The 56,558-nt window shown below is 71.5% G+C and carries 55 protein-coding genes (2 of these 55 cut by a window edge); 41 read left to right on the top strand and 14 right to left on the bottom strand.

The features are described 5' to 3' along the window. The 14 genes from ABZ854_RS20225 to ABZ854_RS20160 all read left to right on the top strand — a co-directional run. Positions 1–1,885, top strand: partial view of a penicillin-binding protein 2 gene (locus ABZ854_RS20225; RefSeq protein WP_361212511.1) — the 3' portion only. The gene continues 128 nt to the left of window position 1, outside the view; 1,885 of the gene's 2,013 nt are visible here — the last part of the coding sequence; the start codon falls outside the window, past its left edge; it ends in the stop codon at positions 1,883–1,885. A gap of 214 nt (positions 1,886–2,099) precedes the next feature. Next, complete coding sequence (locus tag ABZ854_RS20220) at positions 2,100–3,620, top strand: UDP-N-acetylmuramoyl-L-alanyl-D-glutamate--2,6-diaminopimelate ligase (RefSeq protein ID WP_361212508.1); 1,521 nt, start codon at positions 2,100–2,102, stop codon at positions 3,618–3,620. Between the two features lie 28 nt (positions 3,621–3,648). Then, entirely contained in the window at positions 3,649–5,055 is a 1,407-nt protein-coding gene (gene murF / locus ABZ854_RS20215; protein WP_361212505.1) for a UDP-N-acetylmuramoyl-tripeptide--D-alanyl-D-alanine ligase, read from the top strand. Continuing rightward, positions 5,052–6,125 carry a phospho-N-acetylmuramoyl-pentapeptide-transferase gene (gene mraY / locus ABZ854_RS20210; RefSeq protein WP_129309620.1) on the top strand — a complete coding sequence of 358 codons (1,074 nt, stop codon included), beginning with the start codon at positions 5,052–5,054 and terminating at the stop codon, positions 6,123–6,125. Before murF ends, mraY begins: the two co-directional genes overlap by 4 nt. Beyond that, the gene (murD, locus tag ABZ854_RS20205; protein ID WP_361212501.1) at positions 6,107–7,543 is read left to right on the top strand and encodes a UDP-N-acetylmuramoyl-L-alanine--D-glutamate ligase; all 1,437 of its coding nucleotides are present in this window, start codon (positions 6,107–6,109) and stop codon (positions 7,541–7,543) included. The genes mraY and murD overlap by 19 nt, the downstream gene beginning before the upstream one ends. Before the next feature lie 68 nt (positions 7,544–7,611). Continuing rightward, positions 7,612–8,985 (top strand): putative lipid II flippase FtsW, encoded by a 1,374-nt coding sequence (gene ftsW / locus ABZ854_RS20200; protein WP_361212498.1) that lies wholly within the window; start codon positions 7,612–7,614, stop codon positions 8,983–8,985. Positions 8,986–8,991: 6 nt separating this feature from the next. Continuing rightward, positions 8,992–10,080 (top strand): undecaprenyldiphospho-muramoylpentapeptide beta-N-acetylglucosaminyltransferase, encoded by a 1,089-nt coding sequence (murG, locus tag ABZ854_RS20195; RefSeq protein ID WP_129309623.1) that lies wholly within the window; start codon positions 8,992–8,994, stop codon positions 10,078–10,080. A 25-nt stretch (positions 10,081–10,105) separates the two neighbouring features. After that, positions 10,106–10,900, top strand: coding sequence for an FtsQ-type POTRA domain-containing protein (locus tag ABZ854_RS20190; protein ID WP_361212495.1), 795 nt, complete (start codon positions 10,106–10,108; stop codon positions 10,898–10,900). A gap of 278 nt (positions 10,901–11,178) precedes the next feature. Continuing rightward, positions 11,179–12,390: a cell division protein FtsZ gene (gene ftsZ / locus ABZ854_RS20185; RefSeq protein WP_361212492.1), complete on the top strand. Its 1,212-nt coding sequence runs from the start codon at positions 11,179–11,181 to the stop codon at positions 12,388–12,390. Next, positions 12,387–13,115 carry a peptidoglycan editing factor PgeF gene (pgeF, locus tag ABZ854_RS20180; protein ID WP_361212490.1) on the top strand — a complete coding sequence of 243 codons (729 nt, stop codon included), beginning with the start codon at positions 12,387–12,389 and terminating at the stop codon, positions 13,113–13,115. Before ftsZ ends, pgeF begins: the two co-directional genes overlap by 4 nt. A 6-nt stretch (positions 13,116–13,121) precedes the next feature. Then, the gene (locus ABZ854_RS20175; protein WP_361212487.1) at positions 13,122–13,841 is read left to right on the top strand and encodes a YggS family pyridoxal phosphate-dependent enzyme; all 720 of its coding nucleotides are present in this window, start codon (positions 13,122–13,124) and stop codon (positions 13,839–13,841) included. A 128-nt stretch (positions 13,842–13,969) separates the two neighbouring features. Further along, positions 13,970–14,611, top strand: a complete 642-nt coding sequence (sepF, locus tag ABZ854_RS20170) for a cell division protein SepF (RefSeq protein WP_361212484.1) — start codon at positions 13,970–13,972, stop codon at positions 14,609–14,611. 50 nt (positions 14,612–14,661) lie between these two features. Next, positions 14,662–14,952 carry a YggT family protein gene (locus ABZ854_RS20165; protein WP_129309629.1) on the top strand — a complete coding sequence of 97 codons (291 nt, stop codon included), beginning with the start codon at positions 14,662–14,664 and terminating at the stop codon, positions 14,950–14,952. A gap of 52 nt (positions 14,953–15,004) precedes the next feature. Next, positions 15,005–16,174, top strand: a complete 1,170-nt coding sequence (locus tag ABZ854_RS20160) for a DivIVA domain-containing protein (RefSeq protein WP_361212481.1) — start codon at positions 15,005–15,007, stop codon at positions 16,172–16,174. A gap of 183 nt (positions 16,175–16,357) precedes the next feature. Here ABZ854_RS20160 and ileS read toward each other — a convergent pair whose 3' ends face one another. Continuing rightward, positions 16,358–19,501 (bottom strand): isoleucine--tRNA ligase, encoded by a 3,144-nt coding sequence (ileS, locus tag ABZ854_RS20155; RefSeq protein WP_361212478.1) that lies wholly within the window; start codon positions 19,499–19,501, stop codon positions 16,358–16,360. A gap of 571 nt (positions 19,502–20,072) precedes the next feature. Between ileS and ABZ854_RS20150 the strand changes: the two genes are divergently transcribed. From ABZ854_RS20150 to ABZ854_RS20130, 5 genes are all read left to right on the top strand, one after another. Beyond that, positions 20,073–21,062, top strand: a complete 990-nt coding sequence (locus tag ABZ854_RS20150) for a TraR/DksA family transcriptional regulator (RefSeq protein ID WP_361212475.1) — start codon at positions 20,073–20,075, stop codon at positions 21,060–21,062. Between the two features lie 67 nt (positions 21,063–21,129). Then, a complete protein-coding gene (gene lspA, locus ABZ854_RS20145) occupies positions 21,130–21,753 on the top strand; it encodes a signal peptidase II (protein ID WP_361212472.1) in 624 nt (207 codons plus the stop codon). Positions 21,754–21,827: 74 nt separating this feature from the next. Beyond that, on the top strand, positions 21,828–22,772 hold the full coding sequence (locus ABZ854_RS20140) for an RluA family pseudouridine synthase (RefSeq protein ID WP_361212470.1): 945 nt from the start codon (positions 21,828–21,830) through the stop codon (positions 22,770–22,772). Next, positions 22,769–23,236, top strand: coding sequence for a GNAT family N-acetyltransferase (locus ABZ854_RS20135; protein ID WP_361212467.1), 468 nt, complete (start codon positions 22,769–22,771; stop codon positions 23,234–23,236). Before ABZ854_RS20140 ends, ABZ854_RS20135 begins: the two co-directional genes overlap by 4 nt. Positions 23,237–23,333: 97 nt before the next feature. After that, entirely contained in the window at positions 23,334–24,908 is a 1,575-nt protein-coding gene (locus ABZ854_RS20130; RefSeq protein WP_361212464.1) for a Na+/H+ antiporter, read from the top strand. A 57-nt stretch (positions 24,909–24,965) separates the two neighbouring features. Here the strand turns inward: ABZ854_RS20130 and ABZ854_RS20125 are convergent, their stop codons facing one another. Further along, the gene (locus tag ABZ854_RS20125; protein WP_361212461.1) at positions 24,966–26,045 is read right to left on the bottom strand and encodes a mechanosensitive ion channel domain-containing protein; all 1,080 of its coding nucleotides are present in this window, start codon (positions 26,043–26,045) and stop codon (positions 24,966–24,968) included. Positions 26,046–26,150: 105 nt separating this feature from the next. Between ABZ854_RS20125 and ABZ854_RS20120 the strand changes: the two genes are divergently transcribed. Beyond that, entirely contained in the window at positions 26,151–26,720 is a 570-nt protein-coding gene (locus ABZ854_RS20120; protein ID WP_361212458.1) for a dienelactone hydrolase family protein, read from the top strand. 10 nt (positions 26,721–26,730) lie between these two features. Here the strand turns inward: ABZ854_RS20120 and ABZ854_RS20115 are convergent, their stop codons facing one another. The 5 genes from ABZ854_RS20115 to ABZ854_RS20095 form a co-directional block, all read right to left on the bottom strand. Beyond that, positions 26,731–27,069 (bottom strand): hypothetical protein, encoded by a 339-nt coding sequence (locus ABZ854_RS20115; RefSeq protein ID WP_361212455.1) that lies wholly within the window; start codon positions 27,067–27,069, stop codon positions 26,731–26,733. Between the two features lie 104 nt (positions 27,070–27,173). Further along, positions 27,174–28,844, bottom strand: a complete 1,671-nt coding sequence (locus tag ABZ854_RS20110) for an alkaline phosphatase D family protein (RefSeq protein ID WP_361212452.1) — start codon at positions 28,842–28,844, stop codon at positions 27,174–27,176. 98 nt (positions 28,845–28,942) lie between these two features. After that, positions 28,943–29,752 carry a thioredoxin domain-containing protein gene (locus ABZ854_RS20105; RefSeq protein WP_361212449.1) on the bottom strand — a complete coding sequence of 270 codons (810 nt, stop codon included), beginning with the start codon at positions 29,750–29,752 and terminating at the stop codon, positions 28,943–28,945. 67 nt (positions 29,753–29,819) lie between these two features. After that, entirely contained in the window at positions 29,820–30,512 is a 693-nt protein-coding gene (locus ABZ854_RS20100) for a hypothetical protein (protein WP_361212446.1), read from the bottom strand. Between the two features lie 68 nt (positions 30,513–30,580). Then, positions 30,581–31,906 (bottom strand): DUF2252 domain-containing protein, encoded by a 1,326-nt coding sequence (locus ABZ854_RS20095; protein WP_361212443.1) that lies wholly within the window; start codon positions 31,904–31,906, stop codon positions 30,581–30,583. A 227-nt stretch (positions 31,907–32,133) separates the two neighbouring features. On the opposite strand from ABZ854_RS20095, the gene dnaE reads away from it, so the two are divergent. After that, a complete protein-coding gene (gene dnaE, locus ABZ854_RS20090; RefSeq protein WP_361212440.1) occupies positions 32,134–35,670 on the top strand; it encodes a DNA polymerase III subunit alpha in 3,537 nt (1,178 codons plus the stop codon). A 120-nt stretch (positions 35,671–35,790) separates the two neighbouring features. Here dnaE and ABZ854_RS20085 read toward each other — a convergent pair whose 3' ends face one another. Further along, positions 35,791–35,967 carry a hypothetical protein gene (locus ABZ854_RS20085; protein ID WP_361212437.1) on the bottom strand — a complete coding sequence of 59 codons (177 nt, stop codon included), beginning with the start codon at positions 35,965–35,967 and terminating at the stop codon, positions 35,791–35,793. Between the two features lie 225 nt (positions 35,968–36,192). Between ABZ854_RS20085 and ABZ854_RS20080 the strand changes: the two genes are divergently transcribed. From ABZ854_RS20080 to ABZ854_RS20065, 4 genes are all read left to right on the top strand, one after another. Next, entirely contained in the window at positions 36,193–37,413 is a 1,221-nt protein-coding gene (locus ABZ854_RS20080) for an NYN domain-containing protein (protein WP_361212434.1), read from the top strand. Between the two features lie 389 nt (positions 37,414–37,802). After that, complete coding sequence (locus ABZ854_RS20075) at positions 37,803–38,816, top strand: ABC transporter ATP-binding protein (protein WP_361212431.1); 1,014 nt, start codon at positions 37,803–37,805, stop codon at positions 38,814–38,816. A gap of 55 nt (positions 38,817–38,871) precedes the next feature. Next, positions 38,872–39,696: an ABC transporter permease gene (locus tag ABZ854_RS20070; protein WP_361212428.1), complete on the top strand. Its 825-nt coding sequence runs from the start codon at positions 38,872–38,874 to the stop codon at positions 39,694–39,696. A 34-nt stretch (positions 39,697–39,730) separates the two neighbouring features. Beyond that, positions 39,731–40,396: an AAA family ATPase gene (locus tag ABZ854_RS20065; protein WP_361212426.1), complete on the top strand. Its 666-nt coding sequence runs from the start codon at positions 39,731–39,733 to the stop codon at positions 40,394–40,396. Positions 40,397–40,480: 84 nt separating this feature from the next. Here the strand turns inward: ABZ854_RS20065 and ybaK are convergent, their stop codons facing one another. The 4 genes from ybaK to ABZ854_RS20045 all read right to left on the bottom strand — a co-directional run bounded on the left by ybaK (position 40,481) and on the right by ABZ854_RS20045 (position 44,615). Continuing rightward, positions 40,481–40,999 (bottom strand): Cys-tRNA(Pro) deacylase, encoded by a 519-nt coding sequence (gene ybaK / locus ABZ854_RS20060; protein WP_361212423.1) that lies wholly within the window; start codon positions 40,997–40,999, stop codon positions 40,481–40,483. 7 nt (positions 41,000–41,006) lie between these two features. Then, a complete protein-coding gene (locus tag ABZ854_RS20055; protein WP_361212420.1) occupies positions 41,007–41,747 on the bottom strand; it encodes an LON peptidase substrate-binding domain-containing protein in 741 nt (246 codons plus the stop codon). 11 nt (positions 41,748–41,758) lie between these two features. Then, positions 41,759–42,811, bottom strand: a complete 1,053-nt coding sequence (locus ABZ854_RS20050) for a hypothetical protein (protein WP_361212417.1) — start codon at positions 42,809–42,811, stop codon at positions 41,759–41,761. A 214-nt stretch (positions 42,812–43,025) separates the two neighbouring features. Next, positions 43,026–44,615, bottom strand: coding sequence for an oxidoreductase (locus tag ABZ854_RS20045; RefSeq protein WP_361212414.1), 1,590 nt, complete (start codon positions 44,613–44,615; stop codon positions 43,026–43,028). 219 nt (positions 44,616–44,834) lie between these two features. Here ABZ854_RS20045 and hisD point away from each other — a divergent pair, with 219 nt between their 5' ends. The 10 genes from hisD to ABZ854_RS19995 all read left to right on the top strand — a co-directional run bounded on the left by hisD (position 44,835) and on the right by ABZ854_RS19995 (position 51,195). Then, complete coding sequence (hisD, locus tag ABZ854_RS20040; RefSeq protein ID WP_361212411.1) at positions 44,835–46,160, top strand: histidinol dehydrogenase; 1,326 nt, start codon at positions 44,835–44,837, stop codon at positions 46,158–46,160. Then, positions 46,157–47,269: a histidinol-phosphate transaminase gene (locus ABZ854_RS20035; protein ID WP_361212408.1), complete on the top strand. Its 1,113-nt coding sequence runs from the start codon at positions 46,157–46,159 to the stop codon at positions 47,267–47,269. The genes hisD and ABZ854_RS20035 overlap by 4 nt, the downstream gene beginning before the upstream one ends. Continuing rightward, on the top strand, positions 47,266–47,859 hold the full coding sequence (gene hisB / locus ABZ854_RS20030) for an imidazoleglycerol-phosphate dehydratase HisB (RefSeq protein WP_129309654.1): 594 nt from the start codon (positions 47,266–47,268) through the stop codon (positions 47,857–47,859). The genes ABZ854_RS20035 and hisB overlap by 4 nt, the downstream gene beginning before the upstream one ends. A 4-nt stretch (positions 47,860–47,863) precedes the next feature. Continuing rightward, entirely contained in the window at positions 47,864–48,028 is a 165-nt protein-coding gene (locus ABZ854_RS20025) for a hypothetical protein (RefSeq protein WP_361212405.1), read from the top strand. After that, positions 48,019–48,666: an imidazole glycerol phosphate synthase subunit HisH gene (gene hisH, locus ABZ854_RS20020; RefSeq protein WP_361212402.1), complete on the top strand. Its 648-nt coding sequence runs from the start codon at positions 48,019–48,021 to the stop codon at positions 48,664–48,666. The genes ABZ854_RS20025 and hisH overlap by 10 nt, the downstream gene beginning before the upstream one ends. Further along, positions 48,666–49,394, top strand: coding sequence for a bifunctional 1-(5-phosphoribosyl)-5-((5-phosphoribosylamino)methylideneamino)imidazole-4-carboxamide isomerase/phosphoribosylanthranilate isomerase PriA (gene priA / locus ABZ854_RS20015; protein WP_361212399.1), 729 nt, complete (start codon positions 48,666–48,668; stop codon positions 49,392–49,394). The genes hisH and priA overlap by 1 nt, the downstream gene beginning before the upstream one ends. Further along, entirely contained in the window at positions 49,391–49,786 is a 396-nt protein-coding gene (locus ABZ854_RS20010; RefSeq protein WP_361212396.1) for a RidA family protein, read from the top strand. The genes priA and ABZ854_RS20010 overlap by 4 nt, the downstream gene beginning before the upstream one ends. Next, positions 49,783–50,538, top strand: a complete 756-nt coding sequence (hisF, locus tag ABZ854_RS20005; RefSeq protein WP_361212393.1) for an imidazole glycerol phosphate synthase subunit HisF — start codon at positions 49,783–49,785, stop codon at positions 50,536–50,538. Before ABZ854_RS20010 ends, hisF begins: the two co-directional genes overlap by 4 nt. Positions 50,539–50,605: 67 nt before the next feature. Next, the gene (locus ABZ854_RS20000; RefSeq protein ID WP_125491024.1) at positions 50,606–50,824 is read left to right on the top strand and encodes a hypothetical protein; all 219 of its coding nucleotides are present in this window, start codon (positions 50,606–50,608) and stop codon (positions 50,822–50,824) included. Then, complete coding sequence (locus ABZ854_RS19995; RefSeq protein ID WP_361212390.1) at positions 50,821–51,195, top strand: hypothetical protein; 375 nt, start codon at positions 50,821–50,823, stop codon at positions 51,193–51,195. Before ABZ854_RS20000 ends, ABZ854_RS19995 begins: the two co-directional genes overlap by 4 nt. 106 nt (positions 51,196–51,301) lie before the next feature. Here ABZ854_RS19995 and ABZ854_RS19990 read toward each other — a convergent pair whose 3' ends face one another. Together ABZ854_RS19990 and ABZ854_RS19985 are read right to left on the bottom strand one after the other, a co-directional pair. Next, positions 51,302–51,703: a VOC family protein gene (locus ABZ854_RS19990; protein ID WP_361212387.1), complete on the bottom strand. Its 402-nt coding sequence runs from the start codon at positions 51,701–51,703 to the stop codon at positions 51,302–51,304. 16 nt (positions 51,704–51,719) lie between these two features. Beyond that, entirely contained in the window at positions 51,720–52,355 is a 636-nt protein-coding gene (locus tag ABZ854_RS19985) for a TIGR03085 family metal-binding protein (RefSeq protein ID WP_361212384.1), read from the bottom strand. Between the two features lie 81 nt (positions 52,356–52,436). On the opposite strand from ABZ854_RS19985, the gene hisI reads away from it, so the two are divergent. From hisI to trpC, 6 genes are all read left to right on the top strand, one after another. Next, on the top strand, positions 52,437–52,829 hold the full coding sequence (hisI, locus tag ABZ854_RS19980; RefSeq protein ID WP_361212381.1) for a phosphoribosyl-AMP cyclohydrolase: 393 nt from the start codon (positions 52,437–52,439) through the stop codon (positions 52,827–52,829). 11 nt (positions 52,830–52,840) lie between these two features. Beyond that, positions 52,841–54,349, top strand: coding sequence for an anthranilate synthase component I (locus ABZ854_RS19975; protein ID WP_361212378.1), 1,509 nt, complete (start codon positions 52,841–52,843; stop codon positions 54,347–54,349). A 39-nt stretch (positions 54,350–54,388) separates the two neighbouring features. After that, entirely contained in the window at positions 54,389–55,027 is a 639-nt protein-coding gene (locus ABZ854_RS19970; protein ID WP_361212375.1) for a TIGR02234 family membrane protein, read from the top strand. Between the two features lie 205 nt (positions 55,028–55,232). Next, the gene (locus ABZ854_RS19965) at positions 55,233–55,490 is read left to right on the top strand and encodes an HGxxPAAW family protein (protein WP_361212372.1); all 258 of its coding nucleotides are present in this window, start codon (positions 55,233–55,235) and stop codon (positions 55,488–55,490) included. Positions 55,491–55,586: 96 nt separating this feature from the next. Further along, positions 55,587–56,138: a DUF2752 domain-containing protein gene (locus ABZ854_RS19960; RefSeq protein WP_361212369.1), complete on the top strand. Its 552-nt coding sequence runs from the start codon at positions 55,587–55,589 to the stop codon at positions 56,136–56,138. Between the two features lie 134 nt (positions 56,139–56,272). Then, a protein-coding gene (trpC, locus tag ABZ854_RS19955) for an indole-3-glycerol phosphate synthase TrpC (RefSeq protein ID WP_361212366.1) crosses the window boundary here: on the top strand, positions 56,273–56,558 show its start. Its footprint extends 524 nt past the window's final position; 286 of the gene's 810 nt are visible here — the first part of the coding sequence; the start codon lies at positions 56,273–56,275; its stop codon lies beyond the right edge, outside the window.

Raw genomic sequence — 56,558 nt, 5'->3', positions numbered from 1 at the left:
CGGCGGCCGCCCGCCCCGCCGCCCCTCCTCCGCCTCGGCGGCCCGGTCCCCGGGCCGGCGTCCGCTCCGGCTCGGCAGCCCCCGCCCCCGGCTGCGCATGGTCGCCCTCGCCCTGACGCTGGTGCTGGCCGCCTGCGTCGTACGGCTGCTGCAGGTGCAGGCCGTCGACGCGAGCACGTACGCCGCGATGGCCGAGCAGAACCGGTACGTCGTGCACACGCTGGCCGCCGAGCGCGGCGGCATCACCGACCGCAACGGCGTCGCCCTCGCCGTCAGCGAGGACGCGTACGACATCACCGCCGACCCGACGATGTTCACCCGCAAGCAGCTGAAGATCGACGACGGCCCCGAGCAGGCCGCCGCGCTCCTCGCGCCCATCCTCGGCCAGAGCCGGGCCGCCCTGGTGAAGAAGCTGCGGCCCGACAACAAGACGTCCCGCTACGCGCGGCTGGCCGTCCGGCAGACCCCGCAGGTCTGGAAGCAGATCAAGGACCTGCGGGCCACCCTCGCCAAGAAGGCCGAGACGGACAACAACACGGCCAACGTGCTCGCCGGTGTCTTCGCCGACCCCAGCAGCAAGCGCGTGTACCCCAACGGCGACCTCGCCGCCGGGGTGCTGGGCTGGGTCAACGCCGACGGCAAGGGCGGCGGCGGCATCGAGCAGGCGCTGAACGGGGAACTGGCCGGCAAGGACGGCAAGATCCGCTACGCCCAGTCCGGCGGCCGCGAGGTGCCCACCGCGGGCTCCACCGAGACCCCGCCCATGCCCGGCTCCGACATCGAGCTGACGATCGACCGGGACATCCAGTGGGCCGCGCAGAAGGCCATCAGCGAGCAGGTGAAGAAGTCCAAGGCGGACCGCGGCTACGTCATCGTCCAGGACTCCCGCAGCGGCCAGGTCCTCGCCATGGCCAACGCCCCCGGCTTCGACCCCAACGACCTCGCGCACGCCGACGGCGCGGCCATGGGCAACGCGGCCGTCCAGGACGCCTACGAGCCCGGCTCCACCGCCAAGGTGATGTCCATGTCGGCCGTGCTCCAGGAGCATGTGGCCACCCCGCTCACCCACGTCGTCGTACCGAACCGGCTGCACCGCGGCGACCGGCTGTTCTCGGACGACGTCGACCACAAGACCGAGTACCTGACGCTCAACGGGGTGCTCGCCCAGTCCAGCAACATCGGCACCATCCTGGCCACCGGCGAACTGGGCAAGACCCAGCCGGAGGCCAACAAGGTCCTCTACTCGTACCTGCGCGCCTTCGGCATGGGCAGGCCCACCGGACTCGGCTTCCCCGGCGCCACGGCGGGCATCCTCGCCCCGCCGTCGAAGTGGTCGACGTCGCAGCAGTACACGATTCCTTTCGGCCAGGGCTTCTCCCTGAACGCGATGCAGGCGGCGTCCATCTACTCGACGATCGCCAACGGCGGCGTACGCGTCGAGCCGACCCTGGTGCGCGGCACCCGCGGCGCCGACGGACGGTTCACCCCCGCCCCCCAGCCCGACACGAGGCGGGTGGTCAGCGCGAAGACCGCCAAGGCCGTCGCCCAGATGCTGGAGTCCGTCGTCGACGACGAGCACGGCACCGGCAACAAGGCCCGCATCCCCGGCTACCGGGTCGCGGGCAAGACGGGCACCGCCAACCGCGTGGATCCGGCCACCGGCAGGTACCACGGCTACACCTCGTCGTTCGCCGGATTCGCACCCGCGGACAACCCGCGCGTCACCGTCTACTGCGCCATCCAGAACGCCACCTCGGGCAGCTACTTCGGCGGCTCCATCTGCGGCCCGATCTACAAGGAGGTGATGGAGTTCGCCCTGAAGACCCTCCAGGTCCCGCCCACCGGCGCCAAACCCGCGAACCTGCCCGTCGAGTACGAGCCCTGACCGGCGGCCCGCCGTAGCGCACCCTCGCGCACCACGGAAAGCACACGAAAAGCACACGGAAAGCACCAGGAACGAGCCCGTGACAACGATCACCCCCGATCCCGGGAACCAGGGCGCCCCCGCCCCCTCACTTCGCCCCGGAGCGGGTACGCCCGGTACGCTCACCGCCGTGCCACACGCTGATCAGTCCCAAACCGCCCAGAAAGGCGCTTCCGTGACATACCCGGGACCGCCCCGACCGGTTCAGGTCACCGCCACCCCCCTCGCGGAGCTGGCCGGTCAGCTGGGTGCCGCCGCTCCCGACGCCGCCGCCGGAGTCACGGGAATCACCCACGACTCGCGCGCCGTCCGCCCCGGCGACCTGTACGCCGCCCTCCCGGGCGCCCGCCTGCACGGCGCGGACTTCGTCACCCAGGCCGCCGGCCTCGGCGCGGTCGCCGTGCTGACCGACCCGTCGGGCGCCGAGCGCGCCTCGGCCACCGGACTGCCGGTGCTGGTCGTCGACGACCCGCGGGCGCAGATGGGCGAACTCGCGGCCACCATCTACGGCCGGCCGGGCCGCGATCTGCTCCAGATCGGCATCACCGGCACCTCCGGCAAGACCACCACCGCCTACCTCGTCGAGGGCGGCCTGCGCACGGCGAAGTCCACCGGACTCGTCGGCACGGTCGAGATGCGCATCGGCGACGAGCGCATCAAGTCCGAGCGCACCACCCCCGAAGCCACCGATCTGCAGGCCCTGTTCGCGGTCATGCGGGAACGCGGCGTCGAGGCCGTCGCCATGGAGGTCTCCAGCCACGCGCTGGTGCTCGGCCGGGTCGACGGCTGCGTCTTCGACATCGCCGTGTTCACCAACCTCAGCCCGGAGCACATGGAGTTCCACTCCGGCATGGAGGACTACTTCCAGGCCAAGGCCCAGCTGTTCACGCCGGAGCGCAGCAGACTCGGCGTGGTCAACCTCGACGACGACTACGGCCGCCGGCTCGTCACCGAGGCCACCGTCCCCGTCGTCACCTTCTCCGCCGAGGGCCACCCGGACGCCGACTGGCGCGCCGAGGACGTCCAGGTCGGCCCGGTGGACTCCACGTTCACCGTGCTCGGCCCGAACGGCGAGCGGATCGCCGCCAAGTCCCCGATCGCGGGCCCGTTCAACGTGGCCAACACCCTGGCCGCGATCGTCGCCCTCGCCGCGGCCGGCCTCGACCCGCAGACCGCCGCCGACGGCATCGCCGCCGTGCCGGGCGTGCCCGGCCGCCTGGAGCGCGTGGACGCCGGCCAGCCCTATCTGGCGGTCGTCGACTACGCGCACAAGACCGACGCCGTCGAGTCGGTCCTCAAGGCGCTGCGCAAGGTCACCAAGGGCCGGCTGCACGTCGTCCTCGGCTGCGGCGGCGACCGGGACACCACCAAGCGGGCCCCGATGGGCGCCGCCGCGGCCCGGCTCTCCGACACGGCCGTGCTGACCTCCGACAACCCCCGCTCCGAGGATCCGCTCGCGATCCTCGCGACCATGCTCCAGGGCGCGGCCTCCGTGCCCGCGCACGAGCGCGGCGAGGTGCTCCTGTTCGAGGAACGGGCCGCCGCCATCGCCGCCGCCGTGGGCCGCGCCGAGCCCGGCGACACCGTGCTGATCGCGGGCAAGGGCCACGAGCAGGGCCAGGACATCGCCGGGGTGGTGCGTCCCTTCGACGACCGCCAGGTGCTCCGCGAAGCCATCCAGAACACCCAGGGATGAAAATCCTCGAACCCCAGGGGATGAACTTGTGATCGCCCTCTCCCTCGCCGAGATCGTAAGCGTTGTCGGCGGGCAGACGCACGACATACCGGATCCGTCCGTCCAGGTCACGGGACCGGTCGTCCGGGACTCCCGGGAGGTCCGGGACGGCAGCCTCTTCGTCGCCTTCGTCGGCGAGCGCGTGGACGGCCACGACTTCGCGGCGCAGGTCATCGAGGCGGGCGCGGTCGCGGTACTGGCCTCCCGCCCGGTCGGTGTGCCCGCGATCGTCGTGGACGACGTGCAGGCCGCCCTCGGTGCCCTCGCCCGGCACGTCGTACGCCGGCTCGGCGCGACCCTCGTCGCCCTGACGGGCTCGGCGGGCAAGACCAGCACCAAGGACCTCATCGCGCAGGTCCTGATGCGCCACGCGCCGACCGTGTTCACGCCGCAGTCGCTCAACAACGAGATCGGGCTGCCGCTGACCGCCCTGACCGCCACCGAGGAGACCCGGTTCCTCGTGCTGGAGATGGGCGCCCGCGGCATCGGCCACATCCGCTACCTCACCGAGCTGACCCCGCCCCGGATCGGCCTGGTGCTCAACGTCGGCACCGCCCACATCGGCGAGTTCGGCGGGCGCGAGCAGATCGCGCAGGCCAAGGGCGAGATGGTGGAGGCGCTCCCCGAGGACGGGGCCGCGATCCTCAACGCCGACGACCCGCTGGTGCGGGCCATGGCCTCCCGTACCAAGGCGAAGGTGGTCCTTTTCGGAGAGTCGGCCGAAGCGGACGTACGCGCCGAGAACGTACGACTCACGGACAGCGGACAGCCGTCGTTCAGGCTTCACACACCCTCCGGTGCAAGCGATGTGACGATGCGCCTGTACGGTGAGCACCACGTGTCGAACGCGCTCGCCGCGGCCGCCGTCGCCCATGAGCTGGGCATGTCCGCAAGTGAGATCGCCACCGCGCTCTCCGAGGCGGGCTCCCTCTCCCGCTGGCGCATGGAGGTCACCGAGCGCCCGGACGGCGTGACCATCGTCAACGACGCCTACAACGCCAACCCCGAGTCCATGCGGGCCGCCCTCAGGGCTCTCGCGGCCATGGGAAAGGGGCGCCGCACGTGGGCGGTGCTCGGCAAGATGGCCGAGCTGGGGGACGAGGCGCTCGCCGAGCACGACGCCGTCGGACGGCTCGCCGTCCGGCTCAATGTCGGCAAGCTCGTCGCCGTCGGGGGGGTCGAGGCCTCCTGGCTGCAACTGGGCGCATACAACGAGGGTTCGTGGGGTGAGGAGTCGGTGCACGTGTCCGACGCACAGGCGGCGGTCGACCTGTTGCGCAGCGAGTTGCGCCCGGGAGACGTCGTTCTCGTGAAGGCGTCCCGTTCGGTGGGTCTGGAGAGCGTCGCCGAGGCGCTGACCGGGACGGGTGCCGAGGGTGAGGTCGCCGCCCGATGATGAACCAGATCCTGTTCTCGGGAGTCATCGGCCTCTTCCTGACGCTGGTCGGCACCCCGCTGCTGATCAAGCTCCTCGCCCGCAAGGGCTACGGCCAGTACATCCGTGACGACGGCCCGCGCGAGCACGCCAGCAAGCGCGGCACGCCGACCATGGGCGGCATCGCCTTCATCCTGGCGACGGTCGTCGCCTACTTCCTGAGCAAGGTGATCACCGGCAAGCCGCCGACGTTCTCCGGCGTGCTGGTGCTCGGCCTGATGGTCGGCATGGGTCTGGTCGGGTTCCTCGACGACTACATCAAGATCGTCAAGCGGCGGTCGCTGGGCCTGCGGGCGAAGGCCAAGATGGCCGGCCAGCTGATCGTCGGCATCGCCTTCGCCGTGCTGTCGCTGATGTTCTCCGACGCGCGCGGCAACACCCCGGCGTCCACCAAGCTGTCGTTCATCACGGACTTCGGCTGGTCCATCGGCCCCGTGCTGTTCGTCGTCTGGGCGCTGTTCATGATCCTCGCGATGTCGAACGGCGTGAACCTCACCGACGGTCTGGACGGTCTCGCCACCGGCGCCTCCGTCCTCGTCTTCGGCGCCTACACGTTCATCGGCGTCTGGCAGTTCCAGGAGTCCTGCGCCAACGCGACGACCCTGACCAACCCGGGCGCCTGCTACGAGGTGCGCGACCCGCTCGACCTGGCCGTGGTCGCCTCCGCGCTGATGGGGGCCTGCCTGGGCTTCCTGTGGTGGAACACCTCGCCGGCCAAGATCTTCATGGGCGACACCGGTTCGCTCGCCCTCGGCGGTGTCCTCACCGGCCTGGCCATCCTCTCGCGCACCGAGCTGCTCGTGGCCATCATGGGCGGACTGTTCGTCCTCATCACCATGTCGGTCGTCATCCAGGTCGGCTCCTTCCGGCTCACCGGGAAGCGGGTCTTCCGGATGGCGCCCCTCCAGCACCACTTCGAACTCAAGGGCTGGTCCGAGGTCCTGGTGGTGGTCCGCTTCTGGATCATCCAAGGCATCTGCGTGATCGTCGGACTGGGCCTCTTCTACGCGGGATGGGCAGCGGAAAAGTGACCACCGGCTCGGCACCCCTCGACCTCCGGGGCAAGCACGTCACCGTCGCCGGACTCGGCGTCTCCGGTATCCCGGCGGCCAAGGTGCTGCACGCGCGCGGCGCGCTCGTCACGGTCGTCAACGACGGCGACGACGCACGCGCGCGTGCGCAGGCCGAGGAGCTGCGGGCGCTCGGCGTCACCGTGCGCCTGGGCGACGGGGCGAGTCTCCCGGAGGGCACCGAGCTGATCGTCACCACGCCCGGCTGGAAGCCCGACAAGCCGCTGTTCCTCGCCGCCGCCGAGGCCGACGTGCCCGTCTGGGGCGACGTGGAGCTGGCCTGGCGGCTGCGCCGGCCCGACGCGGCGCCCTGGCTGGCCGTCACGGGCACCAACGGCAAGACCACCACCGTGCAGATGCTCGCCTCGATCCTGAAGGCGGCCGGGCTGCGCACCGCCGCCGTCGGCAACATCGGCGTCTCCCTGCTCGACGTGGTCCTCGGCGAGGAGACCCACGACGTCCTCGCCGTCGAACTCTCCAGCTACCAGCTGCACTGGGCGCCCTCCCTGCGCGCCCACTCCGCCACCGTCCTCAACCTCGCCCCGGATCACCTCGACTGGCACGGCTCCATGGAGGCCTACGCCGCCGACAAGGGCCGTATCTACGAGGGCAACCGGGTCGCCTGCGTCTACAACGTCGCCGACAAGCGCACCGAGGACCTGGTGCGCGAGGCGGACGTCGAGGAGGGCTGCCGGGCCGTCGGGTTCACCCTGGGCACCCCCGGACCCTCCCAGCTCGGCGTCGTGGAGGGCATCCTCGTCGACCGGGCCTTCGTCGAGAACCGGCACAAGAACGCGCAGGAACTGGCCGAGGTCGCCGACGTCGACCCGCCGGTCCCGCACAACATCGCCAACGCCCTCGCCGCCGCCGCCCTCGCGCGCGCCTTCGGGGTACCGGCCGCGGCCGTACGCGACGGACTGCGGGCCTTCCGCCCCGACGCGCACCGCATCACCCACGTCGCCGACGTCGACGGCGTCGCCTACATCGACGACTCCAAGGCCACCAACACCCACGCGGCCGAAGCGTCGTTGGCGGCATACGATCCGATCGTATGGATCGCGGGCGGTCTGGCGAAGGGCGCCACCTTCGACGAACTCGTCGCCAGGTCCGCGCCGCGCCTGCGCGCCGCCGTCCTGATCGGCGCCGACCGCGCCCTCATCCGCGACGCCCTCGCGCGACACGCCCCCGAAGTACCCGTCGTCGACCTCGAACAGACCGACACTGGGGCGATGCTCCGGGCGGTGACGGAGGCCAGGCGGCTCGCGCGGCCCGGCGACACGGTGCTGCTGGCCCCGGCCTGCGCCTCCATGGACATGTTCACCAACTACAACCAGCGCGGTGACGCGTTCGCGGCGGCGGTCCGCGAGCTCGGCGCCTGACCCCGGCCGCCTGCCGGGCGGACTTTGGGAGGGACGCGTGGGACGGTCGACGTTCAGTGGAGGCGCCCATGCCCGGTAGCCGTACCGGACGCCCGCCCGTACAGCGGGCGTCCCGGCGCCCAGCGGTGGCCCGCACGCCGCGCGAGAACCCCTTCCAGCGGTTCTTCACGCGTGCGCGGAAGGCCTGGGACCGGCCGCTGACCGCCTACTACCTGATCCTCGGCGGCAGTCTGCTGATCACCGTGCTCGGCCTGGTGATGGTCTACTCGGCCTCCCAGATCACCGCACTGCAGCTGTCGCTGCCCGGGTCGTACTTCTTCCGTAAGCAGGCCCTCGCCGCGCTCATCGGCGGCGTCCTGCTCCTTGCGGCCGCCCGCATGCCGGTCAGGCTGCACCGGGCGCTCGCCTACCCGATTCTGGCCGGTGCCGTCTTCCTCATGGCCCTGGTGCAGGTGCCGGGGATAGGGATGGCGGTCAACGGCAACCAGAACTGGATCTCCCTCGGCGGTTCCTTCCAGATCCAGCCCAGCGAGTTCGGCAAGCTCGCCCTGGTGCTGTGGGGCGCGGACCTGATCGCCCGCAAGCAGGAGAAGAAGCTGCTGACCCAGTGGAAGCACATGCTGGTGCCCCTGGTCCCGGTCGCCTTCTTGCTGCTCGGGCTGATCATGCTCGGCGGCGACATGGGCACGGCGATCATCCTCACGGCGATCCTGTTCGGCCTGCTGTGGCTGGCCGGCGCCCCGACCCGGCTGTTCGTCGGCGTGCTCTCCGTCGCCGGCGCGATCGGCGTGCTGCTGATCAAGACCAGCCCCAACCGGATGGCCCGCCTCGCCTGCATCGGCGCGACCCGGCCCAAGACCTCCGGCGCCGACTGCTGGCAGGCCGTGCACGGCATCTACGCCCTCGCCTCCGGCGGAATCTTCGGGTCCGGGCTCGGTGCGAGTGTGGAGAAATGGGGCCAACTGCCCGAAGCCCACACCGACTTCATCTTCGCCGTCACCGGTGAGGAACTGGGCCTGGCGGGAACACTGTCGGTGCTCGCCCTGTTCGCGGCTCTAGGCTATGCGGGTATCCGCGTGGCCGGACGCACGGAGGACCCCTTCGTGAGGTATGCCGCGGGAGGCGTGACCACCTGGATCACCGCCCAGGCAGTGATCAACATCGGTGCGGTGCTCGGCCTGCTGCCGATCGCCGGTGTCCCCCTCCCGCTGTTCTCCTACGGAGGATCCGCCCTGCTGCCGACCATGTTCGCCGTCGGGCTGCTGATCGCCTTCGCGCGGGACGAGCCCGCCGCACGGGCGGCGCTTGCGATGCGGCAACCTCGCTTTGGTAGAAAGCGGGCGGGAGGTTCCCGCACCGGGCGCACGTCCGGCCGGGAATCACGGAGATGGAACACGATGCGACGGCGTGCCACCACGGCGCGTTCGTCCGGAGAGCGGTGAATTTCGGTGCATGTCGTACTCGCCGGCGGAGGTACCGCGGGCCACATCGAGCCCGCGCTCGCCCTCGCGGACGCCCTGCGCAGGCAGGACCCGACCGTGGGCATCACGGCCCTCGGCACGGAGCGGGGCCTGGAGACCCGGCTCGTCCCCGAGCGGGGCTACGAGCTGGCGCTGATCCCGGCCGTGCCGCTGCCGCGCAAGCCCACCCCCGAGCTGATCACCGTCCCGGGCCGGCTGCGCGGCACGATCAAGGCCGCCGAGCAGATCCTGGAGCGCACCAAGGCGGACGCCGTGGTCGGCTTCGGCGGCTACGTCGCCCTGCCCGGCTACCTGGCCGCCAAGCGCCTCGGCGTGCCCATCGTGATCCACGAGGCCAACGCCCGGCCCGGACTGGCCAACAAGATCGGCTCCCGGTACGCGGCCCGCGTCGCCGTCTCCACCCCGGACAGCAAGCTGCGTGACGCCCGCTACATCGGCATCCCGCTGCGCCGCGCCATCGCCACCCTGGACCGCGCGGCCGCCCGCCCCGAGGCGCGCCACCGCTTCGGCCTCGACCCGAACCTGCCCACGCTGCTCGTCTCCGGAGGCTCGCAGGGCGCCCGCCGCCTCAATGAGGTGGTCCAGCAGGTCGCCCCCTGGCTGCAGCAGGCCGGTATCCAGATCCTGCACGCGGTCGGCCCGAAGAACGAACTGCCGCAGGTGCACCAGATGCCGGGTATGCCGCCCTATATCCCGGTAAGTTACCTGGACCGGATGGACCTCGCGTACGCCGCGGCCGACATGATGCTGTGCCGCGCGGGCGCGATGACCGTCGCCGAACTCTCCGCCGTCGGACTCCCGGCCGCCTACGTCCCGCTGCCCATCGGCAACGGCGAACAGCGGCTGAACGCCCAGCCGGTGGTCAAGGCCGGGGGCGGACTCCTCGTCGACGACGCGGACCTCACGCCCGAGTGGGTGCAGCACAACGTGCTGCCCGTGCTCGCCGACCCGCACCGGCTGTACGAGATGTCCCGCGCCGCCGGTGAGTTCGGCCGCCGGGACGCCGACGACCTGCTCGTCGGCATGGTGTACGAGGCGATCGCCTCACGCCGATAGGACCGTATGACGAAAGGGCAGTGAGGTGGCCGGACCGACTACCGCCGAGCGCGGTGAACGCCAGCAGGAGTCGTCCGGCCCGCCGCCCGCCCGCCGGTGGTGCAGGCCGCGCATTCGTACGATGGTCATCCTGGCGGCGCTCGTCGTGCTCCTCGGCGCGGGCGCGCTCTGGGCGCTGTACGGCTCCAACTGGCTGCGCGTCGAGCGCGTCTCGGTCTCCGGCACCCGGGTGCTGACCCCCGCCGACGTGCGCGAGGCCGCCTCCGTCCCGGTCGGCGATCCCATGATCTCGGTCGACACGGGTGCCATCGAGGCCCGGCTCCGCCAGAAACTGCCCCGCATCGACACCGTCGACGTCGTCCGGTCCTGGCCGCACGGGATCGGGCTGAGGGTGACGGAGCGTACGCCCGTGCTCCTCGTCCGCAAGGCCGGGAACTATGTCGAAGTCGACCACAAGGGCGTCCGGTTCGCCACGGTTTCACAGGCTCCGAAGAACGTTCCGCTGCTGGAACTGACCGCTTCCCGAGCGGGTTCGGCCGCCGCGAGTTTCCGGCGCTTCGGCACCGGCCGGCTGGTGCGTGAGGCGGTCGGCGTGGCGGGCGACCTCCCGGCCGCCGTCGCCCAGGACACCCGGACCCTCCAAGTCCGCTCCTACGACGCCGTCTCGCTGGAGTTGAGCGGTGGCCGCACGGTGCTGTGGGGCAGCGGCGAGAACGGCCGCGACAAGGCACGGGTCCTCACAGCACTCATGAAAGCAGCTCCGGACGCGCGCCACTTCGACGTGAGTGTGCCCACCGCCCCTGCGTCATCGGGGAGTTGACGCACATCAGCGCAGGCCAGCACCCTGGTTGGGCACTGCAACGCCTGATCACATAGGGTGAAAAGAAAAACGGGAGGTTCGGCGTGTTCGTTGAACGGGCGCCACTTGTCGACTTAGTGTCCTGTTCAGAAGACTCCAGGGAACAGACACACTGGTAACCCTAAACTTCAGGGTTAGGGTTCGGGTCGGCGTTCGGACCGTCCCATTCGGCATCCGTCGTCCCGGCGCGGGGCACCGCTCGGCGGCGACAACGTAATTCGAGGCGAGAGGCCTTCGACGTGGCAGCACCGCAGAACTACCTCGCAGTCATCAAGGTCATCGGTGTCGGCGGCGGTGGTGTCAATGCCATCAACCGGATGATCGAAGTCGGTCTCAAGGGTGTCGAGTTCATCGCCATCAACACCGACGCACAGGCGCTGTTGATGAGCGACGCCGACGTCAAGCTCGACGTCGGCCGTGAACTGACCCGCGGACTCGGCGCCGGCGCCAACCCGGCCGTCGGCCGCAAGGCCGCCGAAGACCACCGTGAGGAGATCGAGGAGGTCCTCAAGGGGGCCGACATGGTCTTCGTCACGGCCGGTGAAGGCGGCGGCACCGGCACCGGCGGCGCGCCCGTCGTGGCCAGCATCGCGCGCTCGCTCGGCGCCCTCACGATCGGCGTGGTCACGCGCCCGTTCACCTTCGAGGGACGGCGTCGCGCGAACCAGGCCGAGGACGGCATCGCCGAACTCCGCGAAGAGGTAGACACCCTCATCGTCATCCCCAACGACCGGCTGCTGTCCATCTCGGACCGCCAGGTCTCGGTCCTCGACGCCTTCAAGTCGGCGGACCAGGTCCTGCTCTCCGGTGTGCAGGGCATTACCGACCTCATCACCACCCCCGGCCTGATCAACCTCGACTTCGCCGACGTCAAGTCGGTCATGTCCGAGGCCGGCTCCGCCCTCATGGGCATCGGCTCGGCCCGCGGCGACGACCGCGCGGTGGCCGCCGCCGAGATGGCGATCTCCTCCCCGCTGCTGGAGGCGTCCATCGACGGCGCCCGCGGTGTGCTGCTCTCCATCTCCGGCGGCTCCGACCTCGGCCTGTTCGAGATCAACGAGGCCGCTCAGCTGGTCAGCGAGGCCGCCCACCCCGAGGCCAACATCATCTTCGGTGCCGTCATCGACGACGCCCTCGGCGACGAGGTCCGGGTCACCGTCATCGCGGCCGGCTTCGACGGCGGCCAGCCGCCGGCCCGCCGGGACAACGTCCTCGGCTCCGCCTCCTCCTCCACCTCCGCGCCCCGCCGCGAGGAGCCCGCGCCGGCCCGGCAGCCCGAGAGCAGCCGCCCGTCCTTCGGCTCGCTCGGCAGCGTGACCCCGAAGGAGGAGCCGGAGCAGACGCCCGAGCCGGTGGCCGACGTCACCGTCACCCCGGCGGTCCCGCCCGCGCCGCGGACCTACTCGGACAGCTCGGCCGAGGAACTGGACGTGCCGGACTTCCTCAAGTGATAGGACGGCGCGAGAGCGTGAGCGGCGCGCACTTCGCCTTCACCGATCGGTGGGGCGGGGTGAGCGCCGCTCCGTATGAGGAGCTGAACCTCGGCGGCGCCGTCGGCGACGAGCCCGGAGCGGTCCGGACCAACCGGGAGCTGGCGGCGAAGTCGCTCGGCCTCGACCCCGCCCGGGTCGTCTGGATGAACCAGGTGCACGGCGCCGACGTCGAGGTCATCGAGGCACCCTGGGGCGAGAGGCCCGCACCGGAGGTCGACGCGATCGTCACCGCCCGCCGCGGACTCGCCCTCGCCGTCCTCACCGCCGACTGCCTGCCGGTGCTGCTCGCCGACCCGGTCGCCGGGATCGCCGGCGCGGCCCACGCGGGCCGGCCCGGACTGGTCGAGGGCGTGGTCCCCGCCGTCGTACGGGCCATGGCGGAACTCGGCGCCGACCCGGCCAGGATTGTCGCCCGCACCGGGCCGGCCGTCTGCGGCCAGTGCTACGAGGTGCCGGCGGCGATGCGCACCGAGGTGGCCGCCGTCGAGCCGGCGGCGCACGCCGAGACGAGCTGGGGGACACCTGCCGTCGACGTGAGCGCCGGCGTGCGCGCACAGCTCGACCGGCTCGGCGTGCGCGACCTGGCGCACGCGCAGGTGTGCACGCTGGAATCGGGCGATCACTTCTCGTACCGCCGCGACCGCTCCACCGGGCGGCTCGCGAGCTACGTCTGGCTGGACTGATGGGGCATGACGGACCGTAAGACCGAACTCGCCACGAACCTGGCGCATGTGGAGGACCGCATCACCGCCGCCTGCGTGGCGGCCGGACGCAAGCGGGAGGAGGTGACCCTGATCGTGGTCACCAAGACCTACCCGGCGAGCGATGTGCGGATCCTGTCGGAACTCGGTGTGCGCCTGGTCGCCGAGAACCGCGACCAGGACGCCGCCCCGAAGGCCGCCGCCTGTGCCGATCTGCCCCTGAAGTGGCATTTTGTCGGCCAGTTGCAGACCAACAAGGTCCGTTCCGTGGTCGGCTACGCCGATGTCGTGCAGTCCGTCGACCGGGACCGGCTCGTCGCGGCGCTGTCGAGGGAGGCGGTGCGGACGGAGCGCGAGGTGGGCTGCCTGATCCAGGTCGCGCTGGACGCCGGCGCCGCGGAACGGGGCGAGCGCGGAGGCGTGGCACCGGCCGGTGTCGAGGAGTTGGCCGACCTGGTCGCCGGGGCGCCCGGGCTGCGGCTCGACGGGCTGATGACCGTCGCCCCGCTCACCGGGGAGTACGCGGGACGCGAACAGGCGGCGTTCCAGCGGCTCATGGATTTGTCGACTGACCTGCGCCGAGCCCATCCGGCTGCAACCATGGTGTCAGCGGGGATGAGTGCGGACCTCGAGCAGGCCGTGGCCGCCGGAGCGACACATGTGCGCGTCGGCAGCGCGGTACTCGGAGTCCGCCCCAGGCTCGGGTAACGTCGCCAGGAAGTCGGACCACAGCAGAAAATATGGTCAATGCCGCCGAAGGCGGCACAACGACCACGTGGATCGCGGGCACTTGGCAAGTCGTCAGTCGATCCACCACAGAGCGGAGGACTCAGAGCATGGCCGGCGCGATGCGCAAGATGGCGGTCTACCTCGGCCTCGTGGAGGACGATGGGTACGACGGCCGCGGATTCGACCCAGACGACGACTTCGAGCCCGAACTGGACCCGGAGCCCGAGCGGGACCACCGACGGCACGAAGTGGTGCACCAGTCTCATGGTGCACACCAGTCCCAAAGGGACGAATCGGTCCGGGTGGTGCAGCCTCCGGCGCCGCGCGATCCGGTCTCCCACTCCACTTCGCTCGCCGCGGAATCCGGGCGTCCGGCGCGCATCGCGCCCGTGGCGTCCATCACACAAGAACGTCAGTCCATGGAGAAGAACGCACCGGTGATCATGCCCAAGGTCGTGTCCGAACGAGAGCCGTACCGGATCACCACGCTTCACCCCCGGACCTACAACGAGGCCCGTACCATCGGGGAACACTTCCGCGAGGGCACCCCGGTGATCATGAATCTGACTGAGATGGATGACACAGACGCCAAGCGACTTGTCGACTTTGCGGCCGGTTTGGTGTTTGGTCTTCACGGCAGCATCGAGCGGGTGACGCAGAAGGTGTTCCTGTTGTCGCCTGCTAACGTCGATGTCACGGCGGAGGACAAGGCCCGCATCGCAGAGGGCGGGTTCTTCAACCAGAGCTGAGACGCACCACCGGAAACAAGCACGGAACAGGGGAGAGGGAAAGCCAGGCCATGAGCGTGTTCGCGCAGGTGATCTACATCGCGCTGATGGTGTTCCTCATCGTGCTGATCTTCCGGCTGGTCATGGACTACGTCTTCCAGTTCGCCCGCTCGTGGCAACCCGGCAAGGCGATGGTGGTCGTCCTGGAGGCCACCTACACTGTCACCGATCCACCGCTGAAGCTTCTGCGGCGGTTCATCCCGCCGCTGCGTCTCGGGGGCGTGGCGCTCGACCTGTCCTTCTTCGTACTGATGATCATCGTCTACATTCTCATCTCTGTCGCTGGGAACTTCGTGAGATGAGGACGGACGAACCGGTCTTGCCGACTGCCGATGACTACGTTGAGGTGAAGAGATGCCGTTGACCCCCGAGGACGTGCGGAACAAGCAGTTCACGACCGTCCGCCTCCGAGAAGGCTATGACGAGGACGAGGTCGATGCCTTCCTCGACGAGGTCGAAGCCGAACTGACCCGTCTGCTCCGCGAGAACGAGGACCTGCGCGCCAAGCTGGCCGCGGCCACGCGCGCTGCTGCCCAGAACCAGCAGAACATGCGCAAACCTCCCGAGCAGGATCAGCCACATCCGCCGCAGCAGGGCATGCGAGGTCCCGGCGCGCCGGTGCCCGCCGGCATATCGGGCCCGCCGCAGCAGCAGATGGGCGGCCCCATGGGTGGCCCGCCCCAGCTGCCGAGCGGTGCCCCGCAGCTGCCTGCCGGCCCCGGCGGTCAGGGCGGCCCGCAGGGTCCCGGCCCGATGGGCCAGGGTCCGATGGGCCAGGGTCCGATGGGTCAGGGTCCGATGGGTCAGGGTCCGATGGGGCAGGGCCAGATGGGTCAGGGCCCGATGGGCGGCCAGCCGCCCATGCAGCAGCACCCGATGGGCGGCCCCATGGGCGGTCCGATGGGCGGCCCCGGTCAGGGCCCCGGCGGCGACAGTGCCGCCCGTGTCCTCTCGCTGGCCCAGCAGACCGCCGACCAGGCGATCGCCGAGGCCCGCTCTGAGGCCAACAAGATCGTCGGCGAGGCCCGCAGCCGCGCCGAGGGTCTGGAGCGGGACGCCCGTGCCAAGGCGGACGCCCTGGAGCGGGACGCGCAGGAGAAGCACCGCGTCGCGATGGGCTCCCTGGAGTCCGCCCGCGCCACGCTGGAGCGCAAGGTCGAGGACCTGCGCGGCTTCGAGCGCGAGTACCGCACGCGGCTGAAGTCGTACCTGGAGTCGCAGCTGCGCCAGCTGGAGACGCAGGCCGACGACTCCCTGGCCCCGCCGCGCACCCCGGCGACCGCCTCGCTGCCGCCGTCCCCGGCGCCCTCCATGGCACCGGCCGGCGCGAGCGCCCCGTCGTACGGCGGCAACCAGACGATGGGCGGCAACCCCGGCCCGTCCGCCCCGTCCTACGGCGGCCAGCAGCAGATGACCCCGGCCATGACCCAGCCCATGGCCCCGGTCCGTCCGCAGGGCCCGTCCCCGATGGGTCAGGCACCCTCGCCGATGCGTGGGTTCCTGATCGACGAGGACGACAACTGAGGGTCTTTTCGTAGACCGGTACGACAACGGCGTCGGCAGCGTCTGAAGGGCCCGGCCTCCAGTACGAAAGTACGGAGGCCGGGCCCTTTTCGTGCGTGCGGGCAGATGAACGCATCGTGCGCGGTTCCCCGCGCCCCTCGAGGGGCACCAGGAACCGCGCACTTTCACGGGATCAGCGTGTGTCTACGCCTTGCGCAGCCGGAACGTCAGGGACAGACCCTCGTCCACGAACGGCTCGCCGAATCCGGCCTCGGCCTCGCCCTCACCCTGGCCGAAGTCGGTCGACAAGACCTCCTCGGAGATGAGCCCGGCGTGCTCGGTGAGCGCCGCGATCACCGCGGGGTCGGTCGACGTCCACCGCAGGGCGATGCGGTCGGCCACGTCGAGCCCGCTGTTCTTGCGGGCCTCCTGGATCAGCCGGATCGCGTCGCGGGCGAGTCCCGCCTGCCGCAGCTCCTCGGTGATCTCCAGGTCCAGCGCCACGGTCGCGCCCGCGTCGGACGCCACCGACCAGCCCTCGCGCGGGGTCTCGGTGATGATCACCTCGTCGGGCGCGAGGGTGATCGTCTCACCGTCGACCTCCACGGACGCCGTGCCCGCGCGCAGCGCCAGCGACAGCGCGGCCGCGTCGGCGTTCGCGACGGCCTTGGCGACGTCCTGCACCCGCTTGCCGAACCGCTTGCCCAGGGCCCGGAAGTTGGCCTTGGCGGTGGTGTCGACGAGCGAGCCGCCGACCTCGGAGAGCGAGGCCAGGGAGGACACGTTCAGCTCCTCCGTGATCTGCGCGTGCAGCTCACGGTCGAGGGTGTCGAAGCCGGCCGCCGCGACCAGCGCGCGGGACAGCGGCTGGCGGGTCTTGACGCCGGACTCCGCGCGCGTGGCACGGCCCAGCTCCACCAGGCGCCGTACCAGCACCATCTGCTTCGACAGCTCCGGGTCGATCGCGCCGAGGTCCGCCTCGGGCCACGGGGCCAGGTGCACCGACTCCGGGGCGCCGGGGGTCACCGGCACGACCAGGTCCTGCCACACCCGCTCCGTGATGAACGGGGTGATCGGCGCCATCAGCTTCGTGACGGTCTCCAGCACCTCGTGCAGCGTGCGCAGCGCGGCCTTGTCGCCCTGCCAGAAGCGGCGGCGCGAACGGCGGACGTACCAGTTCGACAGGTCGTCGACGAACGCGGACAGCAGCTTGCCGGCACGCTGGGTGTCGTACGCCTCCAGCGCCTGGGTCACCTGGTCGGTGAGCGCGTGCAGTTCGGACAGCAGCCAGCGGTCCAGCAGCGGGCGACCGGCCGGGGCCGGGTCGGCGGCGGACGGCGCCCAGGCGGACGTGCGCGCGTACAAAGCCTGGAAGGCGACGGTGTTCCAGTACGTCAGGAGCGTCTTGCGGACGACCTCCTGGATCGTGCCGTGGCCGACGCGGCGGGCCGCCCACGGGGAACCGCCGGCCGCCATGAACCAGCGCACCGCGTCCGCGCCGTGCTGGTCCATGAGAGGGATCGGCTGCAGGATGTTGCCCAGGTGCTTGGACATCTTGCGGCCGTCCTCGGCGAGGATGTGACCGAGGCAGACGACGTTCTCGTACGACGACTCGTCGAAGACCAGGGTGCCGATGGCCATCAGCGTGTAGAACCAGCCGCGGGTCTGGTCGATCGCCTCGGAGATGAACTGCGCCGGGTACCGGCTCTCGAACAGCTCCTTGTTCTTGTACGGGTAGCCCCACTGCGCGAACGGCATCGAGCCCGAGTCGTACCAGGCGTCGATGACCTCCGGCACGCGCGTGGCCGTCCTGCCGCAGCCCTCGTGCGGGCAAGCGAAGGTGACCTCGTCGATGAACGGACGGTGCGGGTCCAGGTCCGACTGGTCGGTGCCGGTCAGCCCGGTCAACTCCGCGCGCGAGCCCACGCAGGTGAGGTGCTCGTCCTCGCAGCGCCAGATCGGCAGCGGGGTGCCCCAGTAGCGGTTGCGGGACAGCGCCCAGTCGATGTTGTTGTTCAGCCAGTCCCCGTAGCGGCCGTGCTTGACGGTCTCCGGGAACCAATTGGTCTTCTCGTTCTCCTGGATCAGCCGGTCCTTGACGGCCGTCGTACGGATGTACCAGGAGGGCTGCGCGTAGTAGAGCAGCGCGGTGTGGCAGCGCCAGCAGTGCGGGTAGCTGTGCTCGTACGGCAGGTGCCTGAAGAGCAGGCCGCGCTCCTTGAGGTCAGCGGTGAGCTGTTCGTCGGCCTTCTTGAAGAAGACGCCGCCGACCAGCGGGACGTCCTCCTCGAAGGTGCCGTCGGGGCGGACCGGGTTGACCACGGGCAGGCCGTAGGAGCGGCAGACCTTGAGGTCGTCCTCACCGAAGGCGGGGGACTGGTGGACCAGACCCGTACCGTCCTCGGTGGTCACGTAGTCGGCGTTCACCACGAAGTGGGCCGGCTCCGGGAACTCCACCAGCTCGAAGGGGCGCTGGTACGTCCAGCGCTCCATCTCCGCGCCCGTGAAGGACTGCCCCGTGGTCTCCCAGCCCTCGCCGAGCGCCTTCTCGACCAGCGGGGCGGCGACGACGACCTTCTCCTCGCCGTTCGTGGCGACGACGTAGGTGACCTCCGGGTGGGCGGCCACGGCCGTGTTGGACACCAGGGTCCACGGGGTCGTCGTCCACACCAGGAGCGCGGCCTCGCCGGCCAGCGGGCCGGAGGTGAGCGGGAAGCGGACGTAGACCGAGGGGTCGACGACGGTCTCGTAGCCCTGCGCCAGCTCGTGGTCCGACAGGCCGGTGCCGCAGCGCGGGCACCAGGGGGCGACGCGGTGGTCCTGGACCAGCAGGCCCTTGCCGTGGATCTCCTTCAGCGACCACCAGACCGACTCCACGTACTCCGGGTCCATGGTCCGGTAGGCGTCGTCCAGGTCGACCCAGTAGCCCATGCGGGTCGTCAGCTCGGCGAAGGCGTCGGTGTGCCGGGTCACGGACTCGCGGCACTTGGCGTTGAACTCCGCGATGCCGTACGCCTCGATGTCCTGCTTGCCGGAGAAGCCCAGCTCCTTCTCCACCGCCAGCTCGACGGGCAGGCCGTGGCAGTCCCAGCCGGCCTTGCGGGCCACGTGGTAGCCGCGCATGGTGCGGAAGCGGGGGAAGACGTCCTTGAAGACGCGCGCCTCGATGTGGTGGGCGCCGGGCATGCCGTTGGCGGTGGGTGGACCCTCGTAGAACACCCACTCGGGGCGGCCTGCGGACTGGTCCAGGCTCTTGGCAAAGATCTTCTGCTCGCGCCAGAAGTCGAGCACCGCGTGCTCGAGCGCGGGCAGGTCGACCTGGGCGGGCACCTGGCGGTACTGCGTCATCGATCTTCCTCCGGCGGATGTGCTGCCTTCCGTCGGAGGGACGAGAGCTGGGCTCCCGCGGTACCACCCTCCTTGGCTCCCGGTGCGTCGTGTGCACCGGTGAGCCCCCTCATTGGGGCGCGAGACCGGTTCTACTCGCCCTGACCGGCATGGCCGGGCTTTCTTCCGGCGGCTCCGGGGTGATCTTCACGTCGCGCTCGCCCCCGGGCTCACACCGTCCCCGGGTCGCTTTCGGCCGCGTACGCCGCTACTCGTCCCCATCCACGCTTTTTCGCTCCGCCCAGTGTACGGCGCCGCACGGACAGCGGCCGACCGCTTTCCGGGAGGGCCGGGACCGGGGCGGAAGTCGGGGCGAAATGACTCGAATGGCGCGATACGCGGTTTCTGTCTCTCCGGGCCGGCCCCGGCGGATTACCCGGCGGAGAGCTGGGCACAACGCATGCAGACCGCGTGCGCGGGGGCGTGGGGTGGGCGAATCGGGCGGCGTGCCCCGTTGCCGCGGCTCCCGAGTCGATTTATCGTCCCAGCACGATTCGCGTGCAAGATCACAATATGTGAAGGGGCCGCGGCCATGGTGGCGAAGAAGACCACGCTGAAACCGGCGGGCCGGGCCGGGGGAGAGCCGCGGCCGGCCACCAAGAAGGCGGCGAAGAAGACCGCGGCGACGAAGACGGCAGCCAAGAAGGCACCGGCCAAGGAGGCGGCAGCCGGGAAGACGGCGACCGGGAAGGCGGCGGCCGAGAAGGCACCGGCCAAGAAGGCGGCAGCCGGGAAAGCGACGGCCAAGAAGACGGCGGCGAAGGAAACGGCCGCCAGGAAGGCGCCGGCCAAGAAGGCGGCTGCCGGGGAAACGGCCGCCAAGGAGGCGGCCGCGGAGAAGAAGGTCACCACGAAGGCCGCCGTGGAGGAGTCGGCCGGTGCGGAAGCGGGCAGGAAGACAGCCGCCGGCAAGAAGGCGGCCGGCACGAAGAAGGCGGCCGCCGGGAAAGCTGCCGTCGGCGGTGGTGCCCCTGCGGGGGCGACGGGGAAGAGCACGGCCAAGAAGGCGGGCGCGGCGCGGGCCGCGAAGCAGACGGGAGCCACGACGGTGGTTGCGAAGAAGACTCCTGGCACGGCCACGGCGGCGCATGCCGTTCCCAAGGCACGGATCGCCGCGGCGGACCCCGGCGAGCTGGCCGTACGCGCCGGCGAGGAACCGTGGACCCCGGAAGAGGTCGCGGAGGCCCGCGCGGAGCTGCAGTCCGAGATGGAGCGGCTGCGGGCCGAGATCAGCTCGTCCGAGGAGTCCGTCGCCGGGCTGATGCGGGACTCGGGCGACGGCGCGGGCGACGACCAGGCCGACACCGGCACCAAGAACATCACCCGCGAACACGAACTGGCCCTGGCCGCCAACGCGCGCGAGATGCTCGTCCAGACCGAACGGGCCATGGACCGGCTGGACGCCGGCACCTACGGCCTGTGCGAGAACTGCGGCAACCCCATCGGGAAGGCCCGCATGCAGGCCTTCCCACGGGCCACCCTCTGCGTGGAGTGCAAGCAGAAGCAGGAACGCCGCTACTGAGCACGAGCGCCCATCGTGGCGTGCCGTAGTCTCGTCCCCAGTCAGGTACCTAGGTTGAGGGACTCACGTGGCAGAGGCGGAGAGCGTCATCGGTACGCCGGACACCCCGGACGACAGCGGCGAGCAGACGGCGGCGGCCGAGGCGCCCGCCGGTCCTGGTGCGTCCGGCGAGGGCGAGCAGCAGACTCCCGAGCGGCGCGCCGGCCGCGGACGCCGTGTCGCGGTGCTCTTCGCGGTGGCCGCGTTCGCGTACGCCCTGGACCTCATCAGCAAGACGCTCGTGGTCAGGAAGCTGGAGCACCACGCGCCGGTCCAGGTGATCGGTGACTGGCTGGAGCTGCACGCGATCCGCAACCCGGGCGCGGCCTTCGGCTTCGGCGCGGCGTTCACGGTGATCTTCACGGTGATCGCGGCCGCCGTGATCGTCGTGATCATCCGCCTCGCCCGCAAGCTCTACAGCATCCCGTGGGCGATCGCGCTCGGCCTGCTCCTCGGCGGCGCGCTCGGCAACCTCACCGACCGGATCTTCCGCGCGCCCGGCGTCTTCGAGGGCGAGGTCGTGGACTTCATCGCCCCCAAGGGCTTCGCGGTGTTCAACCTGGCGGACTCGGCGATCGTGTGCGGCGGCATCCTGATCGTGCTGCTGTCCTTCCGCGGCCTCGACCCGGACGGCACCGTCCACAAGGACTGAGCGCCCGAGGTCCTACGCCGGGGTTTTCCACAGGCTCGTGCGGGGCGGTCGGACCCGTCCGGCATACTCGACGGGTGAGTACGCTTCCCGAGATCCGAACCCTGCCCGTGCCCGACGGCCTGGAGGGCGAGCGCGTCGACGCCGCCATCTCCCGCATGTTCGGCTTCTCCCGTACGAAGGCCGCGGAGCTGGCCGCGGCGGGCAAGGTCCAGGTCGACGGCTCGGTGGTCGGCAAGTCGGAGCGCGTGCGGGGCGGTGCCTGGCTGGAGGTCGAGATGCCGCAGGCGCCCGCGCCCGTGCAGGTGGTCGCCGAGCCGGTCGAGGGCATGGAGATCGTGCACGACGACGACGACGTGGTCGTGATCGTCAAGCCGGTCGGCGTGGCCGCGCACCCCTCGCCGGGCTGGAGCGGCCCGACCGTCATCGGCGGCCTCGCCGCCGCCGGGTACCGGATCTCCACCTCCGGCGCCGCCGAGCGTCAGGGCATCGTGCACCGCCTGGACGTGGGCACCTCCGGCCTGATGGTGGTCGCCAAGTCGGAGCGGGCGTACACCTCGCTCAAGCGCCAGTTCAAGGAGCGCACGGTCGACAAGCGCTACCACACCCTCGTCCAGGGCCACCCGGACCCGACGAGCGGCACGATCGACGCCCCCATCGGCCGCCACCCGCAGCACGACTACAAGTGGGCGGTCACCGCCGACGGCAAGCCCTCCGTGACGCACTACGACCTCATCGAGGCCTTCCGCGCGGCCTCCCTGCTGGACGTGAAGCTGGAGACCGGCCGCACCCACCAGATCCGCGTGCACATGGCCGCCCACCGCCACCCCTGCGTCGGCGACCTGACCTACGGCGCCGACCCCACCCTCGCCAAGCGGCTGCGCCTGACCCGCCAGTGGCTGCACGCCGTCCGGCTGGGCTTCGAACACCCCGGCGACGGCCAGTGGACCGAGTTCGAGTGCGACTACCCCGAGGACCTGCGCCAGGCGCTGGACCAGGTCCGCGAGGAGACGTACGCGTGAGCACGCCGTACGTGCTGCGGGTCGCCGAGGACCCCGCCGACCGGGACGCGTGCTTCGCCGTGCGCAAGGCCGTCTTCGTCGCCGAACAGGGCGTCCCCGAGGACATCGAGTACGACGCCTACGACGCCGTGGCCGTCCATGTGCTGGCGGTCCGTGCCGACGGGGTGCCGCTCGGCACCGGCCGCCTGCTCCGCGGCGAGCAGGCCGCCGCGAAGACCGGCGGGGACGCCTCGGTGGGCTCACTCGGACGGCTCGCCGTCGCCCGCGAGGCGCGCGGACTGGGTATCGGCGTGGCCCTGGTGCGGGCCATCGAGGACGCGGCACGCGCGCATGGGCTCACGGCCGTGGACCTGCACGCCCAGACCCACGCCCTCGGCTTCTACGAGCGCCTCGGCTACGCGGCGTACGGACCGGAGTTCCCCGACGCCGGCATCCCGCACCGGGCCATGCGCCGTCCCCTCTAGGGCCTGTCCGGCCGCGGGCGTGCGGAAGAGCAGGCGGGCGGGGGCTGTGGCAGTCTTGAGGCCCGCTGTGTGATCGTCGACTCCCGGAGCGCCGGCCGTGGATCAGTTGGCCCTGCTGTTCGTGCTGCTGCTCGGGGCCCTGCTCAGCGTGCCGGTGGGAGACAGGTTCGGGCTGCCCTCGCCGGTGCTGATGACGCTCCTCGGCGGCGCGCTGGCGGTGGCCGACTTCGTGCCCGACGTGAACATCCCGCCCGAACTGATCCTGCCCGCGCTGCTCCCGCCGCTGCTCTACGCCGCCGTACGGCGCACCTCCTGGCGTCAGTTCGCCGCCAACAGACGCCCGATCTTCCTGCTGGCCGTGGCCCTGGTGTTCTTGACCATGGCGTGCGTGGCGTTCGTCGCCAACGCGATCGTGCCCGGACTGCCGCTGGCCGCCGCCGTCGCGCTGGGCGCCCTGATCGCTCCGCCCGACCCGGTCGCCGCGACCGCCGTCGCCGGACAGCTCGGGCTGCCGCGCCGGCTGGTGTCCATCCTGGAGGGCGAGGGACTGTTCAACGACGTCACGGCCATCGTGCTGTACCACGTGGCGATCGCCGCCGCCGTCAGCGGTGAGTTCTCGCCCTGGCGGGCCGGACTTGACCTGGTGCTGTCCGCGGTGGTCGCGGTCGCCGTGGGACTGGCGCTCGGCTGGGGCGCGAACAGGCTGATGGACCTCCTCGGGGACGCGACCCTCCAGATCGGTCTGACCCTGCTGGTGCCCTACGTCTCGTACGTCGTCGCGGAGGAACTGCACGGCTCCGGTGTGCTCGCCGTGCTGACCACCGCGCTGTTCCTCGCCGAGTACGCCACCGACGCCGACGACGTGATGACCCGGCTGGCCGGGCACACCTTCTGGGACATCGTCGACACCCTGGTCACCGGCGTCGCGTTCGGGCTGATCGGCCTCGAACTGCACAACGCGATCCGGACGGCGTCCGGCCGGTGGGGCGAACTGCTCGGCTGGGCGGCCGCGATCGTCGGCGTCGTGGTCGTCGTACGACTGCTGTGGCTGCTGCCTGCGACCTGGCTGACCAAGCGGCTGCACGCCCGGCGGGACTACGACGAGGAGATCCCGGTCAGCTGGCGGGAGACCGTCGTCATGTGGTGGTCCGGGATGCGCGGGGTGGCCTCCGTGGCGCTGGTGCTGGCGGTGCCGCTGAAGACCGAGGACGGGTCGCCGTTCCCCGACCGGGACGAGATGGTGTTCATCGCGTTCGGCGTGATCATCGCCACGCTGGTGCTCCAGGGGCTGACCCTGCCGTGGCTGGTGCGGCGGCTCGGGGTGCGGGCCGACTCCGAGCGGGAGAAGGAGTTCGAGAAGGAACTGGCGGTGCGGGCGGCGAAGGCCGCGCGGCGCAGGCTGCGGGAGATCGAGCAGGTGGAGGAGCTGCCGGAGGAGCTGGCCGAGCAGATGATGCGGCGGGCGTTCGACATCGGGATCCGGATCAGCCCGGACATCGGGGAGGAGGGGCGGCAGCAGCGGGTGCGGTCGCTGAAGCGGGTGCGGCGGATCCAGGGGGAGATGATGAGCGCGGCCCGCCATGAGGTGCTGGCCGCGCGGAGCGAGCCGGGGGCGGACCCGGAGATCGTGGACCGGGTGCTGCGGCACCTGGATGTGCGCAGCTTGCGGTGACCCTTTCTCTCCCCCCCCGCAACCGGTTTTCCGCAGGCGGGTGGGGTCTCGGCGCGGTCAGTTGCCTGCCGGGTGGTCGGCGTAGCGCTTCTGCAGCGGCACGTGGTTCGTCGATGCCTGGGCCGTGTTGACGCGGGGCAGGGCGTAGGGATGGTGTTCGGTCAGCCAGGTGATCATCTGTTCGCGGACCGCGACCCGGGCCGTCCAGATGTCGTCGGCGTCCTTGGCCGTCACCAGCGCCCGTACCTGAATGGTGTTCGGGGTGGTGTCCGTCACCACCAGGTTGTAGGCGCGACCGTCCCAGGCCGGGCACGCGCGCAGGATGTCGCGGAGCCGCTCGCGCATCGCCTCGACGGGCGCGCGGTGGTCGAGGTGCCAGTAGACGATGCCGGTCATCTGCGGGGTGCCCCGGGACCAGTTCTCGAAGGGCTTGGAGGTGAAGTACGACACCGGCATGGTGATCCGGCGTTCGTCCCAGGTGCGGACCGTCAGGAAGGTCAGGGTGATCTCCTCGACGGTGCCCCACTCGCCGTCCACGACGACCGTGTCGCCGATGCGCACCATGTCGCCGAAGGCGATCTGCAGCCCCGCGAACAGGTTCGACAGCGTCGACTGGGCGGCGACCCCGGCGACGATCCCGAGCAGGCCGGCGGAGGCCAGCAGCGAGGCACCGGCGGCGCGCATCTCGGGAAACGTCAGCAGCATCGCGGCGGCGGCCACGACGATGACGATCGCCGAGACCACCCGCATGATCAGCTCCACCTGCGTGCGCACCCGGCGCACCCGGGCGGGATCACGGTGGGCGCGCGCGTACCGGCTGTACGTCGTCTCGACGACGGCCGACGCGATCCTGATCGCCATCCAGGCGGCGGACCCGATCAGCACCAGCGTGAGCGTCCGGCCCACGGCGACCTGGTGGCGCTCCAGCAGCTGCGCCTGGTCGTAGGAGCCCCTGAGCAGGGCGGTGCACAGCACGAGCTGGTAGGGGATGCGGCCGCGGCGCAGCAGCCCCCACAGCGGGGTGTCGTGGTTCCGTTCGTCGGCCTTGCGCAGCAGCCGGTCCGTGGCCCAGCCGATGACCAGGGTGAGCACGAGCGCGGTGCCGAACACGATCAGCGGGCGGAGTACGTTCTCCATGCCTGGGCTCCTAACCGCCGTCCGGCGGCCATGAACATGTGACTTCCGCCCCTTCCTGGGTACGGCGCCGCGGGCCGCGTCACACCCGGCTGGCACCATGGGCGCATGAACATCATGCTTTTCCACTCGGCCTACGGGCTCAGGCCCGCCGTGCGCGAGGCGGCGGACCGGTTGCGTGCGGAGGGCCACGAGGTGTGGACCCCGGACCTCTTCGAGGGACGCACGTTCGACACGGTCGAGGACGGCATGGAGTTCAAGGACACCGTCGGCAAGGACGAGCTGCTCAAGCGCGCCGTGCTGGCGGCGGCGCCGTACTCGGAGCGGGGGCTGGTGTACGCGGGCTTCTCGCTCGGTGCCTCCATCGCGCAGACCCTGGCGCTCGGCGACGAGAAGGCCCGCGGCCTGCTGCTCCTGCACGGCACGTCGGACATCGCGCCGAACGCCGAGGCGGACGAGCTGCCGGTGCAGCTGCACGTGGCGGAGCCGGACCCGTTCGAGACGGACGACTGGCTGAGCGCCTGGTACCTGCAGATGGGCCGCACCGGGGCCGACGTCGAGGTGTACCGGTACGCCGGGGCCGGCCACCTCTACACCGACCCCGGCCTCCCCGACCACGACGCGGAGGCTGCCGAGGCCACCTGGCGGGTGGCACTCGGCTTCCTCGACTCGCTGTAGTTGGACCGGGTCAGCCCGGGAAGCACTCCTTGGGCGGGTGCGCCAGCGACATGAAGTGCCCGGACCACACCCAGGCCGTCGGCTGGGAGTCGTAGATCCTGAACCACCGCGCCCCCGAGGGGGTCTTGATGGTCGAGCACTGAATCCGTTCGACCGTCTCGTACTTGTCTACGTGGTACCTCTTCGACGACGAAGTGGGCTTGGCGTATATGGGCGCGCCATGGATGTCCAGCACCGTCAGGTTGACGTAGGCGGGCGCGGCCTGAGCGGATGTGGATGTGAGTCCGGCGATGGCCAGGGCGGCAGTGAACACCGCGGTCTTCGTCAGGACACTTCGGGGGGTGGCCATGAGCCTCCAATCGATGAACAGAACCGACGGGTCGTCAGTGCGACGACTCGTTAGCATGTTCGATGCGGGCAAGGGCTACTCGGTTGCCTCGCGTGCCGCTTCTCTTAGACCGGGTCGTACGTCCGCTCGACCTTCTGGGTGCCGCTGCGGGTGCGGTACGAGCGTTCCCAGGAGGCGGTCGCGTTCTTGTCCGTGCGGTCGGACAGGACGTAGTAGTCCATCTGGGCGCGGTCGGCGGTGATGTCCAGGACGCCGTAGCCGTGCCGGTCGGTGTCGACCCAGTGGACGTGCCGGTTGGCGGCGCGGATGACCGGTGCGGCGATCGCGGAGACGAAGCCCTCGGGGACCTTCACGATGTCGTCGAGGTTGTCGGAGGTCATCGAGGTGACGACGAACTCGGTGGCCGCCGACGCCGACAGCGGGTAGGTGCCCGCGTCCACGGGCACGTCGTTGGCCCACGCCATGTGGATGTCACCGGTGAGGAAGACGGTGTTGCCGATGGCGTGGGAGCGCAGGTGGGCCAGCAGTTCGCGGCGGTCGTCGGTGTAGCCGTCCCACTGGTCGGTGTTGAGGGCGATGCCCTCCTGCGGCAGCCCGAGCAGCTTGGCCAGCGGCCTGAGCAGGTCCGCGGGCAGCGAGCCCACCGCGAACGGCGAGATCATCACCGAGTTGCCGACCAGCCGCCACCTGGTGTCGGACGCCGCCAGTCCCGCCTTCAGCCAGTCGAGCTGGGCCCGGCCGGTGATCGTACGGTCCGGGTCGTCGACCGAGCCGTTGCCCGTGGCGGCCTGCTGGGAGCGGAAGGAGCGCAGGTCCAGCAGGGACAGGTCGGCGAGCTTGCCGAACCGCAGCCGGCGGTAGGTGGTGCCGGCGATGGCCGGGCGGACCGGCATCCACTCGAAGTAGGCCTGCTTCGCGGCGGCCTGACGGTCCTTCCAGGTGCCCTCGGCGCCCTCGGTGTGGTTCACGGCGCCGCCGGACCAGGCGTTGTCGGCGAACTCGTGGTCGTCCCATATCGCGATGACCGGTGCCTTCGCGTGGAGGGCCTGGAGGTCGGGGTCGGTCTTGTACTTCGCGTGCCGGATCCGGTAGTCGGCGAGCGTGATGATCTCGTGGGTGGGCGCGTGTTCGCGGACGACGGTGCCCCGGGCCGCGTACTCACCGGACTTGTACTCGTATATGTAGTCGCCGAGGTGCAGCCAGGCGTCGAGGTCGCCGCGGGCGGCGAGGTGGCGGTACGGCGCGAAGTAGCCGGCCTCCCAGTTGGCGCAGGAGACCACGCCGAAGCGCAGGCCGGTGACGGCGGCGTCCGCCGCCGGCGCGGTACGGGTGCGCGCGACGGGCGAGTCGGTGCCGCCGGCGGAGAAGCGGAACCAGTAGTCGGTGGCGGGCCGCAGGCCGCGGATGTCGGCCTTCACGGTGTGGTCGGAGGCGGCCGTCGCCGTCGTGGAGCCCTTGGCGACGATCGTGCTGAACGCCTTGTCGGCGGCGACGACCCAGCTCACCTCGGTGTCCGGGCCCGTCCCGGAGCCGGGCGTCGCCTCGGGAGTGGGGGTCACCCGGGTCCACAGCAGGACGCCGTCGGGCAGCGGGTCGCCGGAGGCGACACCGTGCAGGAAGGCGGGGGCGTCGGTGGCGGCGCGGGCCGGCAGCGCGGTGGCGAGCGGAACGGCCAGCACAGCGGTCGCCGCCGCGGCCTTGACGACCGTACGGCGGCGTGGGGACAGCGAGTTGACGCTGTCGGCGAAGTCGGAAGCTCTGTATCGACTGGTCACGACCGATCAGGTTACTGATCGGTATGCGAAAGGGCGGCCGAACTCCGAAAGTTTGCCCGCCCTTCACGTGGACGCCGGAATCCGGGTCGTGCCGGAGATCAGCCCTTGAGAGCCGCGCCCACCACCTTGTTGTAGTCGGCCACCGTCAGCAGCGGGTTGCCGTTGTTGAGCTGCTTGCCGTCCATGACGAAGGTCGGCGTGCCCGTCACGCCGTCCTTGTTGTCGTCGAACGTCTTGGACATGGCCATCGCCCAGGCGTCGTAGGTGCCGCCCTGGACCGCCTTCTGGAACTGCTTGTTGTTCTTCAGCGCGGGGACGGTGTCCGCGACCTTGATCAGGTAGGCGTCATCCTTGAACTTGTCGGTCTGCTCGTCCGGGTGCCACTTCGCCGAGTACAGCGCGCTCTTGTAATCGAGGAACGCCTGCGGGCTGACGTTCAGAGCGGCGCCCAGCGCGCTGAGCGCGTTCTTGGAGCCCTCGCCGTTGTCGTGGCCGTCGATGAACGTGGCGCCGACGTACTGGAACTTGTACTTGCCGTCGTCAATGTCCTTGTGCAGCGTCGAGCCGACGGTCTGCTCGAACTGGGCACAGACCGGGCAGCGCGAATCCTCGTAGATCTTGAGCGTCTTCTTGGCGCTGTCCTTGCCGATGACGACGGTGGTGCCGTCCTTGCCCGTGGTGTGGGCCGGGGCGACGACCTTGGCGTCCTTCAGGCCGTCCCAGTAGCCGGGCTTGTTGGCCTGGACGACGGCGTAGCCGATGCCGCCTGCCGCGGCGAGAACGACGACGATCGAGGCGGCGACGATGCCCTGCCGCTTGGCCTTGTCGCGCTTGGCCTGCCGCTCGCGCTCCTGGCGCAGCCGCTCCCGGGCCGCCGACTTCGAGGCCTGGCTGTTCCGCTTGCTCATCTTGGTGATCTCCATGGGGGCGCGCACACGGCGTGCGCGGAATTACGGAAGGGGGGACTGGTCGTGCTCAGGCGGAGGCCGGGGAGCACGGCGGTCCACGCCGTCCCAGGGAGTGGGCGAGGAGCAGGTCGCGGACGGCGGCCGTTCTCGGGGCCGGGCGCGGCAGCCGGCGCGGCGGCGACACTCGATCCGAGTCCGCGGCCGATGCGGGCAGCAGGGGCCGGACCGCCCTGAGAGCCGTCGCGGCGAGCGCGCGCAGCAACTGGGTCAGGGCCCGCTCGCCCCGGCGCAGCCAGGCGGCGGCCAGCAGGCCCACCCCGACGTGCGCGGCGAGCAGCAGCCAGGCCGCGGCCGGGCTCGCGTGGGCGAGCAGCGCGTCGGCGCGGGTCGCGCCGCCGGTCACCTGCGCCAGCGGAGTGCCGACGGCGCCGCCCTCGCAGAGCACGTCGAAGCCGACCGCGTGCAGCGGGCCCGCGATCGGGCCGCCCGCCCTGCCGTAGCAGGCCTGCTGCCCGGTGGTGAACACCGTGTCCGCGGTCAGCTCCAGCGGGATCAGCAGGGCGGCGATCCGGGCGAAGCCGCGCTCGCGGCCGGCCAGCAGGTACGCCGTGGCGAACACGCCGGCGGCGACCGCGGCCACCGTGCCGAACGGCAGCGGGGCCTGGGACAGCAGCACGTGCGACGCGGTGCTGAGCGTCACGACGACGGCCGTGAACAGCGCCGCGCGCACGGCTCTGAGCTGGGTCCCGGATATGTCCATAGCGAGAGGACAGTGTGGCACGCCGGCCGTTAAGGGAGCCCTAAAGGGTGGCTGTGAGTCCGGGAAGGTTACAGGCCCGGAATCCGGCCGTTGCGGAACAGGTCGACGAAGACCTGGTGATCGGCGCGCGCGCGTGCGCCGTAGCTGTGCGCGAAGTCCACCAGGAGGGGCGCGAAGCCCTCCTCGTCGGCCGCGAGGGCCGCGTCGATGGCCCGCTCCGTGGAGAACGGCACCAGGGACTCGCCGGAGGTGTCGTCCGCCGCCGCGTGCATGGTGGCCGTGGCCCGGCCGAGGTCGGCGACGACGGCCGCGATCTCCTCCGGGTCGTCGATGTCGCCCCAGTCCAGGTCCACCGCGTACGGCGAGACCTCGGCGACCAGCTGGCCCGTGCCGTCCAGCTCGGTCCAGCCCAGCCACGGGTCGGCGTGCGCCTGGAGGGCGCGCTGGGAGATCACCGTGCGGTGGCCCTCGTGCTGGAAGTAGCCGCGGATCGCCGGGTCGGTGATGTGGCGGGAGACCGCCGGGTGCTGCGCCTGCTTGATGTAGATCACGACATCGTTCTCCAGGGCGTCGCTGTGCCCCTCCAGCAGGATGTTGTACGACGGCAGCCCGGCCGAACCGATGCCGATCCCGCGGCGGCCCACGACGTCCTTGACGCGGTAGGAGTCCGGGTGGGACAGGGAGGTCTCCGGCAGCGTCTCCAGGTAGCCGTCGAAGGCGGCCAGGACCTTGTAGCGGGTGGCGGCGTCCAGCTCGATGGAGCCGCCGCCCGGCGCGAAGCGGCGCTCGAAGTCGCGGATCTCCGTCATCGAGTCCAGCAGGCCGAACCGGGTCAGCGACCGGGCGTCGCGCAGCGCGTCCAGCAGCGGGCCCTGTGCGGTGTCCAGCGTGAACGGCGGCACCTCGTCGCTCTTGGCGCCCGTCGCCAGCGCGTGGATCCGCTCCCGGTAGGCCGCCGCGTAGATCGTCACCAGCTCGGTGATCTGCTCGTCGCCGAGCGCCTTCGCGTACCCGATGAGCGCGATCGACGCCGAGAACCGCTTGACGTCCCAGGTGAACGGGCCGACGTAGGCCTCGTCGAAGTCGTTGACGTTGAAGACCAGGCGGCCGTTGGAATCCATGTAGGTGCCGAAGTTCTCGGCGTGCAGGTCGCCGTGGATCCACACGCGCGAGGTGCGGTCGTCCAGGTACGGGCCGCCGCGCTTCTCCGCGTCGAGATCGTGGTAGAAGAGGCACGCCGTGCCCCGGTAGAACGCGAAGGCCGAGGCCGCCATCTTCCGGAACTTCACCCGGAACGCGGCCGGGTCGGCGGCCAGGAGCCGGCCGAAGGCGGTGTCGAAGACGGCGAGGATCTCCTCGCCGCGCTGCTCGTCGCTGAGCTGGGGGACCGACATCGCTGGGTGCCTCCTGGTACGGAACGGGTGGTGCGTGGACTGCGGACACGGGGTCCGACGGCTCTTCCGCCGTCTTCAACGGGCGACGCCACGCGGGAGTGCCCGGTTCCCGCACGACGGTACGTCGGGATGCCGCACGAGTGTCAGTGCCCGGGCATAGACTTCGACGCTGACCCCCAGAGCGTCCGCCAGCCCGTCGCCCAGTGTTTCCGTTGGAGGCCGAAACCGTGTCCAAGCCGCCGTTCACGCACCTGCACGTCCACACCCAGTACTCGCTGCTGGACGGCGCCGCGCGGCTGAAGGACATGTTCAACGCGTGCAACGAGATGGGCATGACGCACATCGCCATGTCAGACCACGGCAACCTCCACGGGGCGTACGACTTCTTCCATTCCGCGAAGAAGGCCGGAATCACCCCGATCATCGGGATCGAGGCGTACGTCGCCCCCGAGTCCCGGCGCAACAAGCGCAAGATCCAGTGGGGCCAGCCGCACCAGAAGCGTGACGACGTCTCCGGTTCCGGCGGTTACACCCACAAGACGATGTGGGCGGTGAACAGCACCGGCCTGCACAACCTCTTCCGGCTGTCCTCCGACGCGTACGCCGAGGGCTGGCTGCAGAAGTGGCCCCGGATGGACAAGGAGACCATCTCGCAGTGGTCCGAGGGCATCGTCGCCTCCACCGGCTGCCCCTCCGGCGAGGTGCAGACCCGGCTGCGCCTCGGCCACTTCGACGAGGCCCTCAAGGCCGCCGCCGACTACCAGGACATCTTCGGCAAGGACCGCTACTTCCTGGAGCTGATGGACCACGGCATCGACATCGAGCACCGGGTCCGCGACGGCCTGCTGGAGATCGGCAGGAAGCTCGGCATCCCCCCGCTGGTCACCAACGACTCGCACTACACGTACGCGCACGAGGCCGGCGCGCACGACGCCCTGCTGTGCATCCAGACCGGCAAGAACCTCTCCGACCCCGACCGCTTCAAGTTCGACGGCACCGGCTACTACCTGAAGTCCACCGACGAGATGTACGCCATCGACTCCTCGGACGCCTGGCAGGAGGGCTGCGCCAACACCCTCCTGGTCGCCGAGATGGTCGACACCGAGGGCATGTTCCTCAAGCGGGACCTCATGCCCAAGTTCGACATCCCCGAGGGCTACACCGAGGTCACCTGGTTCAAGGAGGAGGTTCGCCGCGGCATGGAGCGGCGCTTCCCCGGCGGCGTCCCCGACGACCGCCAGAAGCAGGTCGAGTACGAGATGGACATCATCATCCAGATGGGGTTCCCGGGGTACTTCCTCGTGGTCGCCGACTTCATCATGTGGGCCAAGAACAACGGCATCGCCGTCGGCCCCGGCCGTGGCTCCGCGGCCGGCTCGATCGTCGCCTACGCCATGGGCATCACCGACCTCGACCCCATCCCGCACGGACTGATCTTCGAGCGGTTCCTCAACCCCGAGCGCGTCTCCATGCCCGACGTCGACATCGACTTCGACGAGCGCAGGCGCGTCGAGGTCATCCGGTACGTCACGGAGAAGTACGGCGCCGACAAGGTCGCCATGATCGGCACCTACGGCAAGATCAAGGCCAAGAACGCCATCAAGGACTCCGCGCGCGTGCTGGGCTACCCATACGCCATGGGCGACCGCCTCACCAAGGCGATGCCCGCCGACGTCCTCGGCAAGGGCATCGACCTCAACGGCATCACCGACTCCTCGCACCCCCGGTACAACGAGGCGGGCGAGATCCGCTCGATGTACGAGAACGAGCCGGACGTGAAAAAGGTCATCGACACCGCCAAGGGCGTCGAGGGCCTGGTGCGGCAGATGGGCGTGCACGCCGCCGGCGTGATCATGTCCAGCGAGACCATCACCGAGCACGTGCCCGTCTGGGTCCGGCACACCGACGGCGTCACCATCACGCAGTGGGACTACCCGAGCTGCGAGTCGCTCGGCCTGCTCAAGATGGACTTCCTCGGCCTGCGCAACCTGACGATCATGGACGACGCCGTCAAGATGGTGAAGTCCAACAAGGGCACCGACATCGACCTGCTGTCGCTGCCGCTCGACGACCCGACGACGTTCGAACTGCTCCAGCGCGGCGACACCCTCGGCGTCTTCCAGTTCGACGGCGGCCCCATGCGCTCGCTGCTGCGGCTGATGAAGCCCGACAACTTCGAGGACATCTCCGCCGTCTCCGCGCTCTACCGTCCCGGCCCGATGGGCATGGACTCGCACACCAACTACGCGCTGCGCAAGAACAAGCTCCAGGAGATCACCCCCATCCACAAGGAGCTCGAAGAGCCCCTCAAGGAGGTCCTGGACGTCACCTACGGCCTGATCGTCTATCAGGAGCAGGTGCAGAAGGCCGCCCAGATCATCGCCGGCTACTCGCTCGGCGAGGCCGACATCCTGCGCCGCGTGATGGGCAAGAAGAAGCCCGACGAACTGGCGAAGAACTTCACCATCTTCCAGGCCGGCGCCCAGAAGAACGGCTACAGCGACGAGGCCATCCAGGCGCTGTGGGACGTCCTGGTCCCGTTCGCCGGATACGCGTTCAACAAGGCCCACTCCGCCGCCTACGGCCTGGTGTCGTACTGGACCGCCTACCTGAAGGCCAACCACCCCGCCGAGTACATGGCCGCGCTGCTGACCTCGGTCAAGGACGACAAGGACAAGTCGGCGATCTACCTCAACGAGTGCCGCCGCATGGGCATCAAGGTGCTCCCGCCGAACGTCAACGAGTCGGTGCACAACTTCGCCGCCCAGGGCGACGACGTCATCCTGTTCGGCCTCGAAGCCGTGCGCAACGTCGGCACGAACGTCGTCGAGTCCATCATCAGGAGCCGCAAGGCCAAGGGGAAGTACGTCTCCTTCCCCGACTACCTCGACAAGGTCGAGGCGGTCGCCTGCAACAAGCGCACCACCGAGTCGCTGATCAAGGCCGGTGCCTTCGACACGATGGGCCACACCCGCAAGGGCCTCACCGCACAGTACGAACCGATGATCGACAACGTGGTCGCGGTCAAGCGCAAGGAGGCCGAGGGGCAGTTCGACCTCTTCGGCGGCGGCGACGAGGACAGCAGCGAGCCCGGCTTCGGACTCGACGTGGAGTTCACCACCGAGGAGTGGGAGAAGACCTACCTGCTCGCCCAGGAGCGGGAGATGCTCGGTCTGTACGTCTCCGACCACCCGCTCTTCGGTCTGGAACACGTGCTGTCCGACAAGGCCGACGCCGGCATCTCCCAGCTCACCGGCGGCGAGCACGCCGACGGCGCGGTCGTCACCATCGGCGGCATCATCTCCGGCCTCCAGCGCAAGATGACCAAGCAGGGCAACGCCTGGGCGATCGCCACGGTCGAGGACCTCGCCGGCTCCATCGAGTGCATGTTCTTCCCGGCGACGTACCAGCTCATCTCGACCCAACTCGTCGAGGACGCCGTCGTGTTCGTCAAGGGCCGTCTCGACAAGCGCGAGGACGTGCCCCGGCTCGTCGCCATGGAGCTGATGGTCCCCGACCTGTCCAACGCCGGCACCAACGCGCCCGTGGTCCTCACCATCCCCGCGACGAGGGTCACCCCGCCCATGGTCAGCAGGCTCGGCGAGATCCTCAGCCACCACAAGGGCGACAGCGAGGTCCGCATCAAGCTCCAGGGTCCGCGCAAGACCACCGTGCTGCGCCTGGACCGGCACCGGGTCAAGCCCGACCCCGCCCTCTTCGGCGACCTGAAGGTGCTGCTCGGCCCGTCCTGCCTGGCCGGCTGAAGCACCAGGCCGGGAACCGGCTGAACCACACGGCCGGCACCGGGCGAAACGGCACGGGCGAGAAGGGGCGCACCCGCGACGGGTGCGCCCCTTCTGTGTGCCTGGGCCTGAACCGGCCCTTTAGTTGTGGCCGTAGCGCTTCGCCTGTTTACGGCCCGAGTCGCCGGGGTCACCGGGGATGTGGGACACCGGCGCCTCGTGCATGTCCGGCGCCGTCTGCGACTGCTCGCGGGCGGGCATGTTCTGCGGGCCGCGGTTCTTCTGCGCGGGCTGCTTGCGGTTCTTGTTCTTGGCCATGGTGATCTACCTCCTGAGGGGGATCTAGGGGCCAGGGCCGGATTCAGATTCACATACGCCGACATCAGGCGCATGTCGGATAATTACCGTGTGTGACAGGGAAGGTGGGCGCGCGAGATCCGCAAACGCCACGCCGAAGATCGAGTTCGGGCCGTTAACCCCCGCGCGGTCGGGCAGACTCGAAGGAAGTCCGAAGCAAAGCCTCCCGGGAAGAGGGTGAGTCGCGTGGACCGCTGCATCGTCCTGGTGGACGCCGGATATCTGCTGGGGGCCGCCGCCAGCCTTCTCGCCGGCGAGCCCTCCCGGTCCCGGATCACCGTCGACCACACCGCGCTGATCCAGGCCCTGCGCGAACGCGCGGAGTCCGAGACCGGGCGCCCTCTGCTGCGCATCTACTGGTTCGACGGCGCGCCCGACCGCGTCCCCCAGCCGGAGCACCGCCGGCTGCGCGTGATGCCCCGGGTCACCGTCCGGCTCGGCGCCCTCACCCGCAGCGACGGACGCTGGGCGCAGAAGGGTGTGGACGCCGCCATGCACGCCGAGCTGACCGAGCTGGCCCGCAACCGCGCCTGCTCCGACGTCGTCCTCGTCACCGGCGACGGCGATCTGCTGCCGGGCATGATGGCCGCCAAGGAGCACGGCGTCGCCGTCCACCTGTGGGCCGTACAGGCCGCCGACGGCGACTACAACCAGTCCGAGGACCTCGTCGCCGAGGCCGACGAACGGCGGGTGCTGGACCGGGCCTGGATCACCCAGGCGGTGCGCGCCCGGGAACTGACCGGCGTGTGCGCGCCGCCGCCCGCGACCCGGCCCGAGATCGCCGCGATCCTTTCCGCGCCGCTGCCCGAGTCCGGGCTCGGCACGGCGGGCGAACGGCCCGCCCCCGACACCGGCCGCCCGCCGGCCGCGGCGGCGACGGAGAACGGCGCGCAGGAGCGGGTGCCCGCCGCCAAGGGCGTCCCCACGCCCAAGGACCTCGCCGCCCTGCGCGCTCCCGGCGCGCAGGCCGTGCAGCACCCGGCGACCGCGACCCTGCGCTGGTCCTCCGACAAGGGCTGGGTCGACCGGCCCGGCACGGTCTCCGAACCCCCCGAGATCGCCTCCATGCCGACGCTGGCCCAGCTGACCACCGCGGAGCAGCGCTGGGCCGACCGGGAGGAGGACATCACCACCGTCGGCGGCGACCCCTTCGAGGTGGGGCAGGTCTTCGCCCGCCGCTGGATGTCCCGGCTGGGCGACCAGAGCCATGTGCAGCGGCTGTCCACGATGTACCCGCGCATCCCGCACCGCGTCGACGGCGAGCTGCTGCGCTACGCCGCCCGGTTCGGCCTGCTCGCCCACAAGGACGACCAGATCGACGAGCACGACCGGTACGCCATCCGGGCCGGCTTCTGGCGCGAGTTCGACGTACCGGCCACGGCCGAACCCGCGGGCACGACGGACTGAGCCGCCCGCGACGGGCCGGCCGGGGTGAGTCCGGCACCGCCGGGTCGCGGGCCGGTGACCGCGCTCCGCCGCTGGCGGGTTCCGGGCGGCCGGGCCCGGCGGGCGGCTGAGCGGTCGCGGGGCGTGAGGGGAGTGAGCGGTCGCGCCACCCGTCGCGTCGCCCCCAGCTGAGCGCCGCCGCCCGGGACCGCGCGGGGGTGCGCCCGTCCGGCGGCGGGGCGGCCCCGTCCGGCGGCCGAACGGTCGCGCTGTGTGAGGAGGGCGAGCGATCGCTCCACCCCTCGCGAGCGCCACTGCCCGGTGCCCGCGTGGGCGCGCGCTCGCCCCGGCGCCGTGGGAAGCGGCCCCAAAGGCGAGTAAAGGGTGCGGACCCCGTACCCTCGTGGCTTGTGAGTACGCGCGCGGGACAGGCACTTCGTGGTGACGAGGTCGTACGCGTGCGCGGGCTCGGCAAGACCTACCCGGCCGTGAAGGGGCGGCGCGGCGCGGCGGGGACACCCGAGGTGCGGGCCACCGACGAGGTGGAACTGGACGTGCGCCGCGGCGAGATCTTCGGGCTGCTCGGGCCGAACGGCGCCGGCAAGTCCACCCTCGTGCGGCAGCTCACGGGCCTCCTGCGGCCCGACACGGGCAGCGTGGAGATCCTCGGCCACGACATCGTGCGGCACCCCGAGCGGGCCGCCCGGCTCCTCGCCTACCTGGGGCAGGAGTCCTCCGCCCTGGACGAGCTGACCGTCTCCCTCGCCGCCGAGACCACCGGTCGCCTGCGCGGCTTGGACGTGACCCGGGCGAGGGCCGAGCGCGACGCCGTCCTCGACGAACTCGGACTCACCCCGATCGCCGGCCGGGCCCTGAAGAAGCTGTCCGGCGGCCAGCGGCGCCTCGCCTGCTTCGCCGCCGCCCTCGTCGGCGAGCGTTCGCTGCTCGTGCTCGACGAGCCGACCACCGGCATGGACCCGGTGGCCCGCCGTGCGGTCTGGGCGGCCGTGGACCGGCGGCGGGCCGAACGCGGCACGACCGTGCTGCTCGTCACCCACAACGTCATCGAGGCCGAGACCGTGCTCGACCGGGTCGCCGTCCTCGACCAGGGCCGGGTCATCGCCTGCGACAGCCCCGCCGGGCTCAAGGAGCGGGTCGCCGGCGAGGTGCGCGTCGAGCTGGTGTGGCGGGACCGGGCACCGCTGGACGTGCCCGAGGTGGCCGTCCTGCGGGAGCGTGCCGTGGAGTCCGGCCGGCGCTGGACGCTGCGGCTCGCGCCCGAGGAGGCCCGCGCCGCCGTCGCGACCGTGACCGGCGGAGCCGCCTTCGCCGCACTGGACGACTTCACGCTCGCCACGCCCAGCCTGGAGGACGTCTACCTGGCGCTCGGCGGCGCGGCCCGGCAGGGTCTGGTGAGGACATGAGCGCGGGAGCCGCGGAATGCGTACGGGTGACCGTGGGGAAGAGGAGCAGCTCGTCGTGAGTGTCGTACCCGCGGAGGTTCTGCCGGACGGTGCCCGGACCGTGCCCGCCACGGCACCGGGTGCCGTGGCCGAGCTGGGCCCGCGCGCCCGGCTGTGGCCGTCGCTCGTGGCCGTCTACCGGGCCCAGCTGTCCCGGGCCCGGGTCGCCAGGATCCCGCTGCTGTTCGTGGCGACCTTCCAGTCCGTCGGCATCGCCGTGATGATGCGGGGCGTCGTCGACAGCACGAGCGAGGCGCAGTACGTGGTGGCCGGCTCGTCCGTGCTCGTCGTCGCCTACGTGGCGCTCAACCTGCTGTCGCAGTACTTCGGGCAGTTGCGGGCCAGCGGCGGCCTCGACCATTACGCCACCCTGCCCGTGCCGCCCGCGGCGGTCGTGCTCGGCGCGGCCGGGGCGTACGCGTCCTTCACCGTGCCGGGGACCCTGGTGACCGGCGTCTTCGGCTGTGTGCTGTTCGGGCTGCCGCTGTCCAACCTGTGGGTGCTGCTCGCGGTGATCCCCCTCGCGGGGGCCGCCCTGTCCGGTCTCGGCGCCGCCTGCGGGCTGCTCGCGCCCCGGCCCGAGCTGGCCACGCTGCTCGGACAGCTGGGCATGTCGGCGGCGCTGCTGCTCGGCGTCCTGCCGGCCGACCGGATGCCTGAGGCCGTACGGCTGGCGCGGGACCTGCTGCCCTCCACCTACGGCGTGGAGGCCTACGCCCGGACATTCGGGGCACACCCCGACTGGGCCGTGGTGCTCGTAGATCTGGGGGTGTGCGCGGGTGTCGGAGTGGTCTCGCTGGCGGTGGCGACCTGGGCGTACCGCCGGGCCGCCGTCCGGTGACGCGGCGCGCCGAGCGGCCTGGCACGATGTCAGGGTGACCGCACCGCTGACTCCGCCTCCACCGCCGCACGAGCAGTCCTCCCACCAGACCTGGCAGGCGCCGCCCGCCGGGACGGTCGGAGGCATGTACGAACAGGACGGCCCCGGGATGAAGACCGAAGTGCGGGAGGCCGGCGTGATCGCGGTGGCGGTGGCGCTGAGCGGTGTGCTCCTCGGGGCGCTGTGGTGGTGGCTGGCGCCGCACGTTCCCCTGGTCGGGCAGCATTCCGGCAACAGCTGGGTGGTGTATTTCAAGAACGCCGAGGACACCGAGGGCGAGCAGGCCATAGGCGTGGACGGAACGTTCACTCTGCTGGCACTGGCGTTCGGAGTCGTCAGCGCGGTCGCGGTGTTCCTGCTGCGACGGCGCGGCGGGGTGCCGCTCGTGGCGGCGCTGGGGCTGGGCGGGCTGCTCGGGTCGGTGCTGGCGTGGCGGCTGGGCGTGTGGATGGGGCCCGACACCGACGTGATCGCCCACGCGAAGGCGGTGGGGGCGGGGGTCGCCTTCTCGACGCCGCTGAAGCTGGGGGCGAAGGGGGCGTTGCTGGCGTGGCCGCTGGCCGCGGGGGTGGTGCATCTGGGGCTGACGGCGCTGTTCGGGCCGCGGGACCCTGAGCTGGAGGTTCCCGGTGAGGGTGGGTACGGGGGGCCGCCCGCGTAGGTTTCTCGCCCCCGCCGCCCCTACCCGTCCCGTCCTCCGGGGGCTCCGCCCCCGGGCCCCCGGTATCGGCCTTCGGCCTCGTCCTCAAACGCCGGACGGGCTGGAGGTGCGGCCCACCGGTGCCATCGTGGCGCTGGTCAGTGCTGCCAGGGTCGCCGGAGCCAGCTCCACCTCCATGCCTCTACGGCCCGCCGACACGCAGATCGTGTCGTGGGACCGGGCCGAGTCGTCCAGGACCGTGGGGAGTCTCTTGCGCTGGCCGAGGGGGGAGATGCCGCCGCGGACGTAGCCGGTGGTGCGTTCGGCGAGGGCGGGGTCGGCCATCGTGGCGCGTTTGCCGCCGACCGCCGCCGCCAGGGCCTTGAGGTCGAGGGAGCCGGAGACCGGGACCACGGCGACCGTCAGACTGCCGTCGACGTCGGCCACGAGCGTCTTGAACACACGGTCGGGGGAGACACCCATCGCCTCGGCCGCCTCCTCGCCGTAGGAGGGGTGGGCGGGATCGTGGTCGTAGGAGTGGACGGTGAAGTCCGCGCCCGCCGCCGTCAGGGCCACCGTGGCCGGGGTGCCGCCGGCCTGCTGCTTCTTCGCCTTCTTGGCCATCGCTCCCTCAGTTCAGACTCGTCGGCGCCCGCGTCAGCTCGAACGCGGGCAGCGAGGGCAGGCTACGGATGATGGCCGTCTCCGCGCGCAGGAGTCTCAGCTCGTCCCGCAGCCGGGACGCCGTGTCCGGGGCCTGCAGCAGCCGCTGTTTCGTCGGCGTGTCCAGCACCATCGCGGCGGCCACCAGGTACGACACCACGCTCGGGTCGTCCGGCAGGTCCGCCCCCGTGGACAGCGAGCGCTCGCGGGCGCCCGCCAGCCGCTTCTGGTACTGCCGGAACGCCCGCAGGACGCCCTCGGCGAGCGCGCCGGCCTCGTCGCCGGGCTCCTCCGTCAGCTCCTCCAGCTCCGCCGTCAGGAACGGACCCGAGGCGTCCACGGAGAGCAGCCGGACCCGGGTCGTGCCGGTCGCCAGCACCTCGAACGTGCCGTCGGCCCGCTCCCGCACGGTCGCCGCGTCCGCCACACAGCCCACCGAGTGGAGGCTCTTGAGCGGGTCGGGGCCGAAACCCGCGGCCGGGCCGCGGTCGGGCTGCGCCGTCGGATCGGGCATGCCCGGCTCACTCGGCGCCACCTCGTGGCCGTCGCGGATCGCCACGACGACGAACCGGCGCGGCTCGTCCTCGGGGGCCTTCAGAAGTTCGCGCATCATGGCGCGATAGCGCTCCTCGAAGACGTTCAGAGGAAGGACGAGTCCCGGGAACAGCGCCGAGTTCAGCGGGAAGAGGGGCAGACGGACGGTGGTCACGGCGCCCCAGCCTAATGGTCGTCGGCCGCTACGGAGCCCCGCGGGCCCGCCGCGGGGACGGGCACCGCCCCGGCGCCGGCCCCCGCCGCCCCCTCCCGGTCCGCCGCGGCCAGTTCCTCACGCAGCCGCAGGAAGTGGCCGAGCGGGTCGTCGGACTCCCGCTCCCACGGGAAGGACGTGGCGTAGGGGCCTGTCAGGCGCAGTTGGACGAGGGCCTCGCGGCGCCTGCCGAGCCGGACGAGGACGCAGGCGAGGAGGTTGCGCGTCTCGGCCGCGCAGGGGTCGGCGGCCGGCAGCCGCGCGGACAGGGCGGCGGCGCGGTCGGCCGCCGCGTCCAGCCGGGCGCGCGGCACCTCGGTGCCGCCCCCGACGGTCAGGTAGCCGAACGCGGCCCGCACCGGCAGCGCCTGCACCAGCGAGTCCGCCGGGGCGTCCTGCGCGGCCCGGTCGGCGAAGTCGAAGCACTCGCGGTGCGAGCCCCGCCACGAGGCGGCGAGGTAGCGCAGGGCGGCGACGTGGCAGCCGTAGTGGTGCGGGGAACGGCGTACCGCCGCCTCCCACAGCTCCCCGAAGTAGCCGTGCCCCGCCCGCGAGCCGCGCGCGTGGTCCAGGGCGATCCGCCACGGCACCGGGTCCCGGTCCTCGGCGCGGGCGGCGGCCGTGATCAGCGGGCTCACCTCGCGCAGCAGTTCCGCGCGGGCCGGCGAGGGCCAGGCCCGGTCCACGGCGAGCTGCGCCGCGACCAGCCGCAGCCCGGGGTCCCCAGGATCGGCCGCACCCCACGCCTCGAACCACTCCGGCCGCGACCGGGCGAACGCGGCGAGGCACTGCGCGTACCGGTCCCGGTCCTCCCACTCACGGGCACCCCGGGTGGCGGCGAGCAGCGCGGCGGCCGGCCCGTACTCACCCCGGCCGGCCGCGACCAGCGCGGGTGAGAGGCGGTCGTCGGCCCCGTCCAGGACGGGCTCGTCCTCGGCCGACGGCCGGCCGGCGAGCCGCGAGGCACGCCGGACGGACCGCGAGGAACGGAGGAACGCGGGCAGCAGAGCCATGGTGTCGACCATTGAAAGACCGCAGCTCACACCGACGCCAGAGGCTCCGGAAAACTCGTAGAAAGTTGTACGGGCAAAGGCCAAGGAGAGGTAAAGGGTGAGTGCCGCTCCCAGCACCTTTCAACGCCCTCCACAGGGGCGCCCCTATAGGGGCGCGGGGAACTGCGCGAGCAGCCACAACGCACCCGCACCCAACCCACGACCGAACCTGGCGTCAGCAGCGCAGCTACTTCCGCCGCAACAACCGCGTCGCGCCCGCCGCAACCGTCGTCGCCAGAATCCACCCCAACAGCACCATCACCGCCGCCAGCCACTGCCACGCTCCCCGCAGCTGCCACTGCCCCGCCTGGCCCAGGTCGATCACCGGCAGCAGCAGGTCCAGCGCGAACAGCGCCGGGCTCCAGGCCGGATGGCCCCCGGAGTTGATCGGCGGATGGTCGGCGTGCGCGAACGCGAGTGTGCCCGCCGCCCACAGCACCGCCATCCACACCGCCGCCCGGCCCGGCCGGTATCCGTACGCCACCGTCCAGTCCTGGAGGTAGCCCCAGAACTTGCCGGCCAGCGGCAGCGTCTCGCGCCGCCGGCGCTGCCGGGCGAGCAGCACCTCGCGCGCGTCCTCGTCCTCCCCGGCGGCGCGCAGCACGGCCGCCAGCCGCTCGTACGGCTCCGGGTTGTACTCGGCGGTCGCCGCGGCCACCCAGTCCAGGCGCCGGTTCAGCGGGAACGGCCCGCGCGGCACCAGCGCCTCGTACGTGAAGCCGCCCATGTGCAGATTGCCGGGGCCCGGCCAGCTGCTCGCGCGGTCCACCAGGGTGACGATCCGCGCCCCGGACAGCAGCACCTTGCCGCGCTGCGGCCGGTCCCCGAGGAAGCGCAGCTCGGGCGTCTGCACCCGGCGCAGCGACAGGTCCTGGTCGTCGGTGAGGACGAACCGGGCCCGCTCCAGGTCCACGGCGTCGCCGAACCGCCCGTCGTCCAGCCGTACCCCGCCCCGGCACTCGAACCGCTGGACGCGCGTCCCGCGTGCCGGGGTCGTCCCGCTCAGCCGGGGGCTGCCGACGCCGGCCGGGGTCAGGTACAGCGTGCGTCCGACGGTCAGCTGCGGCGCGTTCAGCGCGAGACGGGCGTAGGGGTTGGCCAGTTTCGCCCCCCGCAGGCTCAGCGAGACACCGACCTTGGCGCTGCGCAGACTGAACTCGCCGTGCGACTCCAGCAGTTCGGCCTGCAGGTCCTGGCCGACGGTCATGCCGTCCGCCGCTATGGACCGGCCGCTGCGGTCCCGGTGCACGACCGCCTGGTTGAGCAGCAGATCGGTGCCGATGTGCGCGTCGGTGAGCCGTACCCCGTTCTGGAAGCGGCAGCGCGGCAGATGCAGGTCACCCTCGGTGTGCACCCGGGCGGCCTCCAGGCGGGGCACCGAGCAGTCCACCAGGCGGACGGTGGTGAACCGGGCCTCGGGCAGCAGAACCTGCTGGTCGAAGCGGCAGCCCCGCATCTCGACGTACGGCGTGACGGTGCCGCCCGCCAGCTCCAGCGAGCCGGTGATCCGCACGCCCACGAGCTTCAGCGAGGACACCCGGCCCGCGAGCGCCGGCGGCCCGTCCAGCAGCAGCCAGCACACCACGCGCGCCCGCACGGAGCGCTCGGGGCCCCAGGGCTGCCCGCCGTGCGGATCGTCCACCTCCGCGTCCCCGCTGCTCAGGTCGTACACGCTGCCACTGCGGAAGGCCTGCCACATGCCCGCCTCGACCGCGGTCAGGTCGTCCGGCAGGCCGTCGGGCAGGTCCCCGACGCGCAGGCCGGTTCCCTCGGTCACCGCTGTTTCCTTCACTTCCCTCGATGTCCCACGCCGTCCCTCGACGGTCGTACAGCCGTGATGCCCGGTGAGTGACGGCCGGAACACAAGAGGTGAACGGGGACTCCCGGGTTTTGGCCAGGCTCTGTACCAGGGATTGGGCCGTCCCGCGTCCACGCTCTGTATCAGCCATTGATACGCGCGGACGGGTCGCTACCCCGGTCTGAGAGAATTGAGCACGTGATCTCCCGAATCGATCTGCGCGGCGACGCCCTCCCCGAGGGCCCCGCCCTGCGCGACCTGCTGCCCCGAGCCGACTTCGACGTCGCGGCCGCCCTGGAGAAGGTGCGCCCGATCTGCGAGGCCGTGCATCATCGTGGCGACGCGGCGCTGATCGACTTCGCGGAGAAGTTCGACGGAGTCCGGCTGGAAACCGTCCGGGTCCCCGAGCAGGCCCTCAAGGACGCCCTGGAGCAGCTCGACCCGGCCGTGCGCGCGGCCCTGGAGGAGTCCATCCGGCGCGCCCGCATGGTCCACCGCGCGCAGCGCCGCGCCACGCACACCACCCAGGTCGTGCCGGGCGGCTCGGTCACCGAGAAGTGGGTGCCGGTCGACCGCGTCGGGCTGTACGCGCCGGGCGGCCGCTCGGTCTACCCGTCCTCCGTGATCATGAACGCGGTGCCGGCGCAGGAGGCGGGCGTCCCGTCCGTCGCGCTCGCCTCGCCCGCGCAGGCCGATTTCGGCGGGCTGCCGCACCCCACGATCCTCGCCGCGTGCGCCCTGCTCGGCGTCGACGAGGTCTACGCGGCCGGCGGCGCCACCGCCGTCGCGATGTTCGCGCACGGCACCGAGTCCTGCCCCCCGGCCACCATGGTCACCGGCCCCGGCAACATCTGGGTGGCCGCCGCCAAGCGATACTTCACCGGGAAGATCGGCATCGACGCCGAGGCCGGTCCGACCGAGATCGCGATCCTCGCCGATTCCACCGCCGACCCGGTGCACGTGGCCTCCGACCTGATCAGCCAGGCCGAGCACGACCCGCTGGCCGCGGCCGTGCTGGTCACCGACTCCCTCGCCCTGGCCGAGGCCGTGGAGCGGGAGCTCGAACCGCAGGTCGCGGCCACCAAGCACGTCGAGGACCGCATCCGGCCCGCCCTGGCCGGCCGGCAGTCCGCGATCGTGCTGGTCGACGGCATCGAGGAGGGCCTGAAGGTCGTCGACGCGTACGGTGCCGAGCACCTGGAGATCCAGACCGCCGACGCCGCCGCCGTGGCCGACCGCGTCCGCAACGCCGGCGCGATCTTCGTCGGCCCCTGGGCCCCCGTCTCGCTCGGCGACTACGCGGCCGGGTCCAACCACGTCCTGCCCACCGGCGGCTGCGCCTGCCACTCCTCGGGCCTGTCGGTGCAGTCCTTCCTGCGCGGCATCCACATCGTCGACTACACCGAGGACGCGCTGGCCGAGGTCGCGCACCACGTGGTCACGCTGGCGGAGGCGGAGGACCTGCCCGCGCACGGCGCGGCGATCAAGGCACGGTTCGGGTGGAAGGTACCGGCGAGCAAGTGAACGACGTGAGAATCGACGATCTCCCCGTACGGGACGAGCTGCGCGGCAAGTCCCCCTACGGAGCACCCCAGTTGGACGTGCCCGTCCGGCTGAACACGAACGAGAACCCCTACCCGCTGCCCGAAGCGCTCGTCGAGCGGATCACGGAGCGGGTCCGCGAGGCCGCCCGGAACCTGAACCGCTACCCGGACCGGGACGCGGTCGAGCTGCGCACCGAGCTGGCCCGGTACCTGACGAAGACCGGCGGGCACCCGCTCGGCACCGAGAACGTGTGGGCCGCCAACGGCTCCAACGAGGTCATCCAGCAACTGCTGCAGACCTTCGGCGGACCCGGCCGTACGGCGCTCGGCTTCGAGCCCTCGTACTCGATGCACGCGCTCATCGCGCGCGGCACCGGCACCGGCTGGATCTCCGGGCCCCGCGGCGAGGACTTCACGATCGACCTCGCCGCCGCCGAACGGGCGATCGCCGAGCACCGCCCGGACGTCCTCTTCCTCACCACCCCCAACAACCCCACCGGCAACGCGGTCCCGCCCGCCACGGTCCTCGCGCTGTACGAGGCCGCGCAGGCCGCGAAGCCGACGATGGTGATCCTCGACGAGGCCTACATCGAGTTCAGCCACGGCGACTCGTTGCTGCCGCTGCTCGAGGGCCGGCCGCGTCTCGTCGTCTCCCGCACCATGTCGAAGGCCTTCGGCGCGGCCGGCCTGCGCCTCGGGTACATGGCCGCCCACCCCGCCGTCGTGGATGCCGTCCAGCTCGTCCGGCTGCCGTACCACCTGTCCGCCGTCACCCAGGCGACGGCCCTGGCCGCGCTGGAGCACACCGACACGCTGCTCGGCTACGTCGAGCAGCTGAAGGCGGAGCGGGACCGGCTGGTCACCGAGCTGCGTGCCATCGGCTACGCCGTCACCGAGTCGGACGCCAACTTCGTGCAGTTCGGCCGGTTCGAGGACGCCCACTGGGCCTGGCAGAAGATCCTCGACCACGGCGTGCTGGTCCGGGACAACGGCGTACCCGGCTGGCTGCGGGTCTCCGCAGGCACCCCGGAGGAGAACGACGCGTTCCTGGACGCGGTCCGTGAGCTGATGAAGGAGTTGTACGCATGAACCGCGTTGGACGCGTGGAGCGCACCACCAAGGAGACCTCGGTCGTCGTCGAGATCAACCTCGACGGCACCGGGAAGACCGACATCGCCACCGGCGTCGGCTTCTACGACCACATGCTCGACCAGCTCGGCCGGCACGGTCTGTTCGACCTCACCGTGAAGACCGACGGCGACCTGCACATCGACTCCCACCACACCATCGAGGACACCGCCCTCGCGCTCGGCGCCGCCTTCAAGCAGGCCCTCGGCGACAAGGTGGGCATCTACCGCTTCGGCAACTGCACGGTCCCGCTGGACGAGTCCCTCGCCCAGGTCACCGTCGACCTGTCCGGCCGCCCCTACCTCGTGCACACCGAGCCCGAGAAGATGGCGCCGATGATCGGCGAGTACGACACGACGATGACCCGGCACATCCTGGAGTCCTTCGTCGCCCAGGCCCAGGTCGCGCTGCACGTGCACGTACCCTACGGACGCAACGCGCACCACATCGTGGAGTGCCAGTTCAAGGCGCTCGCGCGGGCGCTGCGCTACGCCAGCGAGCGCGACCCGCGCGCGGCCGGCATCCTCCCCTCCACGAAGGGCGCCCTGTAAACCCATGAACGGTCTCTCGACCCTCCTGATCGTCGTCGGCCTCTTCCTGCTCGGCGGCATCGTCTCCTTCGTCAAGCAGAAGATGCCCACCAGCCTGATCGTGCTGCTGTCGATCGGCGCGGCCATGTGCCTGGTCGCGGGCGTCATGCGGCTGGAGGTGTGGAGTTGAGCAGCCCCAAGCGGGTGGTCGTCTTCGACTACGGCTTCGGCAACGTCCGGTCCGCCGAACGTGCTCTCGCGCGGGCGGGCGCGGACGTCGAGATCACCCGCGACTTCGACACGGCGATGAACGCCGACGGCCTGCTGGTGCCGGGCGTCGGCGCGTTCGCCGCCTGCATGAAGGGTCTGCGCGCGGCCCGCGGCGACTGGGTCGTCGACCGCCGGCTGTCCGGCGGCCGGCCCGTCATGGGCATCTGCGTCGGCATGCAGATCCTGTTCGCCCGCGGTATCGAGCACGGCGTGGAGGCCGAGGGCCTGGACGAGTGGCCCGGCACGGTGGAGCCGCTCCAGGCCGACGTCGTCCCGCACATGGGCTGGAACACCGTCGACGCCCCGGCCGACTCCCGGCTGTTCGCCGGCCTGGACACCGACGCCCGCTACTACTTCGTGCACTCCTACGCCGTCCACGACTGGACCTTGGAGACGCACCACGCGGCGATGGCGGCGCCCAAGGTCACCTGGTCCACGCACGGCAAGCCGTTCGTGGCCGCCGTGGAGAACGGCGCCCTGTGGGCCACCCAGTTCCACCCCGAGAAGTCCGGCGACGCCGGAGCGCAGCTGCTGAACAACTGGATCGGAACCCTCTGATGGCTTCGAAGCTCGAACTCCTCCCCGCCGTCGACGTCCGCGACGGCCAGGCCGTCCGCCTCGTGCACGGCGAGTCCGGGACCGAGACGTCCTACGGCTCCCCGCTGGAGGCCGCCCTCGCCTGGCAGCGTTCCGGCGCCGAGTGGCTGCACCTGGTCGACCTGGACGCCGCGTTCGGCACCGGCGACAACCGCGAGCTGATCGCCGAGGTCGCGAAGGCCATGGACATCAAGGTGGAGCTGTCCGGCGGCATCCGCGACGACGCCTCCCTGGCCGCCGCGCTGGCCACCGGCTGCACCCGCGTCAACCTCGGCACCGCCGCGCTGGAGACCCCGGAGTGGGTCGCCAAGGTCATCGCCGAGCACGGCGACAAGATCGCCGTCGGCCTGGACGTCCGCGGCACCACGCTGCGCGGCCGCGGCTGGACCCGCGACGGCGGCGACCTCTACGAGACGCTGGAGCGCCTCAACAGCGAGGGCTGCGCGCGGTACGTCGTCACCGACATCGCGAAGGACGGCACCCTGCAGGGCCCCAACCTGGAGCTGCTGAAGAACGTCTGCGCGGCCACGGACCGCCCGGTCGTCGCCTCCGGAGGCGTCTCCTCCCTCGACGACCTGCGCGCGATCGCCTCTCTCGTGCCCCTCGGTGTGGAGGGCGCGATCGTCGGGAAGGCGCTGTACGCGAAGGCGTTCACCCTGGAAGAGGCCCTGGAGGCGGTAGCCAAGTGAGTGATCTGCGACGCGTGCCGGGCGGCGGCCCCTGGGAGGAGCAGTTCGGCTACTCCCGCGCGGTGGAGCTGCCGAACGGCCTGGTGCTGGTATCCGGCTGCACGTCCGTCGTGGACGGGCAGATCGCCGGGGGCGGCCCGTACGAGCAGACGGTGAACGCCTTCGGTGTCGCGTTCACGGCGCTGGAGCAGCTCGGACTCGGCCGCAAGGACGTCGTCCGCACCCGCATGTACATCACCCACGCGCGGGACGTCGACGACGTCGGCCGGGCCCACAAGGAGCTGTTCGACGCCGTCCGGCCGGCCGCGTCCATGCTCATCGTCTCCGGCTTCGTGGACCCCAGTCTGGTCGTCGAGGTCGAGGTGGAGGCGTTCCGGGGAGGGGCGGCATGACGCTGGCCGTACGAGTCATCCCCTGCCTGGACGTCGACAACGGCCGGGTCGTCAAGGGTGTCAACTTCCAGAACCTGCGCGACGCCGGCGACCCCGTCGAGATGGCCAAGGTGTACGACGCCGAGGGCGCCGACGAGCTGACGTTCCTGGACATCACCGCGTCCTCGGGCAACCGCGAGACGACGTACGACGTGGTGCGCCGCACCGCCGAGCAGGTGTTCATCCCGCTCACCGTCGGCGGCGGCGTCCGCACCGCCGACGACGTGGACAGGCTGCTGCGGGCGGGCGCGGACAAGGTGGGCGTCAACACGGCGGCCATCGCGCGCCCGGACCTCATCCGCGAGATCGCCGAACGCTTCGGCCGCCAGGTCCTGGTGCTGTCGGTCGACGCCCGCCGCACGGAGTCCGGCTCCTTCGAGGTCACGACCCACGGCGGCCGCAAGGGCACCGGCATCGACGCGGTCGAGTGGGCGCACCGGGCGGCCGACCTGGGCGCGGGGGAGATCCTGCTGAACTCCATGGACGCCGACGGCACGAAGGACGGCTACGACCTGGAGATGATCGCCGCCGTCCGCAAACACGTCACGGTCCCCGTGATCGCCTCCGGCGGCGCCGGCGCCCTCGCCCACTTCCCCCCGGCGATCGACGCGGGCGCCGACGCGGTCCTCGCCGCCTCGGTCTTCCACTTCGGCGACCTGCGCATCGGCGAGGTCAAGGAGTCGCTGCGGGGGGCGGGGCATCCCGTGCGGTAGTTCGAACCGTCATTCTTGGTAGTGAACTCGGTAGTGATTATGGTGGTAGTGCCTCTAGGGTGCTCATATGCCTGGAATCACGATCGAGTTCACCGAGGAAGAGCTGGCCGAACTGCGCGCCGAGGCCAAGGAGCAGGGCGTCGCGATCAAGCGGTTGGCGCACGACATCCTGACCGAGGACGTGGTGCGCCGGCGGCAGAAGCAGCGGTTCGTCGAGGGGGCCTCGAAGTACGCCCGCGAGATCATGGCCGACTTCGAAGAGCGTTTCCCGGTGGGCCTGCGGTGACGCTCTACGTCGACGCGGGCTGGGTCCTCTGCGTCCAAGTCGAGGTCTCGCCGCCGAACACCCCCATCCGGGACTGGGGCGCTCTGCACTGTATGGCTGAGAGGCACCGATACGAGCGCATTGCGGGCGAGCCGTACTACGAGGAGATCCCGACGCGAGCGGCCACATTTCTGCACACCGCTCTGAGACTCCGGCCGTTCACGGACTACAACGCCTCGATCGGTATCGGATGCATCCGCTCCTACATGGAGGCGTCCGGGACGCCTGTCGATCCACGGCCCGGTGACTGGGCAAAACTCGTCGCCGACATCCGCAGCGACGAGGCCGACCTGATGGAGACCGCGCGCCTGCTGCGCGCCTGGGCCGAATGAGCCGGTGACCGACTCCGCCCGGCACAGCCGCTTCTGCCCGCACCATCCCTCCGCGTCCGGCCTCTGGTCCGGCCCGCTGCGCCGCGCGGAACTCCCGCGCCGAGGCTCAGGCGGCCGGCGGCCCGGTCAGCTGGATCAGATTGCCGACGGAGTCGTCGAGGACGGCGGCCAGGACCGGGCCCTGCTGCTGCGGGGGATGCGTGAAGCGGACACCCAGGGCGCGCAGCCGGCGGTACTCTGCGCGGAGGTCGTCCACACAGAACACGATGCAGGGGATCCCGGCTTCGTACAGCGCCCGGCGGAACGGCTCCGCGATCGGCCCGTCGCCCGGCTCCAGCAGCAGCTGCAGATCCGGCTGGGCGCCCTCGCGGGCGCCTACCGTGACGAACAGGGCACCCCCGCCGAGGTCCCGGTGCAGACGGGTCTCGAAGCCGAGGACGTCCGTGTAGAAGGCCTGCGCCCGGGCCACGTCGTCGACGAACACGCCGGTCATCGCGACCTTGATCACGGCCGGGCCGCCCTTCTCAGATGCCCAGCTGCTTCGACTCGTGCAGCCGGGTGATCGCGTCCTTGTCGCCCTCCAGCTCCACGTCCGCCGCGCTCTGCCGCCCGTACGCGAACATCAGCAGTTCCGACGCCTCACCGGTCGCCGTGACCACCGGCGTACCCCGCCGGGCGACCGCCGTCTGCCCGTTCGTGCGGCGCAGCACCAGACCCGTCGGCAGACCCCGGCCCATCAGCCGGGCGGTGCGCTCCAGCCGGGACCACAGGGCCTCCTGGAACACGGGGTCCAGCTCGCGCGGGGACCAGTCCGGCTGGGCCCGGCGGACGTCCTCCGCGTGCACGTAGAACTCGACGGTGTTCGCCGCCTCGTCGACCTGCTTGAGCTGGAAGGGCGAGAACCGCGGCGGCCCCGTCCGGATCAGCTGGATCAGCTCCTCGTACGGCTTCGCGGCGTACTCCTCCATCACCCGGTCGAGGCGCGACGCGAGCTGCTTGATCAGCGCGCCCCCGGCCGCGTCCGGGCGCCGCTCGCGCACCACCACGTGCGCGGCCAGGTCACGGGTCCGCCAGCCCTCGCAGAGGGTCGGGGCCTCGGGCCCGGCGGTTTCCAAGAGGTCGGCGAGCAGGAGCCGTTCACGCTTGGCGAAGGTCGACATACCGTCAGCCTACGACCGACCACTCGTCCCGCACAGTGGACACGGCCGTCACTGTCAGTGGCAGGCGGCAGAATGGGCACCATGACCAGCCTGCCCCCGCCCAGCAGCCTCGCCCCCGAGATCGCCGCGCGCCTCAAGCGCGGTGCCGACGGGCTCGTCCCCGCCATCGCCCAGCAGTACGACACCGGTGAGGTGCTGATGCTCGGCTGGATGGACGACGAGGCGCTGCACCGCACGCTGACCACCGGCCGCTGCACCTACTGGTCCCGCAGCCGCCAGGAGTACTGGGTCAAGGGCGACACCTCCGGGCACGTCCAGTGGGTGAAGTCCGTCGCCCTGGACTGCGACGCGGACACGCTGCTGGTCAAGGTCGACCAGGTGGGCGCCGCCTGCCACACGGGCGACCGCACCTGCTTCGACGCCGACGTGCTGACCGGGGACACCGGGTCCGTCGCACCGGCCCGGAATCAGTAGGGTCTGCCGCCATGGACCTCGAGACGTTCCGCAAGCTCGCCGGCGACCGGCGGGTCATCCCGGTCACGCGCAAGCTCCTCGCCGACGGCGACACCCCGGTCGCGCTGTACCGCAAGCTCGCCGCCGAACGCCCCGGCACCTTCCTGCTGGAGTCCGCCGAGAACGGCCGCACCGCGTTCCAGTGGTCCCGGTACTCCTTCGTCGGCGTCCGCTCGGCCGCCACCCTCACCTCCCGCGACGGACAGGCCCACTGGCTCGGCACCCCGCCCGTCGGCGTCCCCACCGACGGCGACCCCCTCGCGGCCCTGCGCGCCACCGTCCAGGCCCTGCACACCCCCCACCAGGAGGGCCTGCCGCCCTTCACCGGCGGCATGGTCGGCTACCTGGGCTACGACATCGTCCGCCGCCTGGAGAAGATCGGCCCCGGCGACCGGGACGACCTGGGGCTGCCCGAGCTGACCATGCTCCTCACCAGCGACCTCGCCGTTCTGGACCACTGGGAGAACTCGGTCCTGCTGATCGCCAACGCGATCAACCACAACGACCTCGACACCGGCGTCGACGAGGCATACGCCGACGCCGTGGCCCGCCTCGACGCCATGGAGGCCGACCTCGGCCGCCCGGTCGCCCAGCCCCCCGCCCTGCTGCCGCCCTCCGAGCTGCCCGAGTACACGGCCCGCTGGGGCGGCCCCGACTTCCAGGCCGCCGTCGAGGACATCAAGGAGCGCATCCGGGCCGGCGAGGCCTTCCAGGTCGTCCCCTCCCAGCGCTTCGAGACGCCGTGCACCGCGAGCGCCCTCGACGTCTACCGCGTCCTCAGGGCCACCAACCCCTCGCCGTACATGTACCTGTTCCGCTTCGACGGCTTCGACGTCGTCGGCTCCTCGCCCGAGGCCCTCGTCAAGGTCGAGGACGGGCGCGCGATGGTGCACCCCATCGCCGGCACCCGGCACCGCGGCGCCACCCCGCAGGAGGACCAGGCCCTCGCCGAGGAACTCCTCGCCGACCCCAAGGAACGCGCCGAGCACCTCATGCTCGTCGACCTCGGCCGCAACGACCTGGGCCGGGTCTGCGAACCGGGCTCGGTGGAGGTCGTCGACTTCATGTCCGTCGAGCGGTACTCGCACGTGATGCACATCGTCTCCACCGTCACCGGCCGCGTCGCCGAGGGCCGTACGGCGTTCGACGTGCTCACCGCCTGCTTCCCCGCGGGCACGCTCTCCGGCGCCCCCAAGCCGCGCGCGATGCAGATCATCGACGAACTGGAGCCGTCCCGGCGCGGACTGTACGGCGGCTGCGTCGGCTACCTGGACTTCGCGGGCGACTCCGACACCGCCATCGCCATCCGTACGGCCCTGCTTCGGGACGGCACGGCCCACGTGCAGGCGGGCGCCGGCATCGTCGCCGACTCCGACCCGGTCGCGGAGGACACCGAGTGCCGCAACAAGGCGGCGGCCGTCCTCCGCGCGGTCCACACGGCCAACCGGCTCGGGTCCGAGCGACGCCAGGAGCCGCGTTGACATGCCCCGGGTGACCGTTCGCCCGGGGGTCAGGCGATAGTGGAGTACGTGACTGCCGTACCTCACCCCCGTTCCGAAGCCGCCGCACCCGACCGGTCCGGCCGCCGGAGCCTCGCCCTCGCCCTGCTGTGCGGGGCCCTCGGCGCAGCCGTGGCCCTGCTCGCGACCCGGCAGCGCTGGGCGGAGGGCACCGCCTCGGTGGCCGGCGGCGCCTTCCCGCTGACCGCCAAGGGCAGCGACGTCACGGGCGTCCCCGCCGCCCTCGCCATCGTGGGCCTGGCCGCGCTCGTCGCCGTGTTCGCCGTCCGCCGGGCCGGCCGCCTCGTCGTCTCCGGGGTGCTCGCCCTGTCCGGCGTCGGCATCGTCGTCGCCGCGCTGCTCGGCGCCTCCGACAGCTCCGCGCTGGACGAGAAGGCCGCCCGGGCCAGCGGCGACACGTCCGCCACGGTCGCCACGCTCAGCCATACGGGCTGGCCCTGGGTCGCCGTCGCCGGCGGCGCCCTGATCCTGCTCGCCGGGCTGCTCGCCCTGCGCTACGGCCGCCGCTGGCCCGCCATGTCCGGCCGCTACGAGCGCGGCACCGACCGCCCCCGCCGCCGGCCCCGGCCCGCCGACCCCGAGCGCCCCGAGGAGATCTGGAAGGCCCTGGACCGGGGCGAGGACCCCACCGGCACCTGAGCCGGTACCGCCCGGCCCAGGCGGCCGACCCGGCACCCCGCGGGAGCGCCCTCGCCGCGGTGTGGCGAACCAGACGCGAGCTGGAGGCCACCCCCGCTCACGGCACGCGCGGGCGTACGGGACAATGGACGACGAGCGTCCGGCTTCGGACAGTGCGGACGGGCTCGGAAACGCTACGACACGTACAAGCAACGAGGAGCAAGTCATGGCGGACAGCAGCCACGGTCACACCCCGGCCGCCTGGACCGGCGTCATCATCGCCTTCATAGGTTTCTGCGTCTCGGGCGCGTTCATGGTGATGGACCAGCCGGTCGGCTTCTGGGCGGGCATGGTCCTCGTGATCGGCGGCGCTGTCGTGGGCGGCATCATGCGCCTCATGGGCCTGGGCCAGCAGAAGCGCCCCCACACCGGCCGGCGCACCACGCCCGCCGCGACGCGCGAGCCGGCCGGCGCCGAGAGCTGAGCGCGAGACGCCTCCCGAGGGGCGGTCCGGCATCCCACGAGGGATGCGGGCCGCCCCTCGCGCGCGTCCCGGGCACGGGCGGGGCAGAATGCCTGCGTGACCGCCGACAGCCGTACCCCCGCGCGCATGGCTCCACAGACCGCCGTACCCCCGGCGCCGTACGCCGCCCCGCAGCCGGTCCCGTACGCCGTCCCCCGTCCGGGCCCGTACGCCGACCGGCCGTACGCAGGCCCGCCCCAGGGCCCGCCCGGCTCCCTGTGGAGCCGGCTCGCCGTGCCGGCCGGGCTGCTCGCGGCCGTCGCCGGGGCGTTCGCGTACGTCGGCTCCGTCGACCCGAACCACCCCGGGCACTACCCGGTCTGCCCGCTGTACGCGTTCACCGGGCTGTACTGCCCCGGCTGCGGCGGTCTGCGCAGCGCGCACGCGTTCATCCACGGGGACTTCCTCGCCGCCTTGCGGGACAACGTGTTCGGCGTGGCCGCCTACCTCGGGTTCGCGGTGCTGTGGGTCGTCTGGGTGGCGCGCGCGGTCCGCGGGCGGCCGATGCGGCTGCAGCTCGGTACCCGGCAGATGTGGGCCGTCGGGGCGGTGCTGATCGTCTTCTCGGTGGTCCGGAACCTGCCGTTCGGCGGCTGGCTGCATCCTTGACGCGGCGGTGAACGTCCAGGTACTGGGACCGCCGTCCACCGGATGCGGGGCCTTTGCCGACCTCCGGATACCATCGCAGTGACCACGGGTTTTCACACCTTGAAGGAACAACCGTCTGAAAGGGGGCCGCTCGCGTGAGTGTGCTCGACGAGATCCTCGACGGAGTCCGTGCCGACCTCGCGGAGCGGCAGGCGCGCGTCAGCCTCGACGAGCTCAAGGAGCGTGCCGCCAACGCCCGGCCCGCCAAGGACGGGGTCGCCGCGCTGAAGGGCGACGGCGTCAAGGTCATCTGCGAGGTCAAGCGCTCCAGCCCCTCCAAGGGCGCGCTCGCCGCGATCGCCGACCCCGCCGCGCTCGCCGGGGACTACGAGGCGGGCGGCGCCGCCGTCATCTCCGTGCTCACCGAGCAGCGCCGCTTCG

Source organism: Streptomyces sp. NPDC047028, from assembly GCF_040644095.1.
In the GTDB taxonomy this organism is placed as follows: Bacteria; Actinomycetota; Actinomycetes; order Streptomycetales; family Streptomycetaceae; genus Streptomyces.
The sequence above is the reverse complement of the archived record's forward strand: the minus strand, read 5'-3'. Positions and strand labels throughout refer to the sequence as shown.

Excerpts from the sequence above, each read along its gene's own strand:
- ileS (WP_361212478.1), bottom strand. The coding sequence starts at position 19,501 with ATGACGCAGTACCGCCAGGTGCCCGCCCAGGTCGACCTGCCCGCGCTC.
- ABZ854_RS20150 (WP_361212475.1), top strand. The coding sequence starts at position 20,073 with ATGGTGGCGAAGAAGACCACGCTGAAACCGGCGGGCCGGGCCGGGGGA.
- ABZ854_RS20000 (WP_125491024.1), top strand. The coding sequence starts at position 50,606 with ATGCCTGGAATCACGATCGAGTTCACCGAGGAAGAGCTGGCCGAACTG.
- ABZ854_RS20115 (WP_361212455.1), bottom strand. The coding sequence starts at position 27,069 with ATGGCCACCCCCCGAAGTGTCCTGACGAAGACCGCGGTGTTCACTGCC.
- ABZ854_RS19965 (WP_361212372.1), top strand. The coding sequence starts at position 55,233 with ATGGCGGACAGCAGCCACGGTCACACCCCGGCCGCCTGGACCGGCGTC.
- ABZ854_RS20100 (WP_361212446.1), bottom strand. The coding sequence starts at position 30,512 with ATGGACATATCCGGGACCCAGCTCAGAGCCGTGCGCGCGGCGCTGTTC.
- ABZ854_RS20175 (WP_361212487.1), top strand. The coding sequence starts at position 13,122 with ATGACGGACCGTAAGACCGAACTCGCCACGAACCTGGCGCATGTGGAG.
- ABZ854_RS19975 (WP_361212378.1), top strand. The coding sequence starts at position 52,841 with ATGGACCTCGAGACGTTCCGCAAGCTCGCCGGCGACCGGCGGGTCATC.
- ABZ854_RS20105 (WP_361212449.1), bottom strand. The coding sequence starts at position 29,752 with ATGAGCAAGCGGAACAGCCAGGCCTCGAAGTCGGCGGCCCGGGAGCGG.
- priA (WP_361212399.1), top strand. The coding sequence starts at position 48,666 with ATGGCTTCGAAGCTCGAACTCCTCCCCGCCGTCGACGTCCGCGACGGC.
- hisB (WP_129309654.1), top strand. The coding sequence starts at position 47,266 with ATGAACCGCGTTGGACGCGTGGAGCGCACCACCAAGGAGACCTCGGTC.
- ABZ854_RS20125 (WP_361212461.1), bottom strand. The coding sequence starts at position 26,045 with ATGGAGAACGTACTCCGCCCGCTGATCGTGTTCGGCACCGCGCTCGTG.
- murD (WP_361212501.1), top strand. The coding sequence starts at position 6,107 with ATGGGCAGCGGAAAAGTGACCACCGGCTCGGCACCCCTCGACCTCCGG.
- ybaK (WP_361212423.1), bottom strand. The coding sequence starts at position 40,999 with ATGGCCAAGAAGGCGAAGAAGCAGCAGGCCGGCGGCACCCCGGCCACG.
- ABZ854_RS20120 (WP_361212458.1), top strand. The coding sequence starts at position 26,151 with ATGAACATCATGCTTTTCCACTCGGCCTACGGGCTCAGGCCCGCCGTG.
- mraY (WP_129309620.1), top strand. The coding sequence starts at position 5,052 with ATGATGAACCAGATCCTGTTCTCGGGAGTCATCGGCCTCTTCCTGACG.
- ABZ854_RS20050 (WP_361212417.1), bottom strand. The coding sequence starts at position 42,811 with ATGGTCGACACCATGGCTCTGCTGCCCGCGTTCCTCCGTTCCTCGCGG.
- ABZ854_RS20160 (WP_361212481.1), top strand. The coding sequence starts at position 15,005 with ATGCCGTTGACCCCCGAGGACGTGCGGAACAAGCAGTTCACGACCGTC.
- ABZ854_RS20165 (WP_129309629.1), top strand. The coding sequence starts at position 14,662 with ATGAGCGTGTTCGCGCAGGTGATCTACATCGCGCTGATGGTGTTCCTC.
- hisF (WP_361212393.1), top strand. The coding sequence starts at position 49,783 with ATGACGCTGGCCGTACGAGTCATCCCCTGCCTGGACGTCGACAACGGC.
- ABZ854_RS20095 (WP_361212443.1), bottom strand. The coding sequence starts at position 31,906 with ATGTCGGTCCCCCAGCTCAGCGACGAGCAGCGCGGCGAGGAGATCCTC.
- sepF (WP_361212484.1), top strand. The coding sequence starts at position 13,970 with ATGGCCGGCGCGATGCGCAAGATGGCGGTCTACCTCGGCCTCGTGGAG.
- ABZ854_RS20085 (WP_361212437.1), bottom strand. The coding sequence starts at position 35,967 with ATGGCCAAGAACAAGAACCGCAAGCAGCCCGCGCAGAAGAACCGCGGC.
- ftsW (WP_361212498.1), top strand. The coding sequence starts at position 7,612 with ATGCCCGGTAGCCGTACCGGACGCCCGCCCGTACAGCGGGCGTCCCGG.
- ABZ854_RS20025 (WP_361212405.1), top strand. The coding sequence starts at position 47,864 with ATGAACGGTCTCTCGACCCTCCTGATCGTCGTCGGCCTCTTCCTGCTC.
- hisI (WP_361212381.1), top strand. The coding sequence starts at position 52,437 with ATGACCAGCCTGCCCCCGCCCAGCAGCCTCGCCCCCGAGATCGCCGCG.
- ABZ854_RS19985 (WP_361212384.1), bottom strand. The coding sequence starts at position 52,355 with ATGTCGACCTTCGCCAAGCGTGAACGGCTCCTGCTCGCCGACCTCTTG.